This window comes from Streptomyces sp. NPDC051286 (genome assembly GCF_044455345.1).
Lineage (GTDB): Bacteria > Actinomycetota > Actinomycetes > Streptomycetales > Streptomycetaceae > Streptomyces.
In genome coordinates, this window is record NZ_JBITER010000010.1 from 56,042 (window position 1) to 111,580 (window position 55,539).

Below are 55,539 nucleotides of genomic sequence, written 5' to 3' on the forward strand. Positions count from 1 at the left end.
GATGTCGCACAGATCTATGACGCGTTCACCCCGCTCATCCCGCTCTCCTTGGAGGGTTACGGCTTCTGCGGGCGCGGCGAGGGTGCCGCGTTCACCGAGGGCGGGGCGCTGGAGAGCGGCGGCCGGCTGCCGATCAACACCGGGGGCGGCGGGCTCAGCGAGGCGTACGTGCACGGCTTCAACCTCATCAACGAGGGAGTGAAGCAGCTGCGCGGGATCTCCACCGCGCAGGTACCGGACGCCGCAACCTGCCTGGTCACCGCCGGTGAGGGCGTGCCCACCTCCGCCGTACTGCTGAGGAGCTGAGAACACGGATGGAACCGCTGCTGCTGCCCGTCGCCGACGAGGACGGTGCCCCCTTCTGGGAGTACGCCGCCCGGGGCGAACTCCGCGTCCAGGCGTGCGCCGCCCCCGCGTGCGGCGCCCTCCGTTTCCCGCCGCGGCCCTGCTGCCCGCACTGCCGGTCCTTCGAGAGCGAGTGGCGGGCGATGACCGGGCGCGGCCGGATCTGGTCGTACGTGCTGCCGCATCCGCCGCTGCTGCCCGCGTATGCCGCGCAGGCCCCGTACAACGCGGTCGTCGTCGAACTCGCCGACGCTCCGCACATCCGGCTGGTCGGCAATGTGGTCACCGGCCCCGAAGCACCGCTCAACTCGGTCGATCCGGCGCGGCTGCGGATCGGGGCACCGGTGCGGGTGGTGTTCGCGCCCGTGAGCCCGGAGCTGACCGTGGTCCGCTGGCTGCTGGAACGGTGAGCGGACGACGATGACGCTGAGGACGGAGACCGACAAGGAGACCGGGGTCGCGGTCGTCACCCTCGACCGGCCGGAGAAGCTGAACGCGATCGACCTGGCGACGGCGGACGAACTCGCCGCCATGTGGCGGGCGTTCCGTTTCGACGACGGGGTGCGGGCCGTCGTCGTCACCGGTGCGGGCGGGCGAGCCTTCTGTACGGGGATCGACCGGGACGTGGAGGTGCCGCAGCCCTCGTCCCCGTACACGATCGACGATCCGCTGCTTTCGATCGGGCCGAAGGCGAACGACCTGTGGAAGCCGGTGATCGCCGCCGTGGAGGGGATGGCGTGCGGCGGGGCGTTCTATCTGCTGGGCGAGGCGGAGTTCGTCATCGCGTCGGAGGAAGCGACGTTCTTCGACCCGCATACGACGTACGGCATGGTCAGCGCGTACGAGGCGATTCAGATGGCGCAGCGGATGCCGTTCGGGGAGGTCGCCCGGATGTCCCTGATGGGTACGGCCGAACGGGTGACGGCCCGTCGTGCGTACGAGACCGGGCTGGTCAGCGAGGTGACGGCGCCCGGCGACGCGGTGGCTGCGGCGGTGCGGGCGGCGGCCGTCATCGCGTCGTACCCGACTGGGGCGGTGCAGGGAACGGTGCGGGCGGTGTGGTCCGCCAAGGAAGCGGCGCGCGCCCAGGCACTGGCCCACGCCCCGCACCTGATCGCGCTCGGAAACCTGCCGGTGGAGCGGCAGGGCGAGCTGTTCGCGGCGCGGGAACGTGGGCGCGGACGTGGCGACGGCGGATTCGGACTGCGGTGAGCGCGGTCAGTAGCTGAGCGTGGCCTCGACCCGGCACTTCTTCACCCGGGACACCTTGCCCGGGGTGTCCATCCGCACGGAGAGGGTCCGGCTCGCGCCGCCTTCGACCTCCACGCTCGCGTCGCCGGTGTCGACGGTGTGGCCGGCCGCGTCGAGGAAGGTGACGTCGATGTCGTACATGTGCGTGTCGTACGCAACGGCCGTGATGCGGACGGTGGAGGCGGTCACGGCGCGCCCCTTGCCCTTGCGGGGCTGCGCGCAGCGGACGACGGTCACCTGGGGCACGTCGGTCGCCGTGGCGCCGGGGGTCGCGGTCTCGTAGGTGGAGCCCCCGGACGAGCTGCTCGACGAGTCGTCGTAGTCATCGTCGTCGTAGTCGTTGTGGTGGTAGCTGCCGTTGCTCTTCTTGGAGTTGGAGCAGCCGCCGCCGCTACTGCTGGAACCACGGCTCTTGCTGCCGCGGCTCTTGCCGCCGTGGGTCGAGGTCGAGAAGCCGGTGAGTGCGAGCACCACCGCCACCAGGACCGCCGAGAGTTTCAGATGCTGCCGCATCATCGATGCAGCCCCCCTTGTGTTGTTGTCATGTCGCGACCGACCGCGCGACACCGTAACGCATGGCGGGAAGGGACGTCCGGCCGGTGCGCCACCAGGGCGCCCCCTGCCGGGCGGCGCCCTACGGGCGGACGACACTACTTTCGGAACACGCCCTGGTGGCGGGGGTCAGGGGCCCGGCGTAGCGTCGGCGTCGAGAGCGGTGCTGACGCGCGACGCCGGTCCGCACGACCGCAGGAGGCCGATGATGATCCGCTACATCCTCGGCTCGACCGTCGCTCTCGCAGGAGCGGCGGCCGCCGTGCTGAGCCCCTTCCGTGACTGGTACGACGGCCGCCTCGGGCGGCAGTACCGGATCGCGGACCTCTTCAACGGCATCAGCGGTGCGCGGCCGGGGCTGTGGGGGTCGGTCTGGCTGCCGCTTCTCTTCGCTGCGGCCATGACGGTGGTGGGTGTGTGGCTCCGGTCCCGGCTGCTGGTGGCGTGCGCGGGGGTCGTCGTCCTCGGCTTCACCGTGCTGTGGATGGTGCGGCAGGGGCAGGCGACCGGGAACCTGACGGTGGCGGCGGACGGATCCGGGCTGCAGGTGGGGGTGGCGACCGCCGCGGTGGGCGGGGCACTGATGCTGGTGGGGGCTGCGGTGATGCCGGGGCGGCGGGCCGGCCGCGGGCGTCTGGCGCGCGTGGACCGGAAGCAACCCTACGCGGCGCCGGGGTCGGACGATCCGGACACCTGGCCGCCGACGCAGGAACCGGGACCATCGGTGCAGACGAGTCCCCTGCCGGAGCCGGAGGCGGATCCGTACACGGGCCCCGAGCCCCCGGACCCGCGCCACCCGCCGGGCCCCTGACACGCCGGACGAACCCGACGCCCTCCGCCACCCTGCCCCACCCGTGGCGCACGGTTTCGTTCGCACACGGACGGGTCGGAGTATGCCGGAACGGCCTGTACGCGCCGGACGCGCGGGGAAAACCGCGCCCGTCCAGCGAGATCGAGCCCGTCCGGCGATTGACGACAAAGCGGCTGCCGGGCGAGCCCGGTGAACGCCTACGCCCGTGCGCGGTTCCCCGTGCCCGTCCCCTTCAGCGCGTCCAGCGCGTACACGCAGCGGTCCTTGCTGCACGCGTACACCACGCCCCCCTTCGCCACCGGCGACCCCGTGATCTCGCCGCCCGTCGCAAGCTTCCAGCGCAGCTGGCCGCCCGCCGCGTCCAGCGTGTACAGCACGTGGTCCGCGGAACCGAAGTGGACGCGGCCGTCCGCGACGACCGGCGCGCCGACGACCTCGCCGCCCGCGGCGAACCGCCATTTCGGGGTACCCGTCACCGCGTCCAGCGTGTACAGCGCGCTGCCGCTGCCGACGTGGACATTGCCCGCCGCGACCAGGACCGGTTCGATCGACTGGCGTGCCTCCGTCGCGATGCGCCACCGGTCCTTGCCGGTCGTCGCGTCGAGTGCGTACACCGTGCCGAGGTAGTCGGCCAGGTACACCCCGCCACCGGTGACCGCGGGCCCCGGCGCGAACGCGGGCGGGGACAGGAAGACCGCGGGCGACTCGAAGTGCCAGCGCACCAGCCCCGACGCGATGTCCACCGCGAGGACCCGGGTGCCCGCGGCGACGTACACGTACCCGTCCGCGGCAGCCGTCACCCGTACCGGCACACCCCCGCAGGACGCCGCGTCACCGATCGGGTACGACCAGCGCTCGATGCCCGTACGGGCGTCCAGCGCGCGCAGCCGGGCGTCCTGCCACAGGTACACCGTGCCGTCGTGGATCGCGGGCCCGGCCTCGGCCGTCTCGAAGTCGGTCTGTACGCCTGCGGTCTCCCACAGCTTCTCGCCGGTGGACGCTTCCCACGCCTGCACGCCGCCACCGCGCGTGCCGGTGATGACGGTGCCCCGGTCGGCCTTGAGCGAGTACACCCAGGCGTCGGTCTGCAGCCGCCACCGTTCGGCGCCGGTCAGCGCGTCCAGGGCGTACAGCGAAGGGCCGTCGGAGCCGTGGATGCGGCCGCCGTCGAGCGTCATCGACCAGGCGACGTCGCGGGTCTTGAACTGGCGCCGCCCGTTGCCGACGTCCAGCGCGTGCACCTCGAACGACGTCACGTACAGCAGGCCCCCGGCGACGACCGGGGTGCCCCACACGTCGTTCGACATCCGGAACCGCCAGGGCCGCCAGCGGTCCGGCTCCGCAGGCGGCGCATCGGGGGCGTGCGCCGGAGGGGGCAGCGGGGCGGCGGCCGGGGCCGCGCCGGTCAGCGGGGCGGCGGCCGGGGCCGCGCCGGTCAGCCCGGCGGGCGGGCGCACCCACCCGGTCGCGGGACCCGCCTCCGCGCCGGCCATCGCGCGCACGTCCGCGGCACGCGGCCCGGGTCCGATCGGCACCTTCGCCCCGGGCAGCCGCACCGGACCGCCCCCGTCCGACTCGGCCGCCCGAACGGGTGAGGGGGCGGGGGACGGCGATCTCAGGTCAGCGCCGCTGCGCCACGCCGGCTCCCAGTCCGCGCCCCGCGGCGGGTGCTGGGGCGGCGGCGGCGCCGGGGCGGGCGCAGGGGCGGGCGCCGGCGCGGCGGGAACCACCGTGCGCCCCCCGCCGCGGCGCTGCTCGATCATCGCCGTGGCGGACGTCGGCAGCCAGGCCGACGCCGTACCGCTGTCGTCGCTGCCGGAGGCGAAGAGGTGCGGGGCGAGCTGGGCCTGCAGGTCGGCCGGGCTGGGCCGCAGCCCGGCGTCCATCTGCATGCAGGACTCGATCAGCGGCCGCAGGTCGTCAGGCAGCCCCTCCACATCGGGTCCCTCCCGCAGCAGCATGAAAACCGTCTCGACCGGGTTCGCCCCGTGGAACGGCGCATGCCCGGTGGCGGCGAAGACGAGCGTCGAGCCGAGCGAGAACACATCGCTCGCGCCCGTGACACTGCGCGAGTCCCTGGCCTGCTCCGGCGACATGTACGCGGGAGTGCCGACGGCCACGTTGGTCATGGTCAGCCGGGTGTTGGAGACGCCGGACGCGATCCCGAAGTCGATCACCCGCGGACCGTCCTCGACCACCAGCACGTTCGACGGCTTGAGGTCGCGGTGGACCAGCCCTGCGCCGTGGATGGACTGGAGTGCCTCGGCGATCCCGGCGGCCAGCCAGCGCACCGCCTGGGTCGGCATCGGGCCGCACTCATTCACTATTTCTTCGAGCGAGGGAGCGGGCACGTAAGCGGTGGCGAGCCACGGCACGGCGGCGCGCGGGTCGGCGTCCACCACGGCGGCCGTGTAGAAGCCGCTGACCGCGCGGGCGGCCTCCACCTCACGCGTGAAGCGGACCCGGAAGAGCTGGTCCTCGGCGAGCTCCGTACGCACGGTCTTGATCGCCACCCGTCGGCCGGACGCCGAGCGGGCCAGATAGACCAGCCCCATGCCGCCGGCCCCGAGCCGTCCCAGCACCTCGAACGGGCCGATCCGCCTCGGGTCGTGCTGCGTCAGCTGCTCCACCACTTGCCTGCCACCTCCCCGTACGGACCTCAGGAACAGAAGTCCGCGAAAAACCCCGCCCTGTGCAGCGTCTCATCACTGGGCACCACCCGGCGGTGCGCTCCCTGATTGTTCCTGGCTGAAGCGATGGTTGCGAACCCGGGGGCGGATCGGGGTGTCACATGTCACTCTGCCCTCTCTCAGGACACCGGGGGCTGAAGTACGGCGAACTCAGCACCCTGATCGTCGTGCAGGACCGCCATCCGCCCGTACGGGATGTCGAAGGGCGGCGCGGAGACCCGGCCGCCGAGCCCGACCGCCGTCTCGGCGGCGGCGTCGCAGTCCGCGACGGCGAAGTAGACGAGGAAATAGCTGGGCATCTCGGCCGGGAACGCGTCGGTGATCACGCTGCGTCCACCGATCGCGGTGGCGGGTCCGGGTTCGGTGCCTTCGGGGGACCACATGCGGAAGTCGACGCCGGGCTCGGAGGCACCCGCACCGCCGGAGCCGGACTCGGCGGATCCGGACTCGGCGGTGTCCCCGCCGCCGGTGTCCCCGTTGTCCGCGTCGCCGTCGCCGGTGCCCGGCTCGCCGTGATCGGTGCCGGACTCGCCGAGATCGGTTCCGAGGAAGCCGAAGACCTTCTCGTAGAAGGCGTCGACGCGGCCCTTCTGCCGGGTGTAGACCTCGGTCCAGCAGAAGGATCCGGGCTCGTTCTGCTTCTCGAACCCGCTGCGGTCACCGGCCTGCCAGAGCCCGAAGACCGCACCGCCCGGGTCGGCGGCCTGCCCGAGCACGCCCGCGCGGCCGGCCCGGACGGGCTCGGTGATGACCTGGCCGCCCTCCTGCCGGATCAGGGCGACGGTCGCGACGATGTCGTCGGTGGCGAAGTAGACGCCCCAGGCGGTCGGCATCCGGCCGTCCTGCTTGGCGGCGAGTGCGGCGACGAGCTTGCCGTCACTGAGGGCCTCGGCGTACGCGCCCCAGGCGGCGTCCCCGGCCCGGAAGGTCCACCCGAAGAGCCCGCCGTAGAAACGCTTGCCCGCCTCGAGATCGGGGAGCTGCGCGTCCACCCAGCACGGCGCGGAGCGCGGGAATGCGGCCATGGCCCCGGGTCCTTCCATCGAAGTGACGCTCGTCACACCCAAAGTAGCCGCACGCCGCGTGTACCGCGCAGCGAATGCCCCTTACCGAACGAAGATTCGATATCGGGGTTCCTTGGCCGTCGCGTCACGGAAAGTTATCCACCGATGTTGTCCACAGGCTGTTGATAACACTGTTCAGGCCGTGGATCGCATCCGCCGAAATCCGGCCACTTCTCCCACGCCACCCCACCGCACCTGCGGAACTCCCCATTTGCAGTCGGCCGAATCGCGCTCCGATCACCCCTCGGTAAGCTGACGGCATGACAGGACAAGTGCGCACCGTCGACGGCCGCGTGGCCGGTCGACGCGGACAGGCGACGCGGCAGAAGCTGCTCGACTGCCTCAGCGAAATGCTCAGCTCCTCGCCTTACCGGGACGTCAAAGTCATCGACGTCGCCCGCAGGGCGGGGACTTCACCCGCAACCTTCTACCAGTACTTCCCCGACGTCGAGGGAGCCGTCCTCGAGATCGCCGAAGAAATGGCCAAGGAGGGCGCCGCGTTGACCGAATTGGTCGCCGGCCGCTCCTGGGTCGGCAAGGCGGGGTGGCAGACCTCCGAAGAGCTCGTCGAGGGGTTCCTTGACTTCTGGCGACACCATGACGCGATCCTGCGCGTGGTCGACCTGGGGGCGGCCGAGGGCGACAAGCGGTTCTACAAGATCCGCATGAAGATCCTGAACTCGGTCACCAACTCCCTCACCGATTCGGTGAAGGAGCTCCAGGCCAAGGGCAAGGTCGACAAGGACGTCAGTCCGGCGGCGATGGCGGGCTCGCTCGTCGCGATGCTGGCGGCGGTCGCCTCGCACCAGAAAGGTTTCCAGACCTGGGGCGTCAAGCAGGCGGAACTCAAGCCGAATCTCGCACTGTTGGTGCATCTGGGCATCACCGGCAAGAAACCGACGAGATAGCGCCGGGCGCACCCTTCTTTCCGGCTCCTTGCCTCGCTTCTTCCTGTACTGGGCTCCGCACGGCAATCCCGGGCTGCCCACGTCCTGTCTCACCGATGGCGGACCACCCGATGTGGTCCGCCATCGGCGTATCCGGGCGGCCTCCGGGTCACGGAGTATCGCGCCGCTCCAGCCGGAAGAGCCGGATCTCCCGCTCCACCCGCGCCTGATACCTGGCGTACGGCGGCCAGAAGGCCAGCGCCACCTGCCACACCTCCGCCCGCTCCGCGCCCTCCAGCAGCCGGGCGCGCACGGCGATGTCGCGCCCCTTCCAGTTGATGACGGCGTCGTCCGGGTGGGCCAGCAGGTTGGCGGTCCAGGCAGGATGACCCGGACGGCCGAAGTTGCTGCCGATCAGAATCCAGCTGTCGCTGCCGCCGTCCTCGGAGCGGCGCTCCGGCATGCAGGCCAGCGGAGTGGTGCGCGGCTGTCCGCTCTTCGCCCCGCGCGCCGTCAGGATCATCCCCGGCAGCATCCGGGCGCTGAGCAGCACCTTGCCGCGGGTGAGCCGGTGGACGGTGCGGTCCATGGCGGGCACGACGTGCGGGGCGATCCTGGCGAAGGTACGGGTCGAGGACACCTTCTGGATCAGCCGGACTCCGGGCGTCATCAGACCGCCACCTCCTCGCGCGGTTTCTGGTCGCCGGGCGTGAACAGACCGGCCTGTTCGGCGGCGTGGTCGCGCAGCCGGTGGACCGGACCGAAGAGCAGCTCGTCGGCGGCAGCCCGTTTGACGTAGAGGTGCGCCTCGTGTTCCCAGGTGAAGCCGATGCCGCCGGGCAGCTGGACGGCCTCGGCGGTGGTGGTCCGCAGCGCTTCCAGCGCCTGGGCCAGCGCGAGCCCTCCGGCCGCCGGGTCCCACGCCGCGTAGTACGCCGCGGACCTGGCCGCCTGCACCCGTACGTAACTGTCGGCGAGCCGGTGCTTCACCGCCTGGAAGGAGCCGATGGCGCGGTTGAACTGCTCGCGCGCCTTGACGTATGCGATGGTCCGGTCGAGTGCACCCGCCGCGGCTCCGACCGCCTCCGCCGCCAGTACGGCGGCGGCCGTGCGCCCGACGGCGGCGAGTGCTCCGGCCGGCCCCGACACATCCACCGTGTCGTCCGCGCCGAGCAGTTCGGCGGTGGTCTCACGGAGTTCGACACGGGCCACCGGCCGGGTCTCGTCGAGTGAGGTCTGCCGGGTGCGGGCGAGCCCGGCCGCCGTGTCGGAGCGGACGAGGAAGAGGAGCGTCCGGCTGCGCGGGAAGCCACCCGTGTGGGCGGCGACCAGCAGAAGTCCGGCGCTGTGCCCGTCGAGGACCTGGGGGGCTTCCCCGTACAGCCGCCACCCGTCCGGGCCGTGCGTGGCCTGTACGCCGCCGGACCGGCCGCCGCCCGCCCAGGCACCGCCGCTGGCGTCGCCGATGAGGCCGAGGGCGGTGGCCGGTGAGCCGCCAGGAACGGCGAGGGTCGCGGTCAGCTCGCCCGTGGCGATGCGCGGCAGCAGGGCGGTGCGCTGGGCGTCGGTGCCGACGGCGGCGATCAGCGGTGCGGCGAGCGCAGCGGTGGCGAGCAGCGGGGACGGCAGCAGGACGCGGCCGGTCTCCTCGCAGGCGACGGCGAGTTCGGCAAGGCCGCAGCCGGCCCCTCCGTACTCCTGCGCGAGTGTGAGGCCGGGCAGTCCGAGGTCCTGGGCGAGCTGCCGCCACAGGGTCTCGTCGTATCCGTGCGCGGTCCGTACGGCGCTCCTTACCTCGGCGGGTCCGCAGCGTTTGACCATCAGTTCGCGCAGGGTGCGGCGGATCTCGTCCTGCTCCGCGGTGAAGGCGGCGTCCATCGTCGGGCTCCTTCCCCTCAGGAGCCGTCGGCCCCTGATCTGACGGGCCGTCATGTTAGGGGCGATGGCGCCAGAAACCCAGACTCGCGCACACCTCCACCCCCGGACCCGGTCCGCCCGCACAACCGGTCCGTACCGCCACATCTGATGTACCGTCAGATTCATGCCTTCCTCACCCTTCTCTCCCCCGCGCAAGGTCGCTGTCGTCGGCATATCCCTCGCGGACTGCGGACGCGTCGACGGCCCGACTCCGTACACCCTCCACGCCCAGGCCGCCCGCCGGGCACTCGCCGACTCGGGCCTGGACCGCTCGGTCGTCGACGGTTTCGCCTCCGCCGGACTCGGCACGCTCGCCCCCGTCGAGGTCGCCGAGTATCTGGGGCTGAAACCCACCTGGGTGGACTCCACCGCGGTCGGCGGTGCGACCTGGGAGGTGATGGCCGCCCACGCCGCCGACGCGATCGCGGCAGGCCGCGCGAACGCCGTACTCCTGGTGTACGGATCGACGGCCCGCGCCGACATCAGGGCGGGGCGCCGCACGTCGAACCTGTCGTTCGGTTCGCGCGGCCCGCTCCAGTTCGAGGTGGCGTACGGGCACTCACTGATCGCCAAGTACGCGATGGCCGCCCGCCGCCATATGCACGCGTACGGGACGACGCTGGAGCAGCTCGCCGAGGTGGCGGTCCAGGCGCGGGCGAACGCGGCGGCCAACCCGGACGCGATGTTCCGGGACCCGATCACGGTGAACGACGTGCTGTCCGGCCCGATGATCGCGGACCCGTTCACCAAGCTGCACTGCTGCATCCGCAGCGACGGCGGGTGCGCAGTGCTGCTGGCCGCGGAGGAGTACGTGCCGGACACGGCGAAGGCGCCGGTGTGGATCCTCGGCACGGGTGAGCACGTCTCGCACTCCACGATGTCGGAGTGGGACGACTTCACGGTCTCCCCGGCGGCCGTGTCGGGCCGCCTGGCGTTCGAACGGGCCGGGGTACGGCCGGCGGACATCGACCTGGCCGAGATCTATGACGCGTTCACCTATATGACGCTGGTGACGCTGGAGGACCTCGGCTTCTGCGCGAAGGGCGAGGGCGGTGCCTTCGTCGAGAAGGGCCGCACGGGCCTGACCGGCGAACTCCCGGTCAACACCGACGGCGGCGGCCTCTCCGCCTGCCACCCCGGCATGCGCGGGCTGTTCCTGCTGGTGGAGGCGGTACGGCAACTGCGCGGGGAGGCGGGAGACCGTCAGGTCCGGAAGGCGGACGGACGGCTGCCGGAGCTGGCGGTGGCCTCGGGGACGGGCGGCTGGTTCTGCTCGTCGGGGACGGTGGTGCTGGGGCGGGGGTGAGGGGGGTGTGAGGGGGTGTGGCAACGGGGCACTCCGGGTCCTGATGTCCAATGGCCGCATGACGGATGCATCGACCTCTGCCCAGCGCACCTTCCGCGACCTCCTGCACGCCCAGCGCGTCTGGGACGTGGACCTCCCCGCCTTCGACCCGGCCGCCGCGCCCCGCACCCCGCTCCCCCTCTTCCACGCCTGGTTCGCCGAGGCGGTGGCCGCCGGGCAGACCGAGCCGCACACCATGACGCTGGCCACCGTCGACGCCGAGGGCCACCCCGACGTACGGACGGTGATGCTGCACGACGCGGACGACCTCGGCTGGCACTTCGCCACGCACGCCACCAGCGCAAAGGGCCGCCAGCTCGCCGCGCGTCCGCATGCGGCGCTCGGTTTCTACTGGCCCGCGCAGGGCCGGCAGGTACGGGTACGAGGTCCGGTCACCGCCTGTACCCCGGCCGAGAGCCGGGCCGATCTGCACGTCCGCTCGACCGGGGCGCTGGCCTCGGCGCTGGTGGGGCGACAGAGCGAGGTGCTCGGCTCGTACGAGGAGCTGAACCGAGCCTCGGACGCCGCATGGGAGCGGGCGCTGGCAGAACCGGAGGCGGACGTGGCGAGCTGGACGCGGTACGTGGTCGAGCCGCACGAGGTCGAGTTCTTCCAGGGCGATGCGCGGCGACGGCACATCCGGCTCCGCTACCGCCGGGACGGCGGCGGCTGGACCCGGGAACTGCTCTGGCCGTGAGCCGGAAGACCGATTCCGACCAGAAAGGGGCACTATGGGAAGCAGGTGAGTTGCTGGAGGCATTCCATGACACGAGCCCGTTCCCGTTACGCCCCCGACCACGGTCTGACCACGCGCATGGTCACCACCATGTTCCTGATCGGACTGCTGTACGTGGTCCTGGTGGGCGTGCTCCTCGCGGTGCTGCGGGGCGCCTGGCCGATCATCCTGATCCTCGTGGGTGGCCTGTTCATCGCGCAGTTCTGGTTCAGCGACCGCATCGCCGCCTTCAGCATGGGCGCCCGCGAGGTCACCCCCGAGGAGGCACCCGAGCTGCACGGCACCATCGACCGGATCTGCGCCCTGGCCGACATGCCGAAACCCCGGGTGGCCATCGCTCAGAGCGACGTACCGAACGCCTTCGCCACCGGCCGCGGCGAGAAGACCGCCCTCGTCTGCGCCACCACCGGACTCCTGCGCAGACTGCAACCCGAGGAGCTGGAGGGCGTCCTCGCACACGAGATGTCGCACGTCGCGCACCGGGACGTCGCCGTCATGACGATCGCCTCGTTCCTCGGCGTCATGGCCGGCGTGATCACCCGCGTCGCCCTCTGGGGCGGCTTCTCCCGCAGCAGCCGCAGCAGCGACCCCGTCGGCATCGCGATCCTGCTGGTCCCACTGATCAGCGCCGTCGTGTACTGCCTGAGTTTCCTGCTCACCCGACTGCTCTCGCGCTACCGCGAACTCTCCGCCGATCGCGCCGCCGCCTTCCTCACCGGCCGCCCCTCCGCGCTCGCCTCGGCGCTCACCAAGGTCAGCGGGCAGATGGCCCGGATCCCGACGGAGGACCTGCGGAAGGCGGAGCCGTACAACGCCTTCTACTTCGTCCCCGCGTTCTCCTCCGAGGAGAGCCTCAGCCGGCTGCTCTCCTCCCACCCGACCCTCGAACAGCGCCTCGACCAGCTGGCCCGCATCTCCGCCGAACTCGCCCGCCCGTAAGGAGTCCACAGTGGGTCTGCTCGACACGATCCTGGGACGCAGCAAACCGGTCCGCCCCGACCTCGACCAGCTCTTCGCCGTACCGTCCGCCGCACTCACCCTCCAGGCGGGCGCGGGCTTCATCCCCACCGGTCTGGGTTCGGTCTGCTTCGCGGGCGTGGAGGGCGGCACCTTCGCCCGTATCCAGCAGGACGTACAGGAACTGCTCGACGCGGACACGGACCGGGGCGGGATCCCGGTGGAGTACAGCCACGATTCGTACGGCTACACCTGGCTGCTCGCCCGCCACTCCCCCGACGACGTGGCCGGCCTGGTCAACGACCTGCACGCGGTCAACACCCTGCTCCAGGACGGCGGCTTCGGCCCGCAACTGCTCTGCTCACTGATCGGCTTCCGCGACGGCGGGGGGCGGTCGCTGGCACTGGTGTATTTGTACAAACGTGGCACGTTCTATCCGTTCGCCCCGGTGCCGGGCGGCGCCGAGAGACGCGACAGTCCTCTGGAGCTGCAGATCAGGGCGACACTGGGCGACGACCTGCGGGTCGAGCAGGATCTCTCCCGGTGGTTCCCGGTCTGGGGCGCGCCCGGCCTGTGACAATCAGGCGGTACGTGCACCGGCCACGAAAGCGGACCGGGCGGCCGGGCCCGGGGCGAGGTAGGAGTACGACTGGCCGCCCGGGGCGACCCGTTTCGGCCCGTCGACGCGGGAGCTGTACGTGGGGATCCCCGCGGCGCACGGCAACACGTATCCGCTGAGCCGGCGCTGCGGGGCACCGGAGGAGGGGGAGTTCGCGGACGCGGAGCTGCTGCGCGGGGTGGTGGTCGCTCAAGGGGTACGGGAGAACTGGCGACCCGTTCCGTATCATCAGGTTCATGACTCCTGAGCGCCCGAATTCCGTCAGTCGGCTTCGCGCCTCCGACGCCGACCGTGAAGCGGTGGTGGAGCAGCTCCAGGAGGCGGCGGCCGAAGGCCGCATCGATCTCGACGAGCTGGATACGCGCCTGGGTCAGGCGCTCGCCGCCAGGACCTTCGCCGAGCTGGAACCCCTCACCGCCGATCTGGCGCCCGCGCCGCAGAACGCGACGGAGCCGCTGGTCCTCGAGGGCGGCATCCACGGCCTGGCACGGACCGGACGGTGGAAGGTGCCTGCGCGCATCGACGTGGACGGCGGCATGGGCGGCGCCAAGCTCGACTTCACGCAGACCGAGACCCGGCTGCGCGAGATCGGTCTGGAGGTCAACGGCCAGATGGGCGGGGTCGTCGTCGTCGTACCCAGGGGGTGGGCGGCGGAGACCGACGACGTCCGTCCCGGCATGGGCGGGTTCAAGGACCGGACCCGGGGCGAGAGGCTCCCGGGCGCACCGCTGCTCCGCCTCACCGGCTCGGGCGGCATGGGCGGAGTGATCGTCCGCCACCCCAACATCTGGGAGCGGTGGAAGCTGCGCCGCAGCAAGCGGCGCTGAGTCCGCTGCGTCAGGCACCGGCTTCCGGCCGGAAGACCGGGACCGCCTCGCACCCCTCCTCCTGCCGGTAGGCGACGCACAGCTCCATGCCGATCGCGAGGGCCGACTCCTCGCAGTCGACGATCTCCGTCATCATGCGCGGCCCCTCGGCGAGGTCGACGACGGCCGCCGTGTACGGGACACGGGAGCCGAACGGCGGCAGGTCGTTGCGGTGGACGACGGACCAGGTGTAGAGCGTGGCGCGGCCGCTCGCCCGCTCCCAGCCGACGTCCTCGCTCCAGCACAGGGGGCAGAACTCGCGCGGATAGTGGTGGGCGGCGCCGCAGGCACGGCACCGTCGCAGCAGCAAGTGGCCCTCGGCGGCGGCGTCCCAGTAGGGGCGGGTGAAGTCGTCCGGCTCGGGCAGGTCGAAGCGGGGGGTGGCGGCGGTCATCCGAAAAGTCCGATCGCGTGGTCGAGGGACCAGACCTGCCAGGACATGGCGAAGACGGCGATCAGCGAGATCAGCGCCATCATCGCGTTCTGCCCCTGCTCGGCCCAGTCGTGGATCATCAGCACCAGATAGAGGAGATTGAGGAGCAGCCCGCCGACGAGTGCGACCGGGGTCAGGAAGCCGACGATCAGCCCGAGACCGAGGGCGAGTTCCGCGTACACGACGAGGTAGGCCATGGCCTTGGGGCGGGGCGCGACGACCTTCTCGAAGCCGCTCCTGACCGCCGGCCACTTGTGCTTGCTCGCGACGTCCGCCGCCCAGGCGATGCCCGTACCGCGTTCGAACCAGCCCTTCTTGTCCTTGTGCCGCCAGCTCTCCAGCCACCACAGACCGAGCCCTATGCGAAGGACGGCGAGCCACTCGGCTCCGCCGAGCCAGATCGTCCGCATCAGGATCCCTCCCGCTCAAAGAAATCTGACGGTACGTCAGTTCACCTGATCCGGCACTGCCGCGCAAGAGGTGCGCAGAACGCAGGCCTGAGGCGCACGCCCGTGATCGATTCGCAATCGATTCCGACCTTGACCGAGACCCATCAAATGAACGCGCGATTACGCTCCGAGCCATGCCCGACAGCACCTCTACCGCCGACAGCCCCCGCTCCGCGCCCACCGACATCACGGAACACCGGCCCGTCTATGTCATCGGAGGCGGCCCGGGCGGTCTCGCCGCCGCGGCCGCCCTGCGCGCGCAGGGGGTGCGGCCCGTCGTGCTGGAGAAGTCCGAGAGCGTCGGCGCCTCCTGGCGCCGCCACTACGACCGGCTGCATCTCCACACCACCCGGCGCTGGTCCGCACTGCCGGGGCTCACGATGCCGCGCCGGTTCGGACGCTGGGTGGGCCGCGACGACGTGGTGCGCTATCTGGAGAAGTACGTCGAACACCATGAGCTGGACGTGGTGACGGGTGTCGAGGTGACCCGTATCGACCGGGCGGCGGACGGCGCCGGCTGGCAGCTGACCGCAAGCAGCGGACGGGTCCTGACCGGGCGGGCCGTCGTCGTGGCCACCGGCTACAACCACACCCCACGGATCCCCGACTGGGCGGGCCGAGACACGTTCACCGGCGAGCTGCTGCACGCCTCGGACTACCGCAATCCCGCCCCGTACGCGGGCAAGGACGTCCTCGTCGTCGGCATCGGCAACACGGGGGCGGAGATCGCCGTGGACCTGGCGGAGGGGGGCGCTTCCCGGGTACGGATCGCGGTCCGCACCGTTCCGCATATCGTGCGCCGCTCCACGGCGGGCTGGCCCGCGCAGGCGACCGGCATCCTGGTCCGCAGACTGCCGGTGCGGCTGGTCGACCGGGCCGGCCGGCTGATGGCCAGGGTCGCTGTGCCCGACCTTGCCGAACAGGGCTTGCCGCGCCCGGACACGGGCCTCTACTCACGGGTCAAGGACGGCGCCATTCCGGTCCAGGACGTGGGACTGATCGACGCGGTGCGGGGCGGCCGGGTGCTGCCGGTGCCAACCGTCGATTCGTTCGACAAGGACACGGTGGTGCTGGCGGACGGGACCCGGATCACCCCGGACGCCGTGATCGCGGCGACCGGCTACCGGCGGGCACTCGAAGGGCTGGTCGGACACCTCGGCGTACTGGACGCACGGGGCAGGCCGATCGTGCACGGCGGCCGCACGCCGAAGCAGACGCCCGGGCTCTACTTCACCGGGTTCACCAATCCGATCAGCGGCATGTTCCGCGAAATGGCCCTGGACGCGGAGAAGATCGCCAAGCGGCTGGCGAAGCGGACCGGCTGACCCCGGGGGCCGTGACCCGGGACTTCGCGTCCCGGAGGCCGGCGTGCCCGGCGCTTCCCCGACTCGTCGTCACGGACACCGCCGAGGACGCGCTCTCCGGTCCGGAAAAGGAACTCTCGCGGCCCGTCACATTCACGCGACGCGTTCCGTCATTGCTGTGAAGGACGAAAACGAGCGGGTGTCACCCCAGGCCCCGAAGATCCGGAGGAGCAGCATCATGAAAGCACGGATGAAGAACCCGGCCGTCGTCATCCCCGAGGTCATGCCCGCCGTCCAGGAACTCCTGAAGGCCACCCGGAACCGTGGCGTCTCGGACTCGACGCTGGAACTCGTCCACCTGCGGGCGAGCCAGATCAACGGGTGCAGCTTCTGCGTCGACTACGGGGTCCGCAGCGCCAGGAAGGCTGGGACGTCCGACGAAAAGCTGTTCGCCGTGGCGGCCTGGCGCGAGGCGCCGTACTTCTCCGACGAGGAGCGCGCGGCGCTGGCGCTCACCGAGGCGGCGACCCGGCTGAGCGACCGGGGCGATGCGGTACCGGACGACATCTGGGACGCCGCGGCCGACCACTTCGACGAGCAGGGGCTCGCCGCGCTGACCCTCATGATCGGCATCACCAACCTTTTCAACCGCCTCAACGCCACCACCAAGCAGCCGGCGGGGGCGCAGACCTGGTAGTCGGCGCGCAGAGAAGGGCCTCCGCAGACGCGCAGGCCCTTCTCGCTTTCTCCAGGACCTACTTGGTGAAGTAGAAGTACTTCCAGGCTCCGTGCGTGGTCGAGTTCACGGTGTCGCCGGAGGAGCCGTTGACGTACGAGGAGCGCAGACGCACACGGTCGCCACCGGGGGCCGCCGGCCCGGCAGGCCCGTGCAGCCTTTGCCTGCACACCCATTCCTGACGGAGCGTCAGTTCAGTAACCTGACAGAGTGTCAGCTTATGGCTGGCCGGGTACAGGCACCCCGACGGACTTCTGGCAGGAGTGGGCGGAACGATGCTTGGATCGACTCACGGCACCCTCACCACACACTTCCGCGCCCGGGTGGTGGCCTGCGGCGAAGAGCCGCACGCCGCCGTCCACAGCATGGCGGTCGCCGCCGCGGAAGGCGATCTCGATGTCAGCGGCCGCCCGCTGCACGCTCCCGTGCCGGATCTGGACCGGTTCTTCCGGCCCGAGTCCGTGGCCGTCATCGGGGCGTCCGACGCCGAGGGCCGACCCAATACCGGCATCACCCGGCAGCTCGTAGCCTGGGCCGAGCGGGTCGGGGCGCGGCTGTATCCGGTCCATCCCAGTCGGGAGTCCGTGTTCGGGCGGGCCTGTTCTCCTTCCGTCGCGGACCTGCCGGAGCAGGTCGATCTGGCGGTGCTGCTGGTCGGTGATCCGCTTCCGGTGATCGAGGAACTCGGGCAGGCGAAGGTGAAGTTCGCCGTCGCCTTCGCCTCCGGGTTCGCCGAGACGGGTGAGGAGGGAGCCGCCGCCCAGGCGCGACTGGCCGCGGCGGTGGAACGGTCCGGGCTGCGACTGCTCGGGCCGAACACCAACCTCAACGCCTTCGAGAGGTTCCGGGACGACCTGGACGGGCCGGCGATCGCTCTGATCACCCAGTCCGGTCACCAGGGGCGCCCCGTCTACACCCTTCAGGAGCTGGGCGTGCGGCTCTCGCACTGGGCGCCCACGGGCAACGAGGCCGATCTGGAGACCGCCGACTTCATCTCGTACTTCTCGCAGCGTCCCGAGGTCGGGGCCATCGCCTGTTACGTCGAGGGGCTCAAGGACGGGCGCTCCTTTCTGCTCGCCGCGGACCGGGCGGCACGGGCCGGGGTGCCGGTGGTGGCGGTCAAGGTGGGGCGTACGGAGACGGGGGCCAGGATGGCCGCGTCACACACCGGCAAGCTGACCGGAGCCGACCAGGTGGTGGACGCGGCGATGCGGCAGTTCGGCGTGATCCGGGTGGACGGGCTCGACGAACTCCAGGACACCGCGGCCCTGCTGGCCCGGGCGCGGAAGCCCCGGGCCGACGGGGTCGTCGTGTATTCGATCTCGGGCGGCACGGGCGCGCACTTCTCCGACTTGGCGACCGGGGCGGGGCTGAGGCTCCCCACCCTGTCCGAGGAGAAGCAGCGCGAGCTGCACGAGTGGATTCCCGACTACCTGAACGTGGCGAACCCGGTCGACAACGGCGGCCATCCGGTCGGCGACTGGCGCGGCCGGAAGATCATCGACGCGATCCTCGCCGACCCGGACGTCGGGGTGCTGATCTGCCCGATCACCGGCCCGTTCCCCCCGATGAGCGACAAACTCGCGCAGGACCTGGTGGACACGGCGGAGACCACGGACAAGCTGGTGTGCGTGGTGTGGGGCTCGCCGGTCGGCACGGAGGACGCGTACCGCACGACGCTGCTCGGCTCGTCGCGCGTCGCCACCTTCCGCACCTTCGGCAACTGCATCACCGCCGTGAAGGCCTACCTGGACCACCACCGGTTCACCGCCTCCTACCGCTCGCCCTTCGACGAGGCGCCGCGCACCCCGTCGCCCTCGTTCCGCAAGGCGCAGGCCCTGATGCGCCCGGGCCACCAGCTGAGCGAGCACGCGGCGAAGCAACTGCTGCGGGCGTACGGAATCCGTGTCCCGCGCGAGCAGCTGGTCACCAGCGCGGCCGCGTCCGTCCGCGCCGCGGGTCTGGTCGGCTACCCGGTCGTGATGAAGGCGTCGGGCGCGCGTCTCGCCCACAAGACGGAGCTCGGCCTGGTCAAGGTCGGGCTCACCTCCGCGAGCCAGGTCCGCGACGCGTACCGCGAACTGACCGACATCGCGCGGTACGAGGGCATCGAGCTGGACGGCATCCTGGTCTGCCAGATGATCGAGCGGGGCGTCGAAATGATGGTCGGCGTCACGCACGACGCCCTGTTCGGACCAACTGTCACGGTCGGGCTCGGCGGCGTGCTCGTGGAGGTGCTGCACGACGCGGCGGTGCGGGTGCCGCCGTTCGGCGAGGACCAGGTGCGGGCGATGCTCGGCGAACTGCGTGGCCGGGCCCTGCTGGAAGGCGTACGCGGCGGACCGCCGGTGGACGTCGACGCGCTCGTCGAGGTCGTGCTGCGGGTGCAGCGGATGGCGCTGGAACTGGGCGACGACCTCGCCGAGCTGGACATCAACCCGCTGACGGTGCTGGGGCGGGGGCAGGGCGCGGTGGCGCTCGACGCACTCGCCGTCTGCCGCTGACGGGCCACCGGGCCACTGGTCGCGCCGCCCGTCACCCCGTCTGCCAAGGAGCTGCCTCATGCCGTCCTCCCCCGAAGACACCGCCGAGCACACCGGACACACCGGGTCCGCCGCACCGGCCGACCCGCTCGATTCATTGATACTCCACGCCACTGACAACGGCGTCTCGTGGATCACACTGAACCGCCCCGAGGCGATGAACGCCGTCACCTGGGACCAGCGGGAACGCGTCATCGCGCTCCTCGGCGAGGCCTCCGCCGACCCGACGGTCCGGGCCGTCGTCCTCACCGCCACCGGCCGCGGCTTCTGCGCAGGCGCCGACCTGCGAGGCGCGCCGTCGACCGGCGACCGGGTGCCGGGGGATGTGGCCCGTACGATCCGGCTCGGCGCTCAGCGCCTGATCGCCGCGGTCCTGGACTGCGAGAAGCCGGTGATCGCGGCCGTCAACGGCACGGCGGCCGGTATCGGTGCCCATCTCGCGTTCGCCTGCGACCTCGTGCTGGCCGCCGAGTCGGCGAAGTTCATCGAGGTGTTCGTACGCCGCGGCCTCGTGCCCGACGGCGGCGGCGCGTATCTGCTGACGCGCCTGATCGGCCCCCAGCGCGCCAAGGAGTTGATGTTCTTCGGCGACTCGCTCCCGGCGGCGGACGCGGAACGCCTGGGTCTGGTCAACCGGGTGGTCCCGGACGAGGATCTGACGGCGCTGGCCCGCGCGTGGGCCCAGCGCCTGGCCGACGGCCCGACCCGCGCGATCGCCCTCACCAAGCAGTTGGTGAACGCATCCCTCGACTCCGACCGGGCGACGGCGTTCGCGGCCGAAGCGATGGCCCAGGAGATCAATATGACGACGCAGGACGCCAACGAGGGCGTGGCGAGCTTCGTGGAGCGGCGCGCACCGAAGTACCGGGGGTTGTGAGTAATCCGGGGACGCTCACGCCGGCATCCCCACCGCCACGGAGAAACCGCTCCCGTCTGTGCCGCCGGGACTCACCGAGCGGCGTGGCCGCCCACGGGCCCGGCCGCAGTCGGTGGCGGTGTTCGCCTGGCCGGTTCAGCGCTCCCGGAACAGCGCCTGTGCGTGGTTCAGGCCATACCTGGCGACATCGGTACCCAGTGTGACCCCTGCCTCGTCCGCGAGTCGGGTGTGGATGCCCAGCCAGACCCGCGCGTCCATGTTCTCCAGCGTGAGCTGGTGCCATGCGGTGTAGGTACGGACGACGCCTGGTGCGGTGCCGCTGGTCAGGGTGAACGGGGCCGTGCGCGGTCCCGCGAGGGCGGTGAGAACGGTTTCCGCCGCGCCTGCGTAGGTGTTGTGGCCGCTGGGGTAGTCCGGGTGCGCCGGGGTGGTGTGCAGCGGGTTCCATGACGGGTCGGCAGGGATCTCGCCGACGCCTGTCCGGATCGCGGTGACGGGGCGCCACAGCGGGTAGGTGTACTTGCTGTCGGAGGTGGCGATCTGGGTGTCCACCAGCGTGGCGTTGGCCAGGGCGACGAGTTCGGCCTGCTTGCGCAGCGGCTGGTGGGAGGTGGCGGCGAGCGCGACGCGAATCGGCTTGGTCCACAGGGCCGGCGAGGAGTCGAACCAGAAGTTGGCCGTTTCGGTCTGCCGCGCGGTGCGCACGGTGCTGTTCAGCTCACCGAAGTCTCGAACCTCCTTCAGGTCGGTCTGGTACCGCTTGGACGTCGGATCGGGAGGCGCGGGCAGTCGGAACTGGCCGGCGCTCTTCAGCAGGAAGGGCCGGGCGAACCGGGTGCCGTTCTGGATGGCGGGCGCGAACGCGGGCGGGGTGGGTTGCCAGACTCCTGGCGCGGCCGGCGGCACGGTGAAGGGGGCGTTCACCGAGGCCGCGTCGAGGCCGTCTCCCTCACGGTCGTGCAGGACCTCCAGCGCCTGGCGTTCGCCGGCTGCGGCGCCCAAGGTCTCGGCCGGGCCGTCGGGGGTCTGATCCAGGGTCTGTTGCAGTGCGGCATCCAGCTCCGGGGCACGGGTGGGCACCAGCTCGACCAGGGCGCGGTGCACCGCGGCGGCCAGCGCCGCGTCCTGGTAGTCCCTGCGGTCGACCCCGGACGGCACATGGTGCAAGGCCCGCGCCGCCGCAATCCAACTGATCGCCCAGGTGCGGCTGTTGGTCACCGCAGGGAGTGATGAGCCGGCCGTCGCGATCGTGTCAGCCGTGGTGTCGTACCAGGCGAGCGCCACGGAGGCGCGAGCGTGCCCAGGCGCAGGGGCGGCGGCGACGCTCGGCGCTGCGCCGGAGGCGACCAGCAGTGCCGTGGAGGCCGCCAGGGCCACACGGGTCTTCGGGGACTTCATGGAAGTAGCTCCTCATGGTGGGGGGCCGGGTGTCGGCCCGTCCGTCTGGCAGTCATGCGCGACGGGACGCAGAGAATCGAGGACCTTGCACGGGCCGCAGCAGGTTCCCGGACGAAGCCGTGGGGCCTTGGCCCGGGAACCTGCGGAGCACGGTGCCGTGCGGGGATGCCGCTGCAGGCAGGGGCGGCCTTCGGCGTGGCCGGACGGGCGCCGGCAATGGTGTATCCGGGGAGCCGGCGAGCTGGCGAGCCCAGGAAGTGCCCGGACATGTCTGCAGCCGGATAACGGGTGTCCGCAGGGGACCACGTACGGAGCAGCGGACGAAGACGGGCAGGACGGCATCGCCGTCGCTGCGTCTCCTCAGCGCCGGCGCGCACTGCGGCACACGTGCAGGTGTTCACAGGCCCAGCAGCGGCGCCCTCCTGACCTGGCGGGGTTCAGAGCCTGTCGGGTGACCTCTGATCGGGCGGCCACGCCCTGGCATGCACTCCCCCAAGGCCTTGAGGGCCAGGGGGACCCACTGCGGCATTGCCGAAATGCCCCAGTGGTTCCTTCCCCGAGCTCTCCACTTCGTTCGAGCCGGGGAGACCCCGTCCGAGGCCCGCCCGGCGCCTTGGAATCACACGCACCATGCCGCGTCCGCTCTCCGGGCGAAGGTCACCCGACGGACTCTCAGGCGGGGTCGGCGTTGATGTGGAAGGGAACGGTGACGACGTTGGAGGCGACGCCCATCAGATCCAGGTCCTTGGCACCGATCTCCCCATCGCCGTTGAGGTCCTTCACGACGCCGGGTGCGTCGTTGTAGACGCCGTCGTGGTTGAGGTCGTCGACGACGGCCACGGTCAGGGTGGTGTCGACGTTCTGCCCCACGATGGGGGCGCCGACGATCCAGGTGTCCCACAGTTCGGTCTTGTGCGGGGTGCGGTCGGTGACGCCGGAGAGGTTGAACAGGTTGGCGAGGTTGGTGCCGGGTCCGGAGAAGCCGGGGAGGGTGCTGTTGGTGGTGGAGTCCAGCACGACCAGTCCAGGGATCTTGTCGTCCTGGCCGGTGGAAAACGTGCCGGGGAAGGGGGCGATGTTGTTGTGCGCGGCCGGGCCGGTGAGCTGGAGTCCGTTGAAGCCGGTCCCAGCCAGGGTCTTGCCCCGGAAGGAGAGCTTCAGGTCCACGATCCAGCCCTTGCCCTCCACACCCGCGTTGTCCCCGCGCTTGGGCGAGAGGACCTCCACCTTGACCGGGTGCCTTGCGGTGGAGGCGGACTTGTCCAGGCTCGAGGCGTTCGCGCTGGACAGCCCGGAGGCTGCGACGCCCAGACCGAGAATCATGGCCGTACCCGCGCCGAGCGACCAGCCGAGCTTCTTCTTCCTCATGACGTGTTCTCCTGAGTGTTGAGAGGCTTGCGGTCATGTGTACGACCACCTGCGGCACCCGGTTCACCCCGCAGGTCGACCAAGTCGCACGGGGTCGGATCGTCCGGCGTCCGTCAAGGCTGCGGGGACGAGGATGCCGTCGAGCGCGCCCGTGGTCCCGACGCCCGGCCCGTGTCCGCGCTCCCGTCCACACCCCTGCTGCAAAGAGCGCCGACGGGCCTTCGTGCCAGCGGACGGCGAGAACCTGAGTTCGTCCGCTGCCCGCGGGTGAACTCGAACCCCCAGCTCGTCGTATACGTAGCGGCAAGGGCACACGAGCAGTGCCTCAGGACACAAGAAGCCGCATGTCGCAGCCGTCCTCGAAGACGGCGCAGCCGGTGCGGTCATGTCTGGAAGTGAGTCGGATGGATCGGATCTGGTTCCGCGCCTCCCCGGGGCGCGGACTGTCCGCCGCCTGCAGTTCGGGCCCGGCGACGCTCCAAGCGACCCCAGCCTGCGAGACGAGGACATCGAGCGTGACGCCGGACGAACAGTTGATGACTGCGTTGTACACCGAGCACCACGATGTGCTTCTCTCCTTCGTGCGCAGGTACGTGCGCAGTCCTGAGCAGGCGGAGGACGTCGTGCAGGAGACGCTGCTGCGGGCGTGGCGGAGCATCACCAAGATCGAGCCACGCCACGTCACCATCCGCTCCTATCTCTTCACGATCGCCCGCAACGTGCTCACCGACAGCTGGCGCGCTGAGCAACGGCGTCCGGAACCGCTCTACGACGACGAGGCACTCGCGGCTGTACCTTCTGCCGATGATGTGGAGGCGGCGCTGGAGGGGCACGTGATTGCCGCAGCGTTGGAACGCTTGTCCAGCGAGCATCGTGACGTGATCCAGGCGCTGTACTTCGACGGGCTGACCACCGCCGAGTCCGCGTCACGGCTCACGATCCCGGAGGGAACGGTCAAGTCCCGCGCCTACTACGCCGTACGCAACCTGCGCGCAGCCTTTGAAGAAATGGGAGTTCTACGGTGAGCACCGACCACGATGACGTGCGCATGCTGATCGGCGCGTATGTGCTGGGCGGTCTCAGCGAGACCGACCGCCGCGTCCTGGAGTCCCACCTGCCCATGTGCCAGGAATGCCGTGACGAGCTCGCGCGCTCGGCCCCGCTGGCCGGACTGCTCCGCCGTGCCCCGGGCATGTCCGCGCGCCGTCCCCAGGCCGCGCACGAGGCCAACACCGATGCGGCGCCACCGGCTTCGCCGACCGGGCTCGACCGCCTGCTGGAGCAGGTCCGCGCCGTCGATGTCGCACGCAGGCGCCGGGCTCGCCGGCAGTGGCTGGCATTGGCCGCGGCCCTGATCGTGGTTGCCGGGCTCGGACTGGGGTCGATGCTGCCGTTCCGGCAGTCGACCGGTCCGTCCACGGCCTTCACCTCGGCCGCCGGGTACTCCGTGTCCGGTCGTGCCACGCTCACGGCCAAGCCCTGGGGCACTGCGGTGAGCGTCACCCTGGCCGACCTGCCCGCAGGAGCACCAGGACCCTTCATCCTCCAGGTCTCCTCGGTGGACGGCCGCAAGGAGCAGGCGGCCACCTGGGCGATCACTCCCAACGGCAGCGCCGCCGTGACGGGGGCGAGTGCCCTGCACCTTCCCGACATCCGGTCCATCTCCGTGATGGACCATGCGGGACGCATGGTCGCCACGACCCGACCACTCTGACCGGTTGTGAGTGCTCCGGGGCGCTCATGTCACCTTCCGCCCACAAGGGGGTGAAGCTGCCCGGGGCCCGTACCCCACAAGGCTCTTGCAGCGCTGCGGCCGGGACTCGTCCATCGACGTGAGCCACCGGCGGGTCTCGGCCGCAGTCCCCCTACTTCTCGGCGAAGACGTCCTCGACGGACGCGGCGGTGGGAGCGCGCAGGAGCCAGCGGCTCAAGGTGTCGAGGTCGGTGCAGCCTGTGATGCGTTCGCGCGCCTCGTCGGACACGTCGACGCCGACCTGGGCGAGAAGCAGCAAGATGCTCCTCGCAATGCCTTCTGCACGGCCCTCTTCACGGCCCTCTTCACGGCCTTCTGCGCGGCCCTCGTCCCGGATCTCTTCCGAGAGAGGTGACTTGTAAAAGGAAAGGTCCACGGCCACCAGGTTCCTCCACTGTTGTGCGGCCGGACGGTTGCCCAGGCCCTGTGCGGTGAGTTCGACGATGGGGTCGGCGATGGTTTCCGGTACGTCCCGCAGAGCGGTCGACAGTGTTTTGAGTATGACACCGATGTCCGGATCGCCCGCGTGTGTGATCGCGGCCAGCGTGGTCAGTGCCAGGTCCTTGCGAGCCTCGGCCACATCCTTGATCACCGGCATGTTGTGCGGACCCGCGACGAGGGCTTGCAGGGTGAGCACGGGCGATTGCGGGTGGCCGACGGCGAACGGGCGCGCGGCCCATTCGGCGGTGGCTCGGTCCTGGCAGACGACCAGCAGCATGGGCGGCAGTTTGTACTTCGCCTGTAAGTAGGACAGGTAGTACATCCAGCTCGCCGGTTTCTCCGGGTCTTTCTTGCCCTGGGCCTCGATCGCGAGGAGGTACGACTGGTCGTCCTCCATGTCGATGCGCAGCAGGGTGTCGACACGGCGTTCAAGAGGCCTGTTCTCGGTGAGGTCCGTAGGCATGACGGTGGCCGAGGCAGGTGGGCCGATCGCGACCCCCAGTACCTCGGAGACGCGGGAGAAAAGCCCCGGGTACTCCTGGAAGATGCGGTGCATCGCCTCGTGGGACGAGCTGACCATGTGGATTTCCTAGAGTTGTTGAGCGGTCGGATGAGAGTTGTCGGTCCGGCAGTCGGGGCACTCTCCTGGCTCCGCCGCGCGGAATGCCCGGTCGCAGCCGTCGCAGTTCTGCAGCGGTAGCGGCCGGGACGGGAGATCGGCCGGGGCCCGGAACGGGGGCGGCGGCGGAAGCCGGGCGGTGAGCCGGTGGGCGAGGAGACCGGCGGGGCGGTGCAGCCCTTCGGGTGGGAGTTCGCTGGTCAGGGCGTGTGCTACGGCGGCGGGGCCGACCTCGCGCTCCAGCCATGCGGCAACCCCCGGGGCCAGGACGTCCACGTCCTGCGCGGAGAGCAACAGGCGCGGGTCCTGGCGGTGCAGCCCGGCGAGCAGGTCGGCGGCGGTCCGCAGGAGGGACGCTGCGGGAAAGGCCGGCTGCGGCACGAGGAGGGGCCTGGACCGGCTGTGTGGGGCGCGCTCGCGGCGTGGTGCGGGGACAGTGTGGCCCGGAGACCTGAGCGGACGCGTGTCGTCGGCTTCGGGCTCCCGGCAGGGTCGGATGGACGCGGGCGGCCGGGCCGTACGCTGCGGGCGCGGTGGACACTCACGGCCCGGATCAGCGTCTGTGGGCCGCCGGTCGGCAGGCTGATTGCAGGAGACGGTACGGGTGACGATCCGGCCGTTGGCCAGGCGCGTGCGGGTGCGTCGCAGATAGCCGTGGGCTTCGAGTTCGCGTAACGCGGCGGCGATCCGGGCCGCGCTCTCCGGGAAGCGGGCGGCGAGGTCCTTGATGCCGATCCTGGCTCCGGCGGGCAGCGACTGGATGTGCGCGGCGAGCCCGATCGCGGTGAGGGAGAGCTCCCGGTGCTGGGTGAGGTGGTTGCCCACGATCGTGAAGCGGCTGGTGTGCCGGGAGTTGTCGTGCACGACACCGGACGAGGCGCGCGAAGGCGCGCTAATCTGCTGGGTATCCATCGGGAAGGTGCTACTTCCTCGTTGGTCAGGCCCTCGATCGGGATGCCAGTCCCGGCCGGGGGCCGTCGCATGTCTGGGGTTGTTCTCTGGGGTTGTTCGTCGCGGCGAGCATATGCCAACCAACCGACCCGAATTGCCGCCACGTTGGTCGATCTCACCCATGTGGGTGACGGGGCGCAGGGTGAGGTTGGAAAGGGTCATTTCCCACATTCTTCAAGGCTTTTGATGTCGTGCGGCGCCGCGTCACGGAGGACCGAATCGCGGAAATCCACGACCCGGTGGCGGCGGTTACGAGGTCGAGTTCGGCCCAGACGGTCTTACGGGGGAAGGGCCCGGGGCTTACACCCCAGCGGTCCGCGAGTGCCTCGACGATCAGCAGACCGCGCCCGGATTCGCAGTCGCCGTCCAGGACGGTCGTGCCCGCCAGGACGGCCGCGCCCGCCGGACCGAGCGGAAGGCACTCGCCACGGGCGTCGCTCACCGCGATCCGCAGGAGCGCGCCGCCGTCGTGGACCGTGAGGTCGAGTCGGAAGTCCCGCCCCGACACACGGCCGTGGACCATGGCGTTGGCCGCCAGTTCGGCGACGATCTGCGCGGCCGACTCCGACGGGATCCCCCACTCGCCCAGATACGCGGTGGTGAGCAGCCGGGCCAGCCTGGCTCCCCGGCGGGTGGGCGAGAGCAACACGGTGAACGTGCTGCTGGGAGCTGGGGGCTGGGGGGCGGTGATTTCTTGTTTCACGTCACTGAGCGTGGCCGGGCACACATACGCTGACCAGCGATCAAGCGGATGCGTACGGTGACTGTCCGACGCCTGTCCGGAGTTGTCCGGGCTGTCCGGAGCAGTCGTGCGGGTAGGTGGTGCCGCGATGGTGACGGCACGTCGGAGGTGGCGCGGATGTGGGTGGATGCGGACGGTACAGAGCGGTCCGGGGACGAGAGGGACGAGCCCGGTTGGGAGGTCGACCCCGACGACGAGTCCGGCGCGGCGGTCGTTGCCACGGTGGGGCGGCAATTGAGGCTGCGCCGGGAGGCGGCCGGAATGCGGGCGGCCGAGTTCGGTGTGGCGATCGGATACGGGGAGGACCAGGTCTACAAAGTCGAGGCCGGGAAGCGGATTCCGCGCCCGGAGTATCTGGACAGGGCCGACGATGTGCTGGGCGCGGATGGGCTGATCACCGCGATGAAGAAGGACGTGGCGGAGGTCCGGTACCCGAAGAAGATTCGGGATCTGGCACGGATGGAGGCGCGGGCAGTGGAGCTGCTGTCGTACGGCGACCACAACCTGCACGGTCTTTTGCAGACTGATGAGCATGCCCGAGCGCTGCTCGGGACGCGCCGACCTGCGTACTCCCAGGATGAACTGGAACGCATGGTGGCTGCCCGCACGGCTCGGCGTTCCATCTTCGACCGGTCACCCGCACCGGATCTCAGTTTTGTCCTGGAAGAAGTGACGCTGCGCCGCCCGATCGGGGGAACAATGGTGCGACGCCAGCAACTTGAACACCTGCTGGAGGTGGGGCAGATGCGGAACGTCGCAATTCAGGTGATGCCGACCGACCGCTGGGACCACCCGGGAACAGGCGGAAAGATCCAGGTGCTGAAGTTCAGTGACGGTTCTGGGGTAGGGCGTACCGAAGGCGTGCACGGCGGGCGTCCGGTCTCCGATCCGCGACAGCTTCGGGTCCTTGAGCTGCGGTATGGCATCATCCGGGCCGAGGCTCTCACTCCACGGGAGTCGCTGGCCTTCATCGAGCAAGCGCTGGGAGAGACATGATCCACAAGACCTCCGCCGAAGACGCTCCCGAACTGAAGTGGTTCAAGAGCAGCTACAGCGACAGCAGCGACGGCAACGACTGCGTCGAGATCGCCACCACCCCCAGCACGATCCACGTCCGCGACTCCAAGAACACCCAGGGCCCCCGGCTCGCCGTAGCCCCCGACGCCTGGGCCGACTTCGTCACGTACGCCGCCGGAAGCTGACCTCAAGCGCTCTCCGCCCCGCCGGAGCGGTTCGGGCCCCTCACCGGGTAAGCGTGTGCCAGTCCGGTGAGTCCAGGTCGCCGTACCCCGAGATCGACCGCCCGGCCCACAGGTCCGGCAGGCCGGGGGTATCGCCGCGCCCCGGGCATCGGCTCCGCGTTTCCTGCGACGGCAGGTATCGGAACGTGGGCTCCCCTCCCGTGCGTATCCTCGCGCACCCGGAAACGCGCCTCAGCCCGGCCCAGCGGCGGGACTCGCGACCCCTTCGCGCCCGGAACCCTCTTCCCGCGCCCTTCCTATCTGACGCGTCGTCAGTTTCAATGGGAAGCGTGATGGGACACGCAGGCATGGCCGCCACCGCCGTCCGGTACCTCAGGTCCGTCGGCGCCGCCACCACCGCAGGGCCGACGCCGGTCGATCCACTGCCGCGCCCGGATCTGCGGGCCGTCGCGGACAACGAGCGACCGCCGGTCGATCCGGGTGAATTCCGCCGTGTGCTCGGCCACTTCGCCAGCGGCGTCACCGTCATCACGGCCCACGAACCGGACGACGCGGACGGCCCTGCGGGGTTCGCCTGCCAGTCGTTTGCCTCGCTCTCCCTGGACCCGCCACTGGTCACGTTCATGGTCGCCCGCACGTCGACGACCTGGCCCCGCATCGCCCGCGCCGGGGCCTTCTGCGTCAACATCCTGGGGGCGGAGCAGGGCGCGCTGTGCCGGGGGTTCGCGGTGAGCGGGGCCGACAAGTTCGCCGGGGTGGCGTACGAGGCGGCTCCCGCGACCGGGTCACCGCTGCTGGATTCCGTACCCGCCTGGATCGACTGCCGCATCCAGGCCGTCCACACGGGCGGCGACCATCTGATCGTGGTCGGCCGCGTGGAGGCGCTGGGGGCGGCGGACGGGGACGGTCCGCTGCTGTTCCACCGGGGGGAGTTCGGGCGCTTCAGCGGGTGACGGACGACTCCGCCACCTCACCCGATCCCCCGGCCGTCATCGGCGCGACCGCCTCAGCCGGTGCCGGTCAGCACCACCGGTTCCGGGGCTTCCGCCTTCCGCCGGATCACCAACGCCATCAACGCCGCCGTCGCGCACAGCGCCCCCGATGCGTACCAGACCATGTCGTACGAGCCGAACACATCGCGCGCCACACCACCCAGGAACGCCACCAGTGCCGCGCCCACCTGATGGGAGGCGAGGACCCAGCCGAAGACGATGGCGCTGTCCTCGCCGTACTGCTCGCGGCACAGAGCAAGCGTCGGCGGGACGGTGGCGACCCAGTCCAGGCCGTAGAAGACGATGAAGAACACCATCGGCGGATGCACCGTCGGCGCCATCAGCATCGGCAGGAAGAGCAACGAGACGCCGCGCAACGCGTAGTAGACGGCCAGGAGTCGGCGGGCATCGAAGCGGTCGGTGAGCCAGCCGGAGAAGACCGTGCCGATGATGTCGAAGACGCCGATGACGGCGAGCAGCGAGGCGGCCGCGGTGATGGGCATGCCGTGGTCGTGGGCCGACGGCACGAAATGCGTACGGATCAGGCCGTTGGTCGAGGCGCCGCAGATCGCGAACGTGCCCGCGAGCAGCCAGAACGGTCCGGTGCGGGCAGCGTCGATCAGGACGCGTACGGTACGGGCCGCCGCTCCCCGGGCCGGTGCCGGCTTCTCGGCGTACGCACCGCCGTAGGGGGCCAGGCCCACATCGGCCGGGTGGTCACGCATCAGGAGCCAGACGAACGGGACGACGACGAGCGCGGCCAGCGCGACGGTGACCGAGGCCGGGCGCCAGCCGTGCTCGTCGACGATCCATGCGCACAGCGGCAGGAAGATCAGCTGGCCGGAGGCGCCTGCCGCGGTGAGGACGCCGGTGACCAGGCCTCGTCTGGCGACGAACCAGCGGTTGGTGACCGTGGCCGAGAAGGCCAGCGCCATCGAGCCGGTACCGAGGCCGACGAGCAGCCCCCAATAGATCATCAGCTGCCAGGAGGCCGTCATCCAGACACTGGCCAGCGCCCCCGCCGCGACCGTGGACAGGGCCACGACGACGACCCGACGGATACCGAACCGGTCCATCAGCGCGGCGGCGAACGGCGCGGTCAGTCCGTACAGCGCCATGTCGATCGAGACAGCCAGCCCGATCTCCCCGCGCGACCAGCCGAACTCCGTATGCAACGGGTCGATGAGGAGGCCGGGCAGGGAGTTGAACGCGGCGCCGCCGATGATCGTCACGAACGTGACGACGGCGACGATCCAGGCGCGGTGGATGCGAAGGCGGGAGCGCCCGCGGGACGGTGTGCGGGCGGCCGGGCGGTCCTCGTCCCGGGCGGCCGCGCTATCGGTTGTCTGGGTCACGTCACCCAGCATCCGGCCCCCGCGCGTGCTCCCACGAGTGGCCGGAAGGACACGGTTCGCAGGGATCGGGCCAGAAGCACTGACGGCCGGTGCGCGGTCACCCGGCTCACCCGATCCGCTCCAGGCGCCGGATCGGGCGGGTCACCAGCAGCACACCCACCACCAGTGCGTTGATCACCGCTCCGGCCAGCAGCACCTCGGGGGCGCCCACCGCGTCCGCGACCGGTCCCGCCAGCGCCCGGCCCGCGGCCAGCATCAGCAGGGAGCCCGCCACGTCGTACGCGTGCAGCCGGTTCAGGGCTTCCGGCGGGACGTGTGTCTGGACCGTCGTCGACCACATCACCAGCCAGAACGCGAACACCCCGCCCGCCACGAACTGCCCGACCCCCAGCGCGGACACCGGCAGCCGGAGCCCCAGCACCACCAGGTTCACGCACACCCCGGTCAGCGCGATCGCGCCCGCCGCGAGCGGGCGGCGCGGTCTCAGCCGCAGGGCCAGCAGCCCGCCGACCACGCTGCCCGCGCCGTTGACCGCCATCATCACGCCGTACGTCCCCGAGCCGTGCGCCTCGGTGACCTCGACCGCGGTCAGCGGGAGCATCGGGCCGATCACGGTGAATCCGTACACCGTCCAGATCGCGATCACCCCCCACAGCCAGCTGCGGGCCTTGAACTCCCGCCATCCGTCAACCAGTTCGGCGACAAATGTGCCGCGCTGCACCGTGTCGGACGGCATCGGGGCGAGCCGCAGCAGAAAGAGGCAGACGCCGGAGACCGCGAACGTCGCCGCGTTCGCCGCGTACACCGCTCCGGCACTCGCCAGTCCGACCAGAAGTCCCGCGAAGGCCGGGCCCGCCATCGTCATCAGCGCCTCGGAGACCCGGAGCACCGCATTGCCGCGCTGCACGTCCAGCGACACCCGGGGTACGGTCGACGCGACGCCCGGCTGGAAGAGAGCGGCACCGACGCCGGCCACCGCGCTCAGCGCGTACACCGCCCACAGCGGCGGATTGCCGGTCGCGAAGGAGACGGCGAGCACGGATGCCCCGACCAGGCGCAACGCATCGGCGATGATCATCATTCGACGCGGGGTGAACCGATCCGCCAGCACGCCGCCGAAGAGCACGAAGAGCGCCAGCGGTCCCATCCAGGCAGCCAGCGCGAAGCCGACGGACGCGTGCGGGCGCCCCGCTCCCAGCAGACCCGCGGTGAGCGCCACCGGGATCATGCCGTCGCCGAAGAGTGCGGCGGTCCGGGCGATGAAGAAGAGCCGGAAGTTACGGTTCCAGAGCTCGCTTCCCGGTCGTTCGCCGTCCCGGCGCGTGTCCATGGGCGGCAGGGCGGGCGATGAATCCAAGGGAGACGAATGCGAGGGTGCGTTCGCGCGGGCCGTGCCGGGAATGCACTCGTACTCTGCTGACTTTTCCTTCACGTCGGTGACATGTATCAGCTTATGGTCTATACCACTAGGGGTGATGGGAGCCTCGCTGTGACACACAGAGTCGTCGTCCTCGCCCTTGACGGGCTGCTCCCGTTCGAACTGGGCATCCCTCAAAGGATCTTCGGCCTGGCGCTCAGTTCCGAGCCGCATGGCAAGCGCCGGAAACTCTATGAAGTCGTTACCTGTTCCGTCCGCCCACCGGGACCGGTCTCCACCGACGCGGACTTCACGATCACGGTCGAGCGCGGCCCCGAAGCACTGGCCACCGCCGACACGGTCGTCATCCCCACCTCGTACGAACTCGGCCCCGTCCACAAAGAGGGCAGGCTGACGGACGAGCTCGCCGCGGCGTTCACGTACATCAGGCCGGGCACCCGGCTCGTCTCGATCTGCACCGGCAGTTACGTCCTCGCCGCCGCCGGGTTCCTCGACGGGCGCCCCGCCACCACGCACTGGTCTTCCGCCGACCACTTCCAGCGGCTGTTCCCGCAGGTCCAGGTCGACCCGGACGTCCTGTTCATCGACGACGGGGACGTCCTCACATCCGCCGGGGTCGCCGCCGGCATCGACCTGTGTCTGCACATCGTGCGCCGCGACCACGGCACGGCCGTCGCCAACGACGTCGCCCGCCGCACGGTCGTGCCACCGCACCGCGACGGCGGACAGGCACAGTACATCCAGCGCCCCGTCCCGGAGGCACAGTTCGCGACCACGACCGGTGCGCGGGCCTGGGCGCTGGGGCGGCTGGACCGGCCGATCCTGCTGCGCGACATGGCGCAGCAGGAGTCGATGAGCGTACGGACGTTCACGCGCCGGTTCCGTGAGGAGGTCGGGATCAGCCCCGGGCAGTGGCTGACCCAGCAGCGGGTGGAGCGAGCGCGGGGGCTGCTGGAGTCCACGGATCTGTCGATCGACCAGGTGGCGCGCGAGGCGGGGTTCGGCACGGCGACGTCACTGCGGCAGCACATCCAGGCGGCGCTGGGGGTGTCGCCGACGATGTACCGGCGGACGTTCCGGGCGACGGTCGGGGGCCGGTGAAGGCGGAGAAGCGGCGGCCCCAGGGCCTTTCGGACCCGTGGACGGACCCCCAGCGCCCTGCCCTAGGAGGGTGCTGAAGACCTTGGCCGGATCAGCGAGCGGCGTCTGGTGCGTGCAGCTGCAAGGCGCCGAAGCGGCCTCATAGCGGAGCTATCAGGCCGTTTTGGCAACGCCGCAGATGTGCGTGCAAGGCGTCGGGAGCCCGGCCAAGATCTTCAGTGCCCTCCTAGAAGACCAGCACCCCGCGCGCCACCCTTCCGTGGTGCGCGTCATCCGCCGCCTTCGCGAATTCCTCCACCGGGTACGTCTCCGTGACCAGTTCGTCGAGCATGAGGCGGCCGGACCGGTACAGCTCCGCGTAGAGCGCGATGTCACGCTGCGGGCGCGAGGAGCCGTACCGGCAGCCGAGGATCGACTTGTCCAGGTACATCGACGAGACGAGGAACGATGCCTCCGCCGTCGCCGCCGGGACGCCCAGCAGGATCGCCTGGCCGTGCCGGTCCAGCAGGTCGATCGCCTGCCGGATCAGTTCCGTACGGCCCACGCACTCGAAGGCGTGGTCGGCGCCGGTGGGCAGGATCTTGCGTACACCGTCCGTCGACGTCAGGAAGTGCGTCGCGCCGAACTGCCGCGCCACCGCCTCCTTCGCCGGGTTGGTGTCCACCGCGACGATCGTCAGCGCGCCCGCGATCCGGGCGCCCTGGATCACATTGAGCCCGATGCCACCGGTGCCGATCACGACGACCGTGTCACCGCGGTCGACCTTCGCCCGGTTGAGTACGGCTCCGACGCCCGTCACCACGCCGCAGCCCATCAGGGCCGCGGAGGCCAGCGGGATGTCCGCCGGGATCTTCACCGCCTGCACGGCCTTGACCAGGGTCCGTTCGGCGAACGCGGAGTTGGATGCGAACTGGTACAGGGGTGTGCCGCCCCGGGAGAACGGCTGCCCCGGCATCCCGATCGCCTTGCGGCACATCGTCGGCCGGCCTCGGTCGCACTGGGCGCACGCGCCACAGCTGGCCAGGGTGGAGAGCGCGACGTGGTCCCCGGGCACGACATGGACGACGCCCGCGCCGACCGCCTTCACCACGCCCGCGCCCTCGTGCCCGAGGACCACCGGCAGCGGGAACGGAATGGTTCCGTCGACGACCGACAGATCGCTGTGGCACAGGCCCGCGGCGGCCACCGCGACCAGCACCTCGCCCGGGCCCGGGTCGCGTATCTCCAGGTCGTCGACGACCTCGGTCTGCTTGCCGTCGAAGACGACGCCTCTCATCTCGGCTCCCTCGGTAGGCCGAGCACCCGCTCGGCGATGATGTTCCGCTGGATCTCGTCCGAGCCGCCGTAGATGGTGTCGGACCGGGTGAACAGGAACAGGCGCTGCGCTTCGTGAAGTTCGTACGGGTTGGCGGGCGACCAGTTGTCCGGACCCACGGCTCCGACGGTGCCCCTGATCTCCACGGCGAGTTCGCCGAGACGTCGGTGCCGTCCGCCCCAGAGCAGCTTGGCGACGCCGGGGACGCCCGCGTCGCCCGAACCACCCAGGGTGCGCGGGGCGTTCCAGCACATGGTCTTCAGCTCCGCCCGCTGACGGACGAGCCGCTCGCGCAGTACGGGGTCGGTGACCGCGCCGCTGTCGGCGGCGGCGCGGATGACGCGGTCCAGTTCGGCGGCGAAGCCGATCTGCTGGACGAGGGTGGAGACACCGCGCGCCAGGGTACGGGGCGAATCGGGGTGAGCCCGACAACGCAGCGAGCGTGTGTGCCAGGCGTCGCCAGGCAGGCGGGGCTTTCGAAACACGCCCAGGGAGGGCGTCACGCGTTGGGTCTCGCCCCGGCGGCCGCCGCGGCGGCGATCGCGTCCAGCTGCGCCAGCATCGGCATCGGGTCCACCCCCACCGTCCCCGGCAGGAAGTCGGCGATTCTTTCCGGCGTCCAGGCCCCCTCCGTATATCCCGCCCGCAGCTCCCTCGGCTGGGCCCAGACAGCGATCTTGGGGCCCGCGATCGTGTACACCTGGCCGGTGATCTTCTCCTCCCGCGCCCGCTCGCTGAGCAGGTAGACGACGAGTGCGGCCACGTCCTCCGGCTCGCCGATCTCCTTCAGCTCCATCGGGACGTTCGCGGACATCCGGGTCCGGGCCACCGGGGCGACCGCGTTCGCCGTGACGCCGTACTTGTGCAGGCCGAGCGCCGCGCTGCGGACCAGCGAGATGATGCCGCCCTTCGCGGCGCTGTAGTTCGCCTGGGCGACGCTGCCCTGGTGGTTGCCGCTGGTGAAGCCGATCAGCGTGCCGCCCCCCTCCTGCTTCCGCATCACCGCCGAGGCCGCGCGGAAGACGGTGAAGGTGCCCTTGAGGTGGGTGGCGACAACCGGGTCCCACTCCTCCTCGGTCATGTTGAACAGCATCCGTTCGCGGAGGATCCCGGCCACGCACACGACCCCGTCGATCCGCCCGAACCGCGCAAGCGCCGTGTCCACGACGCGCCGGCCGCCCTCCATCGTGGAGATGTCGTCGGCGACCGCGACCGCCTCGCCGCCCGCGGCCTCGATCTCCTTGACAACGGACTCGGCTATCGCACTGGTCGGCTCGGCGCCCTCGACGGAGACGCCGTAGTCGTTGACGACGACCCTGGCTCCCTGTGCCGCGGCGGCGATCGCGACGGCCCGTCCGATGCCACGGCCGGCACCGGTCACGGCCACCACCTTGCCTGCCAAGAAGTTCCCCATGCCCGGCCCCTTCCCACGGATTCTGACGGACCGTTAGATTTTATGGGCAGTCGGCTCCGTCAGCACAAGACCCGGCGCCCCACCGATTCGAGGAGGCCGTCATGTCCCTGCCCGCCGAGTTCCACGAGATCGCCAAGCGCGTGAACAACTGGGGGCGCTGGGGCGCGGACGACGAGATCGGGACGCTCAACCTGATCACGGACGCGGTGGTGCGGGACGCGGCGGCCACCGTCCGCACGGGGCAGCGGATCCCCCTCGCGCTCCCGCTCCAGCAGGACGGTGTGCAGAGCGGACTGATTCCGGGGCGGGTCAACCCACTGCACGCCATGGTCCAGATCAACCAGGAGCTCTTCGGCCCGGGTACGGTCGCGACCAGCGACGACGTCGTGACGCTCGGCCTGCAGGCGGCCACCCACTGGGACGCGCTCACGCACGCCTCGCACTCGGGGAGGATCTACAACGGCCGTCCCGCCACCACCGTCACCGCGCACGGCGGCGCCGAGTTCAGCGGGATCGACAAGCCCCCGCACCTCGTCTCGCGCGGTGTCCTGCTGGACGTGGCACGCGCCCACGGTGTCGACCGGCTGCCCGGCGACCACGCCGTCACCCCGGAAGACCTGGACGCGGCGGAGGAGTTCGCCGGGGTCCGGGTCCGGGCCGGGGACATCGTGCTCGTACGCACCGGGCAGGTCCAGGTGTATCTGGCCGGCGACAAGCACGCGTACGCCTATCCGTCACCCGGCCTGTCGATCCGGACGCCCGAGTGGTTCCATGCCCGCGATGTCGCCGCGGTCGCCAATGACACGCTGACCTTCGAGATCTTCCCGGCGGAGATCGAGGACCTGTGGCTGGGCGTGCACGCGCTCGATCTGGTCGAGATGGGCATGCTGCAGGGCCAGAACTGGAACCTGGAAACGCTGTCCACCGCTTGTGCGGAGGCGAAGCGCTACGGCTTCCTGCTCTCCGCGATGCCGGAACCGTTCGTCGGCGCCACCGGCACGCCTGTGGCCCCGGTCGCCGTTCTCTGACCGGCCACGGCCCGGGACGTTCCAGCGCATTCCGGCGTCTACGCCTGATGTGTGACGGCGCGCGACGGTTCGTACGGGCCGGTGCTCTGGGCGCCGATGCCCGGACCGTGCGCACCCGTCCGCATCTGCACCACCGGCGCGCCCCGGTCCACCTCGCACCAGATCCGCTTTCCGGCGCCCTCCGGCTGCCAGCCCCAGCGGTCGGCGAGGCCGTCGACCAGCTCCAGGCCGCGGCCGCCGGTGTCCTCGCCCTGCGCGTGCCGCTGCTGCGGCGGGCGGCAGCTGGTGTCGGCCACCTCGACCCGTACGGTCCCGGAGGTCCCGGCCGCTCCCGTCGCGCCGAACAGCATGCGCAGCACGGCCGGACAGCCGGTGTGGACGACCGCATTGGTGACCAGCTCCGAGATCAGCAGGATGAGCGTCTCGGCCAGTGGCTCGTCGTCTCTTATCCCGGAGCCGACCAGTCTCGACCGCGCCCATCTACGGGCCCGCCCGACCTCCGCGGGATCCGGACCGACCTCCAGCTGAACCTGAAGCACCTGCACCGCTCACACCATCCGAACCGGCGGACACATCGCCTCGCGCCTCCTCAGGGTCACGGAACGTGATTCCCTTGCGAGACAGCATGGTTGACGTACAGTCACCGCAACAAGCGCTTCGGGCATATTCCAGCGCGAAGGAGTACGCGTGGTGCATACTGTGCGACGCACGTCGCGGGGAGTCGAACAGCAGCGCACCGAAGCCGTGCGGAACGCTCCCCGGGCAGGCCCGGCGCTTCTGCGTGGGACGCGAGCAGGGCACCTCGTCCGGACCGGAGTCGCCGCACCGGCAACACCCGGACCGCCCGGTTCCAGAACCACTCGCATCCAACGGAGCGTACCCGAGCCGAGGGCAACTGCGGCCCGTGACGAATCACGCAAAGGACACGAGCCGGTATCGGCACTGACCGACTGCACCGGGTAACTCCGCAGCGTGAACCCCAGATGCCTCTCCCGTCACATGCGTGCACTCAGCACAGATCTGCCGCCAGGGCCTCCTCGGCCTCTGCCGCCGTCAGCCACTGACCGGCCCGCAGCCACGCCCGCTTGAGATGCAGATGAACGTCCGCCTCCCAGGTGAAGCCCATGCCGCCGTGCACCTGGAGGCAGTCCCGTGCGTTGCGGACGGCCGCCTCGTCGGCGAGCAGCTTGGCGCCCGCGACCTCGGCCGGGTCCGCGGTCACCGCTGCCGCGTACACCGCCGTACGGGCCACCTCGGCGCGCACCAGCATCTGGGCGCACAGGTGCTTGACCGCCTGGAAGGCGCCGATCGGCGATCCGAACTGCTCGCGTTCACGGGCGTGCCGGACGGCCATCTCAGTGGTCCGGGCGGCACTGCCGAGCTGCTCGGCAGCGGTCAGCAGGGCGCCTTCGAGCCGGAACGGCGTCGTCCCGGGCAGCGGGGTCCCGTCCTCGACGCCCGCCGTCACGCGGTGCAGGGGCGTGAGCGGGTCGAGTGACCGTACGGGACGCGCCGTCCGTACGAGCTCCCGCACGTCATCCCCCTCCAGGACCCGCGCCGCCGCTCCCCCCAGGGTGATCAGCGCGTCCGCCGCTTCCAGATGGGCCACCGGCCGCCCCTCGTCCAGCACCGCGACCACCGCCCCGCCGTCCGCCGCCCCCTTCACCGCCCCCGCGGCGAGATGTGTGGCCGCCAGCGGTCCGGGCAGCAGCACCCGCCCCGCCTCCTCGAACAGAAGCACGGACTCGGGCAGCCCGAGCCCCACGCCGCCGTCCGCCTCGGGCAGCCGCAGCGCGAAGAACCCGGCCGCGCCCAGTTCCCCCCACACCCCCCGGTCGACGGCCACGCCCGCGTCGAGCGCGGCCCGCATCCGGTCCCTGCCGAAGCGGCCGGCGAGCAGCTCCCGTATCCCTGCCCGCAGGGCCCGCTGGTCGTCCGAAAGCTGGAAGTCCACAGTCCGCTCAGCGCCCCTTCGGCAGGCCGAGGATCCGCTCGGCGACGATGTTCCGCTGGATCTGCGAGGTGCCCGCGGCGATCGTGTACGAGAGCGAGGTCAGCCGGTCCAGGACCCATTCCCGGTCCAGATCGGCCCCGTCCGCGCCGAGCACCTCCGCGGCCGTGTCGTACAGCTCCTGGCGGGCCTGCGAGTAGCGCAGCTTGAAGACCGAGCCGCCGGTGCCGGGGACGCCGCCGCTGCGCTGGGCCTCGCCGACGTTCCACTGGGTGAGCCGCCACAGCGCCCGGAATTCGGCGTTCAGTCTGCCGAGCGTCCTGCGCAGCACCGGGTCGTCCCACCGGCCGCTGCGCCGCGCCTCGGCGGCCAGGGCGTTCAGGGTGCGACGGCAGGCGACGACCTCGCCGACGAACGCCGTACCGCGTTCGAAGGAGAGGGTGACCATGGTGACCCTCCAGCCGTCGTTCTCGGCGCCGACCCGGTGGGAGACCGGCACCCGCACCTCGTCGAGGAACATCTCGGCGAACTCGGTGGATCCGGCGAGTGTGCGCAACGGGCGGACGGTGACGCCGGGGGCGTCCATCCGCATCGCTAGCCAGCTGATCCCGCGGTGCTTCGGCGCCGCCGGATCCGTCCGCACGAGCAGCTCGCACCAGTCGGCCACCTCCGCGTGCGAAGTCCAGATCTTCTGGCCGGTGACGACGTAGTGGTCGCCGTCCCGGACCGCCCGGGTCCGCAGCGAGGCCAGGTCGGAGCCCGCCTCCGGCTCGCTGAACCCCTGGCACCAGATCTCGTCGCCGCGCAGCACCGGCGGCAGCCAGCGGGCGCGCTGCCCGGTCGTGCCCTCGGCCGCGATCGTGGGACCCGCGTGCAGCAGCCCGACGAAGTTCGCGCCGACGTACGGCGCCCCGGCCCGCTCCGTCTCCTCCAGAAAGATCAGGTGCTGGGTGGGGGTGGCGCCCCGCCCGCCGGCGTCGACGGGCCAGTGCAGCCCCGCGTACCCGGCGTCGTACAGCATGCGCTGCCAAGCGGTGTCGTAGGCCCGCCGGCCCGGCCAGTCGTCGGGGCCGGGCTTCGCCGGCAGCCCGGGCAGCACCGCGGCGAGCCACTCCCGCAGCCGCGCCCGGAACTCCTGCTCCTCGTCCGTGTCCGCGAGATCCACTACCGGCCCCGGTCCCGGTCGAGATCCAGGTCCAGCATCCTGATCGCGTTTCCGCGCATCAGTTTGTAGACGGTCTCGTCGTCCAGTCCCTTGACGTGGTCGAGCGCGACCTCCTTCGTGTGCGGGAAGGTCGAGTCGACGTGCGGATAGTCGGTCTCGAAGGTGGCGTTGTCCCGCCCGACCACGTCGAGCGACGCGACCCCGTGCTTGTCGCGGAAGAAGCAGCAGAACATCTGCCGGTAGTAGTACGTCGACGGCGGTTCCGGGATCAGATCGCGCACCCCGCCCCAGGCCCGGTGCTCCTCCCACACGTCGTCGGCGCGCTCCAGGGCGTACGGGATCCAGCCCATCTGGCCCTCGCTGTACGCCAGCTTCAGCTGCGGGAACTTCACCAGCACTCCGCTGAACAGGAAGTCCATCATCGAGGCCATCGCGTTGTTGAAGGAGAGCGAGGCCTGTACGGCGGGCGGGGCGTCCGGCGAGGCGGCGGGCATCTGCGAGCTGGACCCGATGTGCATGTTGACGACCGTGCCGGTCTCCTGGCAGACGGCGAAGAACGGATCCCAGTAGCCGCTGTGGATCGACGGCAGGCCGAGATGGGTGGGGATCTCGGAGAACGTCACGGCCCGCACCCCGCGGGCGGCGTTCCGCCTGATCTCGGTGACCGCCAGGCCGATGTCCCAGAGCGGGATGATGCAGAGCGGAATCAGCCGGCCGCCGCTGTCGCCGCACCACTCCTCCACCATCCAGTCGTTGTAGGCGCGCACACAGGCGAGCGCGACCTCCTTGTCCTTGGCCTCGGCGAAGGTCTGGCCGCAGAAGCGCGGGAAGGTGGGGAAACAGAGCGACGCCTCGACATGGTTGAGATCCATGTCCTTGAGGCGTTCGACGGGGTCCCAGCAGCCGCGCCGCATCTCGGCCCGGGTGATGCCCTCCAGCGACATGTCGTCGCGGTCGAAGCCGACGGCGGCGATGTTCCGCTTGTACGGGAACTTCAGGTCCTCGTAGATCCACCAGTCGGTCGGCGGCCCGTCCGGATCCATGGTGATGACGTACCTGCCACCCGTGTACGCCAGCTCGCCGATCCCGGCAGTGAGCGGCTGCGGACCGCGGTCGCGGTACTTGGCGGGCAGCCAGGTCGAGAAGAGGTGCGGCGGCTCGATCACGTGGTCGTCGACGCTGACGATCCGAGGCAGTTCCGTCATGGTGTCCCCTTCGGCGCACAAGGCATGTATCTGATGCCCCGTCAGTTTTGGCTCGGCTCTCAGGCTAGCCCCGCACCCCTGGACCGACAAGGCGCGGCGCTCTACGCTCTCCGCATCATCTGACTACCCGTCAGCTACAAGGGAGCGGGGGAACGCAGTGAACGAAACCGCACACGCCCTGGGCGCATCGGCCACCTTCTGGGAACTCATCGAGCGCCGCGCCGCGCTGACCCCGGACCGCCCCGTCCTCATCCAGGACGACCGCACCCTCACCTTCGGCGAGCTGCGCGACCGCTGCGAGCGGGTCGCGGCCGGCCTGTACGGGCTGGGGGTGCGCCCCGGCAGCGTCGTCGCCTGGCAGCTGCCGACCCGCCTGGAGACGGCGCTGCTCTCCTTCGCCCTCACCCGGCTCGGGGCCGTGCAGTCGCCCGTCATCCCGTTCTACCGGGACCGCGAGGTGGGGTTCGCGCTGCGCGAGTCGAAGGCCGCCTTCTTCGCCGTGCCCGGCACCTGGCGCGGCTTCGACCACGTCGCGATGGCGCACCGGATCGCCGCGGACCTCGAGCAGCCGCCGCAGATCCTCGAGGCGTACGAGGAACTGCCGGACGGCCACCCCGCCGTGCTCCCGCCCCCTCCCGTGGACGGCACGGCGGTGCGCTGGATCTACTGGACGTCGGGGACCACCTCCGACCCGAAGGGCGTCCTGCACACCGACCGCAGCCTGATCGCGGGCGGCTCGTGCCTGGCCCACGCACTGCAACTGTCGGCCGACGACATCGGCTCGATGGCGTTCCCGTTCGCCCATATCGCCGGGCCCGACTACACCGTGATGCTGCTGCTGTACGGATTCCCCGCGGTCCTGTTCGAGCACTTCACGATGGACGGGGCGCTGGACGGCTACCGGCGCCACGGGGTGACGGTCGCGGGCGGCTCGACCGCCTTCTACTCCATGTTCCTGACCGAACAGCGCAAGGACCCGACGCGCAAGGTGGTCCCCACGCTGCGGCTGCTGGCGGGCGGCGGCGCGCCGAAACCGCCGGAGATCTACCACGCGGTCGTACGGGAGATAGGCATCCAGCTCACCCACGGGTACGGCATGACCGAGGTTCCCATGATCACGATGGGTGCCCCCGACGACACGGCGGAGCACCTCGCCGAGACGGAGGGGCGGCCGCCCGAGGGCATGGAGATACGGATCACCGACGAGGACGGCAAACCACTGCCGTACGGGACGGACGGCGAGGTACGGCTCCGCGGGGAAGCCGTCTGCCAGGGCTATCTGAACGCGGCCCGGGACGCCTTCGACGCGGACGGCTTCCTCGTCACCGGCGATGTCGGCCATCTCCTGGAGAGCGGCCATCTGGTCCTCACCGGGCGGCTCAAGGACATCATCATCCGCAAGGGCGAGAACATCTCCGCCAAGGAGATCGAGGACCTGCTCCACTGCCACCCCGGGGTCGCCGACGCGGCCGTGATCGGACTGCCGGACGAGGAGCGCGGGGAACGCGTCTGCGCAGTCGTCGAGCAGCCGGCCGGGGCGGGGACGCTGACGCTGGCAGAGCTGGCCGGGTATCTGCGCACGGAGGGGCTCGCGGTGCACAAGCTGCCGGAGCAACTGGAGGTGGTGGACGCGCTGCCACGCAACGAGACATTGCGGAAGGTGCTCAAGTACAGGCTGCGGGAGCAGTTCTCCTGACCGGAAACGGGGCGCCGCTCACCGCCTGCCGGGGTCCGGAGGCATGGACCGCGTTTTCGGCCGCCTCGCCGAGGCGGCCGCGGCCCTGTGAGCGTCGAGCCGGTGCGGTCCCGGCGAGGAGACCGCACCGGCCCGGCCGGAGGCCGTTACGCGTCCGGCTCGATCACCGTGAAATAGACGGCGAACGCGGCAACCGCCTCGTCCTCGGCGATCTTTCCGTCGTGGTCCGTGTCCAGGCTCCGCGCGGCCAGTCCTGCCGACTCGTCGCTCGCGCCCAGGACCTTCAGCGCCCGCTCCACGGCGGGCACCGAGGCCGCGCCGTCGTCGTCGTTGTCCGCCACGGCAATCGCCGCGCGCAGGAACGGGCGGGCGATCTCCGCGAAGCGCTCGGGGTTGTCGCGCAGCCGTTTCACGGCCCCGCCCACGAACTCCTCACGGGTGACACGCTGGTCCCCGTCGACATCGGCGATGCCCGCCATGCCCTGCCAGAACGCCTCGGCCCCGGTGTAGAGCGCCTGCCCCTTGTCGCAGCGGGCCGTCGTACCGAATTCGGCGAGCAGACGGGCCGCGGCGGCGTTGAAATCCGCGCGATCGATGTATCCGTTGCCGTCCTGGTCGAAGGCGGCGAAGCGGAAGGCGATCTTGCGCTCATATTCTGCGCTGTCCATGCGGGGAGCGTACGTCGCCTGCGGGCATCACGTGTCACTTACGCGCGCCACCGGTGTGACAACCTGGCCTTAACACCGGGTGGCGGGATGGTTTCAGGCCGAAAGCGGCTGGGCTCCGTCGTCGACGGCCGCGTCCCAGTCGGGGTAGACATCGAACAGACGGCGCACGCCAAGGGCGGCGAGCACCCGGTTGACGTGAGAGCCCTCCTCCGCGCCGCGGGCCGGCAGAATCAGCCGCAGCCTCCCGCCGCAGGAGCGCATCAGGCGGCGGGCCGCGATCAGCATGCCGACGCCGCTCGAATCGCAGAACAGCACCTCGGAGAGGTCGAGCACCACGTCGTGACGTCCGACGGCGACCGCGTCATGGACGGACTGGCGGACCGCGGGCGACGTCAGCAGGTCCAGTTCGCCGCGTATGTGCAGCACGGTCCACACACCCTGCTCGGTCTCGGCCACTTTCAGAGTCACTCGACTGGGCCTCTCGTTCCGGGGAATCCGACGATCCGGAAGAATCCGTTCCTCCTCGCGGCTGCCCCCGCCGCACACCCATGAAACACCGACCCGCAGAAGTAGACACAGACGGGTTTCAGGCAGAAATGATCACTTCAGGTCCGATTCCAACATCCCGGGATGTCGCATTCCCTGCCGTCCGGGGCGTTCTCAGGGGCGCACTTGCCGCAAAAACACCTGCAGGGCGAGTGCCGCCGACTACATTCGATGTGACGAGGGGGACAGGGCTGGGGGTCCTATGGCGAAAGACGCACCGCCCCGCTGGGACCGCAAGATGCAGCAACGGCTGGCACGCGGCGAGGCGGCGGCCCTCGGCGAGCTCTACGACCGTTTCGCCCCACTCGTCCACAGCCAGGCCCACCGGATGCTCAACGACGAGTCGGCCGCCGAGTTGGTGACCCGCGAGGTCTTCGGGTACGTGTGGGAGAACCCCGACGCGTACGACCCCAAGCAGGGTTCGATGCGGTCCTGGGTGGCCCGGCTCACCCACCGCCAGTCCGTGCGGCGCCTGCGTGCCGCGGAACCGTCCGTGTTCGCGCGGGGCGAGGACGGCGCACACGGCAGGGGTGAGGACACCGCGGCCCGGCAGGAGCTGGAGGAGCGGGTGCAGCGCGCCACCGCCGCAGCGCGCGCCGACTACATCGTCGCCTCCATGCCCGCACCGCTGCGGTCCGCACTGGAGCTCGCGTACATCCAGCGCAGGGACTACCGGCAGACCGCGGCCGACCTCGGGGTGACCGCGGACGAGGCCCGCCGCCGGCTGCGGCTCGGGCTGCAGCTGCTCGCCACCGCCGGCACCCGCCCGCTCGACGGGTCCGAGCCGCCCGGATACGGACGGATGCTGTGAGCGGCGACGACGACGCGAACATGCGCGACGACGAGATGTGGGGCGCGCGGCGCATACCGGGACCGCGGGCGGCGGCGGACGACTTCGACCTGGGCGCCGTACCGATGGCGCCCAGGCCCACGGCACGTGAACCGGCGGCACGCGAACCGGAACCGGAATCTCCGGCGGCGCCACCGCAGCCGGCTGCCCCGGTGCTTCCCCACGGCGTGCTCAAGGCGCTTCTCGGCGCCTGGGCGCTTGCCGCCTGTTCCGCCGAGGAGACCGAGGCGGTCGAGGCACACCTCCCCGGGTGCGCCGCCTGCGCTGACGAAGCGCTGCGGCTGCGCGACGCGGTCGGTCTGCTGCACACCGACCGCAGCCTGGACCTCGACCCGCTGCTGCGCGCCCGGGTGCTCGAAGGCTGTCTGAGCCGTCGCCCGGCCAAGATCCCGGTACCGGGCTGGGCCGTTCCGTACGACGCGGAGACCGCCCGCCTCGATGCGCTCCTCCGCGACATCGACAGCTCGGAATGGCATGCGCCGGTGCGGCTGAGGTGGTTCGAGGGTGAGCGACCGGTCAACCGCAAGACGACGGTCGCCGGGGTGATCGGCCATCTGATGACCGTCGACGGGCTGGTCAGCACTGCCCTCGGCCTCGACGATCCGGCCGCCTGCGGACGTGGCGGGAGCGATACCGCCGCCGGCTCCGAGTTCCCGCTCTCCCCCGCCCCGCGCACCGAGACGTACTGGTCGGCGGCCCGACGACCGCCCACCCGGGCCGTCCGCGAGCCTTGGCGCGACCAGAGCCACGCCCTCATCCGTACGGTGTCGTTCGCCGGCCGCGGGGTCGCCGAGCTGTCCGTCTCGTACGGGGACTTCGCCCTCCCGCTGCAGGACGCCCTGCTGGACCGGGCCTTCGAGTGCTGGGTGCACGGGGGGGACATCGCGGACGCGGTGGACTATCCGTACGAGGCCCCGTCCGCCGCCCATCTCCACCGGATGATCGACCTGGCGGCCCGGCTCCTGCCGGCCGCCCTCGCCGGACGCCGCCGGGCCGGGCTCGCGGCGCCCGCCCGGCATCTGGTGACGGCCGGTTCGCCGGGCCGTTCGCTCCATCTGGAGATCGAGGGCTCGGGCGGCGGCAACTGGTACATCGCCCTGGACTCCCCGGCCGCGCTCGGCTCGCCCGACCACGCGGTCGCGCAGGTGGCGCTGGACAGCACGGAGTTCTGCCGGCTGATCGCGGGCCATGTGTCGCCCGTCGACGCGGCGGCCGGGCAGGCAGGCGACCGGGAGGCGATCCGCGACGTGCTCTTCGCCGCGGCGTCGCTCAGCCGGCTCTAGGGCCTGTTCTGAGTTCCCCGCCTGCGCCCCGACGCCCGGCACGCACGCTCGCCGCTGCGCCCGCGCTTCGCGCGAACGACGGGGAACTCAGAACAGGCCCTAGGAGGGAGCGCCGTCCGCCCGCAGGACGGGCCTGGCGGCGTCTGGTGCATGCGATCGCAAGGCGGAGGGACGCGCCGATACCGGGCGTATCGGGGCGAGCCCGACAACGCGGTGAGCGTGCGTGCCAGGCGTCGCCAGGCAGGCGGGACTTTCGAAACACGCCCTGGGGACGTGTCCCGTAGGGTCTTCCGCGCTACGCGAAGATCACCGTGCGGCGCCCGTTGAGCAGGATGCGTCGCTCCGCGTGCCACTTCACCGCGCGCGCCAGCGCCTGGCACTCCACATCGCGCCCGATCGCGACCAGCTCGTCCGGCGTGACGCCGTGGCCGACCCGCTCGACCTCCTGCTCGATGATCGGTCCCTCGTCGAGGTCGGCGGTCACGTAGTGCGCCGTCGCACCGATCAGCTTCACACCGCGGGCATGAGCCTGGTGGTACGGCTTCGCGCCCTTGAAGCTCGGCAGGAAGGAGTGGTGGATGTTGATGATCCGGCCGCTGAGCTGCTTACACAGATCGTCGGAGAGGACCTGCATGTAGCGGGCGAGGACGACCAGCTCGACGTTCTCCTCGCGGACCAGCTGCAGCAGCTGTGCCTCCGCCTCCGCCTTGGTCTCCTTGGTCACCGGGATGTGCCGGAAGGGCACGTCGTACGAGGCGGCGAGCTCGGCGAAGTCCGTGTGGTTGGAGACGACCGCCGCGATGTCGATCGGCAGCGCGCCGATGCTGGAGCGGAACAGCAGGTCGTTGAGACAGTGGCCGAACTTGCTGACCATCAGCACGACCCGCATCCGGTCCGAGGACCGGTGGATCTGCCAGTCCATCCGGAACGAGTCCCCGATGGCGGCGAAACTGGCCCGCAGCTTCTCCACGGTCACCGGGGCGTCCGCCGAGAAGTGGACCCGCATGAAGAACAGACCCGTGTCGTGGTCACCGAACTGCTGGCTGTCCTCGATATTGCAGCCGGTCATGAAGAGATAACTCGACACGGCGTGCACGATGCCCTTTTTATCCGGGCACGAGAGGGTGAGGACGTACTGCTCGGGGGTGGTCTCAGCAGGCTGCGGCGCGGTCATGTCCGTAGCGTGCCACACCGTCCCTGATTCAGGCGGTCCTGGTCATGATGCGGAGCACGTCCAGGGAGCGCGGCGGGGTGTCGGGGTCCTCGCCGTCGTTCGTGGCGAGCAGCACGTGCGCCTCACGGGCGGCCCGTACGCCTTCCGGCCAGCCGTGGTGTTCCAGGTAGGCGGAGACGGGGGCATCGGCGCCGACCTGGTGCATGATGCGCAGCACCCGCAGCACGGCGACGTCGACGAGGGCCGCCTCGTTGGAGTCGCGGAAGACCGTGCCGACGTATTTCTCGGCGGACCAGTTGTCCAGCCAGGTGTCCTCGACCAGGCGGTACACGGCGTCGGTGACATCGCCGTACCCCTCCCGGCCGGCCAGCCAGCACTCGTGGTGGAAGACGGGGTCGGAGAGCATGTGCAGCGCCGAGCGCACGTTGCTGCGCCAGCGCCACCAAGGAACGTCATTGAGCGGCATGCCGCCCATGGTGGAGGAGCGACGGCCGCGACGGGAAGTGTTCTCCGAACCTTGCTGCACGGTTGTCGATCGTACGTTCCCTCCTTCCAGGCTCGCACCGACCCCTGTAATTCACCTGGGCGTCACCGAGCGTTGAGCGGAGCACACATTGGCGTTACCCATGGCGCGGAAATGTCCAGGTCCATGACCGGATGGCGACGCCTCACTTCCTCCCGCCCCTACACATTCCTCACGTGTACGGGGGCAGCCGGGGCATTGCTGATCACCGGCTGCGGTGTGCTCCCTGGGGCCTCGGGGGACTCCAGGGAGCCCGTCACCGTCATGACCTGGTCCCCCGACGGCTCCAATGGTCCGGGCACGGAGAACATGTCGGGCATGACGGCCATGGCCCGCACCTATGCCCGTTGGGCGAACAGCAACGGCGGGATCGACGGGCACGAGCTGCGCGTCGTCACGTGCAACGAGGACGACACGTCGACCGGAGCGGGGGACTGCGCCCGGCGGGCGGTCGCGGAGAAGGCGGTCGCGGTCGTCGGCTCGTACAGCCCGGAGGGCTACTCCTTCATGGGGCCGCTGGAGGCCGCCGGGATCCCGTACATCGGTGGCTACGGGGCCTCCGCCGAGGAGTTCACCAGCTACAACTCGTACCCCGTCAACGGCGGCCAGTCGGCGCTTCTGGCAGGCAACGCCAAGCAGCTCGCACGCAGTTGTGAGCGGGTCTCCCTGGTGCGCCCCGACACGCAGGGCGGCGACGGCCAGGCGTGGCTCTTCAGCACCGGCCTGAAGGTAGAGAAGAAGCAGCCCGTGTCCACCGACATCCGGGCGGCGGAGGCGGCCACGTCCTACGACCAGGCGGCCGAGCAGGCGCTGGAAGGGGCGGGGCAGTCCGACGGGTGCGTGACAGCGGTACTCGGGGAACACACGGAGACGTTCTTCGACTCCTTCCGCCGTCTCGGACCGGCGGACGGGTCCGTGCGGATCTCGTCGGTCCTCGGCAGCGTCGGCCAGCCCCTGATCGACAGCACCGGCGGGCGGAACAGCCCGTTCGAGGGGGCGTACGTCACCGGCTGGTACCCCGAGTCGGGGGATGTCCGCTGGGACGAGATGCGCGAGGTGATCCGGAAGCACGCGTTCAACGACAACCGGATCGACCCGGACGACACGGGTGTCCAGACGACGTGGATCGCGTACACGGTACTGAAGGAGATCGTGACGGCGATCAACGCCCCGGACATCACCGGCAGCAAGATCACGACCGCCCTCAACAAGGGCACCGAGGTCGACACCGGTGGTCTCACGCCGGTGCTGCGGTGGCGGTTCGAGGACGTGCTGGGCTCGTCGGCGTATCCGCGGATCGTGAACCGGAAGGTGACGTTCCAAGTGGTGCGGAATGGTCGGCTGGTGGCCGAGCGGAAGGGGTTCGTGGACGTCACGAACACACTGTCGGAGGCCAGCGCGAAGGGCTGAGCACCCGCAAGCCCCTCCGGTGGTCGAGGAGCGGCGCATGGGGATGCGGACGCATGGGGGGTGCGGGCGCACGGGGGATGCGCACCGAGGGGGTGCGGACGCACGGGGGACGCGGACGCACGGGGGACGCGGACGCACGGGGGACGCGGACGCACGGGGGACGCGGACGCACGGGGGACGCGGACGCACGGGGGATGCGGACGCACGGGGGGCGTGCGCACCGAGGGGGTGCGGGGGTGCTGTCCCGGTACTGGGCGGCACCCCCGCACCGCTGTCAGAGCTCCGTCGGCGCCCGCCGCGTCAACCCGTACTTCGCCGCGATCGAGTTCCACAGCCCCGACGCCTGCGCCTTCGCCTTACTCGCCTCACCGCTCGCCCGGTCGCCCTGAGCCGTCTCGGACGTCCTGCGGGCCCGCCCGTGCTTGCAGATCTTCCTGCCGTTCTTGGCCTGCGCGGCCCATGCCGCGTAGTGGTCGTCGGCGGAGGCCGACGCCTGCCACGCCTTCGTGAGCGCCGCGGTCAGCTGCGCGTTGTCCGGCAGCTTGTCGACGGTCAGCCCCTGCAGCCGCGTCACCAGGTCGCGGCGCTGCTTGGCCGCGCCCTGCAGATCGGTGACCGCCTGGTCCAGATTGGTGCAGGACCTGGTCTTCTCCACGGCCCCGATGACCGCCGCACGGCTGTTGTTGCTGTCCGCGAGCAGCTTGTCGAGCGCCTCGGCCTGCTGCTTCGCCGGGTCGGCCGCCGCCTGCGTGGAGGGCGTCGCGGCGGGCGAACTCGCCGCGGCCACCGGCTGCTTGTTGTCCGTGCCCTTGTCGTCGCCGCCACTCATCAGCGCGCCCGCGCCCAGCCCGACGACGGCGCAGCCGACGACGACCGCGGCGATCAGCGGGACGTGCGACGGCTTCTTGCGCTGCCCGGCCCGGCCCTGCGACGGCTCGCCGTGCGGCGACCGGTAGGCCGGCGCGGGCTGCTGGTGCGACTGAGCGGCGCCCTGGTACGGCGCCTGCCCCGGGTCGAACCGGGGCATCTGCTGCGTGGAGGCCGTCGGCTCCTCGGTGCGGAACAGGTTGTCGAACTCGGCGGGGGGCTGCCGCTCACCGGGCGTCTCCGGACTGATGCCGTACGGGGCACCACCGGGCACCGGCGGAATGTACTGGGTCGCGTCGGCGTCGGAGGCCGATGCGGGCGGCTGCGCGTGGGCGATGAACTGGGTCGCCTCCGCGGCACTCTCGGCCGGCACCGGCGCGATGAACTGGGTCGCCTCCGCGGCACTCTCGGCCGGCACCGGCGCGATGAACTGGGTCGCCTCCGCGGCACTCTCGGCCGGTACCGGCGCGATGAACTGCGTGGCATCCGCGTCGCCGCCCATGCCCGCACTCGTGCCCGTTCCCGGTACGGCCTCCGGGGGCAGCGGCTGGGAGTACGGCTGGGACTGTCCGTACGGCTGGGGTTGAGCGTACGGCTGCGCCTGGGGTTGAGCGTACGGCTGCGCCTGGGGCTGGGCGTACGGCTGAGGCTGCTCGGCCGGCAGGGCCGGGCCCTGCTGCCCGTACGCCTGCCCCTGGTCGTACTGCGCGTACTGGCCCTGCGGCGACACGTCCTGCTGCGGCGCCTGCGGCGCCTGCGGCCCCCAGGGCTGGCCCCAGGGCTGTCCGCCCGCCGGAGCGGACTGGTCGGCCGGTCCGCCCGGTATCCAGGGCTCGCCGCCACCTGCGGGCAGCACGACACCTTCGTGCGCGGGCCGTACAGCAGGGGGCTGCTGCTCGTCACCCTGTCCGCTCTGCGTCACCGGGGCTCCTACGTGTAAACCTACGGGATCGTCGGCTCACGCTATCGGGTGACGGCCGCTCTCCGCCAAGCGCCTGATATCACTCATCGCCCCTTCACCGGGGCAGTAACACACCAGGCCCTGACGACGCAGTTAACGGGCGCCCCGAAAAGACCTCCGGTCAGACGCCGGTCAGGCCGCCTGGAGCTCCAGCCGCGCCCCGAACTCCCGGACCGCCGGCTCGTCGGCGTACGGGACCAGCCGCTGCTGCAGATCGTCCAGATACTCCGCGCCCCGGCTCGATCGCACCGTCCCCAGCAGCTCCATCGCCCGCGTCCCCGTATGACACGCCTGCTCCACCTCGCGCAGCTGCACCTGCGCCGTGGCGAGCAGCACCAGACCGATGCCCCGGCGCCGGGCCCGGGACTCCGGAAGAGCGGCCAGGGACTCCGTCGCCCGGCGCGCGGCCGCCTCCGCCTGGCCGAGATCACGGTGACAGTGCGCCAGCTCGTCGGCGAGATAGGCGGAGTCGAAGTGGACGATCCATGACGGGTCGTCACCAGTGTCCGGCTCGGCGTGTTCCAGCGCCGTCAGGGCCCGGCCCGCCACCGCCTGGCAGGTCCGGACATCGCCGAGCAACGCGTGCCCGCGCGCCTCCGCCGCGTAGAACATCGCCTCCGCGCGTGGGGTGACCCGCCCGCGCGCCCCCTCCTGCGCGGCCCGTGCCAGCTGCGCGATCTCCCGCGGGTTGCCGAGCTGTGCGGCGAGATGGCTCATCGAAGCGGCCAGCACATAGCCGCCGTACGCCCGGTCGCCCGCCGCCTGGGCCAGCCGCAGAGCCTGGATGTAGTACCGCTGGGCGAGCCCCGGCTGCCCCGTGTCCACCGCCATGTACCCGGCGAGCTCGGTGAGCCGCGCGACCGCCGCGAACAGCTGCCGTCCGACCGTTTCGCGGTAGGCCCCCGAGAGCAGCCCGGAGACCACGCTGTTGAGGTAGTGCACCAGGACCGGCCGCACATGTCCGCTGCCGAACCGGTGGTCGAGGTCGACCAGCGCCGCCGTCATCGCCCGCACCGCCTCCACGTCCGACATCCCGACCCGCGCCCCCGCCGCGCGCGCCACCTGCGGGTCGGCGCCGGTGATCAGCCAGTCCCTGCTGGGCTCGACCAGCGCCGAGGACCCGACCGCCGAGCCGGACAGGACGTCGCGGCGTCCGACATCGCTGCGCCACAGCTCGCAGACCTGCTCGATCGCGCCGATCACGGTCGGTGCGAACTGCAGGCCGACGCCGGACGCCTGATTCTTGCCGTTGGCCATCCCGATCTCGTCGATTGTGACCGTACGGCCGAGCTTGCGGCCGAGCGCCTCGGCGATGGTTCCCGGTGCCCTGCCACGCGGTTGCTGTCCGCGCAGCCAGCGGGCCACGGAGGTCTTGTCGTAACGGAGGTCGAGGCCGCGCTCCGCGCCGACCATGTTGACTCGGCGGGCAAGGCCCGCATGGGAACATCCGGCTTCCTGGATGAGCGCCTGGAGCCGTTCGTTCGGCTGGCGTGCGACGAGAGTCCTGGCTGCCATGTTTCCCCCCTGAGGCCGCAGTGATCGGTGCATGGATCACTGCCCGGCATATGCCCAACAAATGCGCACATACATCGTGTTGGTGTTTTCCTTGGCTTTCACGGTGTTCATGGCGCTTATCGTGTCGTTCTTCGGGTTCGGTGCGTATTCGGCATGGGGGAACTGTTCCGGATTCCCCCCATGTGGCTACCCGTCCCTCGACGTGCCGCCTCATGCGCGCCCCCGCCCATGCATCCATGCGCCCCATGTGCCGGGCCGATGTGCCGTGACCGCGTTCGTCACGCCCGTAACCCCAGGTGGTCGCGGAAGTTGTGATGTTCGTGGAAGAGCCCATCGGAGTCATGGAAACCGCACAGGTCCCCCAACAACGAGGTGAGCAACTGCTCGACGCCGCCGTGCGCTATGCGGAGGAGCGGCACTGGGAGGTGTTCCCCGGCACCTGGCTCCAGGCGGTGGAAGGGGCGGAACGGTGCTCGTGCGGAGAAGCCCGCTGCGCCGCCCCCGGGGCCCACCCCACCGGACCCGACTGGGCGAGCCGGTCGACCGGCAGTGGCGCCGCGGCCCGCCGGATGTGGTCCCAGCAGCCCGGGGCGTCGGTGCTGCTGCCCACCGGGCGCGCCTTCGACGCGATCGACGTACCGGAGTCCGCCGGCTTCCTGGCGCTGGCCCGGATGGAGCGGATGAACCTGCCGCTCGGCCCCGTCAGCTGCACCCCCGACCGCCGGATGCTCTTCTTCGTACTGCCCGGCGCGGCGGCCAGGGTGAACGATCTCGTACGGAGGCTGGGCTGGAGCGCCACCGCGATCGGTCTGCTCGGCCGCGGTGAGGGCCACTACGTGGCGGGCCCGCCGACCTGGATCGGCGGGCGTGGTGCGGTGCAGTGGGTACGCCGGCCCACCCCCGCCAACCGCTGGCTGCCCGACGCCGAAGAGGTCATCAGCCCGCTCGCCTACGCCTGCGGACGGACAGCAGCCGACGCGCGCGCCCGCCTTTCGTAGTCTGGGTCCCTCATACGGGGACATCGAGGGCAGGAGCACCATGTCGGACCAGAACACGGCGGAATCGCGCGCGGCGATGGAGGCGGGCGCGGCACGAACGGCGCCGCCCGCCGTTCGCGTACAAGGCCTGTGGAAGCGGTTCGGGGAACAGGTCGCGGTCGCCGGGATCGATCTGGAGCTGCCCGCGGGCAAGTTCATCGGCCTGGTCGGACCCAACGGCGCGGGCAAGACGACCACGCTGTCGATGGTGACCGGGCTGCTCCGTCCCGACCACGGCACGGTCGAGGTCGGCGGGCACGACGTCTGGCGGGACCCGGTCGAGGTGAAAGCCAGGATCGGCGTCCTGCCGGAGGGACTGCGGCTCTTCGAACGCCTCTCGGGGCGCGAACTCCTCGCGTACATCGGACGGTTGCGCGGACTGCCGGGCGCCGAGGTCGACAAGCGGGCCAACCAGCTGCTGGACGTACTCGACCTGGCGGGCTCCGGGAACAAGCTGGTCGTCGACTACTCGACCGGCATGCGGAAGAAGATCGGGCTCGCCGCGGCGCTGCTGCACAACCCCGACGTACTGTTTCTGGACGAGCCGTTCGAGGGCGTCGACCCCGTCTCGGCGCAGACCATCCGCGGGGTCCTGGAGCGGTACACCCGCTCGGGGGCGACCGTCGTCTTCTCCAGCCATGTGATGGAGCTCGTCGAGTCGTTGTGCGACTGGGTGGCCGTCATGGCGGGCGGCACGATCCGGGCGCAGGGCACCCTCGCCGAGGTGCGCGGCGACGCGACGTCACTGCAGAACGCGTTCCTCGAACTCGTCGGCGCGGGCAGCCGGGACAACAGCGACTCCCTCGACTGGCTGGGCGGCGCCCGATGACCATGCTCGACACACCCGTCAGCTCCGCCGCCCGCCCCGCCGCCGGCGGCGAACGGCTCATTCGCGTCTTCGTACGGCTCAAGCTGACGCTGCTGCGCAACGGGCTGCGGCAGTCCTCCGGCAGACGAGTCGCGTACATCTCGTCCGTCGTCCTCACCCTGCTGTTCGCCGCAGGCCAGATCGTCGCGCTGACCGCACTGCGCGGCCATGCCCACGCGGGGTCCCTGACGGTCCTGCTGACCGGGATACTGGCACTCGGCTGGGCGGTGATGCCGCTCTTCTTCCCCAGCGGCGACGAAACCCTCGACCCGAGCCGGCTCGTGATGCTGCCGCTGCGGCCGCGCCCGCTGGTCAGGGCGCTGCTGGTGGCATCGCTCGTCGGCATCGGACCGCTGTTCACGCTCTGCCTGGCGGCCGGTT

Annotated in this window: 54 protein-coding genes and 2 pseudogenes (2 of these 56 only partly in view); 29 read left to right on the forward strand and 27 right to left on the reverse strand. The window is 70.9% G+C overall.

Translation table 11 applies throughout. The features are described from left to right. The 3 genes in view from ACIBB8_RS12870 to ACIBB8_RS12880 are tightly spaced (at most 10 nt apart) and all read left to right on the forward strand, a layout consistent with a single transcriptional unit that may run on beyond the window. Positions 1–306, forward strand: partial view of a lipid-transfer protein gene (locus ACIBB8_RS12870; RefSeq protein ID WP_398951308.1) — the 3' end only. Its footprint begins 843 nt before the window's first position; only the last 306 of its 1,149 coding nucleotides appear in the window; its start codon lies off the left edge, out of view; its stop codon occupies positions 304–306. A gap of 8 nt (positions 307–314) precedes the next feature. Then, entirely contained in the window at positions 315–755 is a 441-nt protein-coding gene (locus tag ACIBB8_RS12875) for a Zn-ribbon domain-containing OB-fold protein (RefSeq protein ID WP_398951310.1), read from the forward strand. Between the two features lie 10 nt (positions 756–765). After that, positions 766–1,557 (forward strand): enoyl-CoA hydratase/isomerase family protein, encoded by a 792-nt coding sequence (locus ACIBB8_RS12880; protein ID WP_398951311.1) that lies wholly within the window; start codon positions 766–768, stop codon positions 1,555–1,557. A 6-nt stretch (positions 1,558–1,563) separates the two neighbouring features. Here the strand turns inward: ACIBB8_RS12880 and ACIBB8_RS12885 are convergent, their stop codons facing one another. Continuing rightward, complete coding sequence (locus ACIBB8_RS12885; protein ID WP_398951313.1) at positions 1,564–2,112, reverse strand: hypothetical protein; 549 nt, start codon at positions 2,110–2,112, stop codon at positions 1,564–1,566. Positions 2,113–2,356: 244 nt separating this feature from the next. On the opposite strand from ACIBB8_RS12885, the gene ACIBB8_RS12890 reads away from it, so the two are divergent. Next, on the forward strand, positions 2,357–2,959 hold the full coding sequence (locus ACIBB8_RS12890; protein ID WP_398951315.1) for a hypothetical protein: 603 nt from the start codon (positions 2,357–2,359) through the stop codon (positions 2,957–2,959). Between the two features lie 197 nt (positions 2,960–3,156). Here the strand turns inward: ACIBB8_RS12890 and ACIBB8_RS12895 are convergent, their stop codons facing one another. Continuing rightward, positions 3,157–5,592 (reverse strand): PQQ-binding-like beta-propeller repeat protein, encoded by a 2,436-nt coding sequence (locus ACIBB8_RS12895; protein WP_398951317.1) that lies wholly within the window; start codon positions 5,590–5,592, stop codon positions 3,157–3,159. Positions 5,593–5,768: 176 nt separating this feature from the next. Further along, positions 5,769–6,674, reverse strand: coding sequence for a VOC family protein (locus tag ACIBB8_RS12900; RefSeq protein ID WP_398951319.1), 906 nt, complete (start codon positions 6,672–6,674; stop codon positions 5,769–5,771). 299 nt (positions 6,675–6,973) lie between these two features. On the opposite strand from ACIBB8_RS12900, the gene ACIBB8_RS12905 reads away from it, so the two are divergent. Further along, positions 6,974–7,621, forward strand: a complete 648-nt coding sequence (locus tag ACIBB8_RS12905; RefSeq protein ID WP_358856814.1) for a TetR family transcriptional regulator — start codon at positions 6,974–6,976, stop codon at positions 7,619–7,621. 148 nt (positions 7,622–7,769) lie between these two features. Here the strand turns inward: ACIBB8_RS12905 and ACIBB8_RS12910 are convergent, their stop codons facing one another. Together ACIBB8_RS12910 and ACIBB8_RS12915 are read right to left on the reverse strand one after the other, a co-directional pair. Beyond that, positions 7,770–8,270, reverse strand: a complete 501-nt coding sequence (locus ACIBB8_RS12910) for a nitroreductase family deazaflavin-dependent oxidoreductase (protein ID WP_398951321.1) — start codon at positions 8,268–8,270, stop codon at positions 7,770–7,772. Beyond that, positions 8,270–9,478: an acyl-CoA dehydrogenase family protein gene (locus ACIBB8_RS12915; protein ID WP_398951323.1), complete on the reverse strand. Its 1,209-nt coding sequence runs from the start codon at positions 9,476–9,478 to the stop codon at positions 8,270–8,272. Before ACIBB8_RS12915 ends, ACIBB8_RS12910 begins: the two co-directional genes overlap by 1 nt. Positions 9,479–9,641: 163 nt before the next feature. Between ACIBB8_RS12915 and ACIBB8_RS12920 the strand changes: the two genes are divergently transcribed. From ACIBB8_RS12920 to ACIBB8_RS12945, 6 genes are all read left to right on the forward strand, one after another. Next, complete coding sequence (locus tag ACIBB8_RS12920; protein WP_398951325.1) at positions 9,642–10,823, forward strand: thiolase C-terminal domain-containing protein; 1,182 nt, start codon at positions 9,642–9,644, stop codon at positions 10,821–10,823. Positions 10,824–10,881: 58 nt separating this feature from the next. Further along, a complete protein-coding gene (locus ACIBB8_RS12925; RefSeq protein WP_398951327.1) occupies positions 10,882–11,559 on the forward strand; it encodes a pyridoxal 5'-phosphate synthase in 678 nt (225 codons plus the stop codon). 66 nt (positions 11,560–11,625) lie between these two features. After that, complete coding sequence (htpX, locus tag ACIBB8_RS12930; RefSeq protein ID WP_398951330.1) at positions 11,626–12,537, forward strand: zinc metalloprotease HtpX; 912 nt, start codon at positions 11,626–11,628, stop codon at positions 12,535–12,537. Positions 12,538–12,547: 10 nt separating this feature from the next. Next, positions 12,548–13,132, forward strand: a complete 585-nt coding sequence (locus tag ACIBB8_RS12935; RefSeq protein ID WP_398951332.1) for a hypothetical protein — start codon at positions 12,548–12,550, stop codon at positions 13,130–13,132. Between the two features lie 121 nt (positions 13,133–13,253). Next, on the forward strand, positions 13,254–13,421 hold the full coding sequence (locus ACIBB8_RS12940; RefSeq protein WP_398951334.1) for a hypothetical protein: 168 nt from the start codon (positions 13,254–13,256) through the stop codon (positions 13,419–13,421). Further along, positions 13,411–14,001: a DUF1707 domain-containing protein gene (locus tag ACIBB8_RS12945; RefSeq protein ID WP_398951336.1), complete on the forward strand. Its 591-nt coding sequence runs from the start codon at positions 13,411–13,413 to the stop codon at positions 13,999–14,001. The genes ACIBB8_RS12940 and ACIBB8_RS12945 overlap by 11 nt, the downstream gene beginning before the upstream one ends. Before the next feature lie 10 nt (positions 14,002–14,011). Here the strand turns inward: ACIBB8_RS12945 and ACIBB8_RS12950 are convergent, their stop codons facing one another. Both ACIBB8_RS12950 and ACIBB8_RS12955 read right to left on the reverse strand, forming a co-directional pair. Beyond that, positions 14,012–14,434, reverse strand: coding sequence for a Zn-ribbon domain-containing OB-fold protein (locus ACIBB8_RS12950; protein ID WP_398951338.1), 423 nt, complete (start codon positions 14,432–14,434; stop codon positions 14,012–14,014). After that, on the reverse strand, positions 14,431–14,883 hold the full coding sequence (locus tag ACIBB8_RS12955) for a DoxX family membrane protein (RefSeq protein ID WP_398951340.1): 453 nt from the start codon (positions 14,881–14,883) through the stop codon (positions 14,431–14,433). The genes ACIBB8_RS12950 and ACIBB8_RS12955 overlap by 4 nt, the downstream gene beginning before the upstream one ends. Positions 14,884–15,056: 173 nt before the next feature. Between ACIBB8_RS12955 and ACIBB8_RS12960 the strand changes: the two genes are divergently transcribed. From ACIBB8_RS12960 to ACIBB8_RS12975, 4 genes are all read left to right on the forward strand, one after another. Beyond that, on the forward strand, positions 15,057–16,247 hold the full coding sequence (locus ACIBB8_RS12960; protein WP_398951342.1) for a flavin-containing monooxygenase: 1,191 nt from the start codon (positions 15,057–15,059) through the stop codon (positions 16,245–16,247). A 217-nt stretch (positions 16,248–16,464) separates the two neighbouring features. Continuing rightward, positions 16,465–16,923 carry a carboxymuconolactone decarboxylase family protein gene (locus ACIBB8_RS12965; protein ID WP_398951345.1) on the forward strand — a complete coding sequence of 153 codons (459 nt, stop codon included), beginning with the start codon at positions 16,465–16,467 and terminating at the stop codon, positions 16,921–16,923. 314 nt (positions 16,924–17,237) lie between these two features. Continuing rightward, complete coding sequence (locus ACIBB8_RS12970) at positions 17,238–19,466, forward strand: acetate--CoA ligase family protein (protein ID WP_398951347.1); 2,229 nt, start codon at positions 17,238–17,240, stop codon at positions 19,464–19,466. A gap of 58 nt (positions 19,467–19,524) precedes the next feature. Then, entirely contained in the window at positions 19,525–20,382 is an 858-nt protein-coding gene (locus tag ACIBB8_RS12975) for an enoyl-CoA hydratase/isomerase family protein (protein WP_398951349.1), read from the forward strand. Positions 20,383–20,517: 135 nt separating this feature from the next. On the opposite strand, the gene ACIBB8_RS12980 is transcribed toward ACIBB8_RS12975, so the two are convergent. Together ACIBB8_RS12980 and ACIBB8_RS12985 are read right to left on the reverse strand one after the other, a co-directional pair. Further along, on the reverse strand, positions 20,518–21,780 hold the full coding sequence (locus ACIBB8_RS12980) for a vanadium-dependent haloperoxidase (protein ID WP_398951351.1): 1,263 nt from the start codon (positions 21,778–21,780) through the stop codon (positions 20,518–20,520). Between the two features lie 672 nt (positions 21,781–22,452). Beyond that, positions 22,453–23,148, reverse strand: coding sequence for a hypothetical protein (locus ACIBB8_RS12985; protein WP_398951353.1), 696 nt, complete (start codon positions 23,146–23,148; stop codon positions 22,453–22,455). A 515-nt stretch (positions 23,149–23,663) separates the two neighbouring features. On the opposite strand from ACIBB8_RS12985, the gene ACIBB8_RS12990 reads away from it, so the two are divergent. Both ACIBB8_RS12990 and ACIBB8_RS12995 read left to right on the forward strand, forming a co-directional pair. Continuing rightward, on the forward strand, positions 23,664–24,173 hold the full coding sequence (locus ACIBB8_RS12990) for a sigma-70 family RNA polymerase sigma factor (protein ID WP_398951355.1): 510 nt from the start codon (positions 23,664–23,666) through the stop codon (positions 24,171–24,173). Then, positions 24,170–24,862, forward strand: coding sequence for an anti-sigma factor family protein (locus ACIBB8_RS12995; RefSeq protein WP_398951357.1), 693 nt, complete (start codon positions 24,170–24,172; stop codon positions 24,860–24,862). Before ACIBB8_RS12990 ends, ACIBB8_RS12995 begins: the two co-directional genes overlap by 4 nt. A gap of 151 nt (positions 24,863–25,013) precedes the next feature. On the opposite strand, the gene ACIBB8_RS13000 is transcribed toward ACIBB8_RS12995, so the two are convergent. From ACIBB8_RS13000 to ACIBB8_RS13010, 3 genes and pseudogenes are all read right to left on the reverse strand, one after another. Further along, positions 25,014–25,922, reverse strand: a complete 909-nt coding sequence (locus ACIBB8_RS13000; RefSeq protein WP_398951359.1) for a hypothetical protein — start codon at positions 25,920–25,922, stop codon at positions 25,014–25,016. Between the two features lie 9 nt (positions 25,923–25,931). Beyond that, positions 25,932–26,873, reverse strand: coding sequence for a helix-turn-helix domain-containing protein (locus ACIBB8_RS13005; protein ID WP_398951361.1), 942 nt, complete (start codon positions 26,871–26,873; stop codon positions 25,932–25,934). A gap of 289 nt (positions 26,874–27,162) precedes the next feature. Next, positions 27,163–27,615 (reverse strand): annotated as a pseudogene (locus ACIBB8_RS13010) (ATP-binding protein); the annotation flags it as partial. 156 nt (positions 27,616–27,771) lie between these two features. On the opposite strand from ACIBB8_RS13010, the gene ACIBB8_RS13015 reads away from it, so the two are divergent. From ACIBB8_RS13015 to ACIBB8_RS13025, 3 genes are all read left to right on the forward strand, one after another. Next, entirely contained in the window at positions 27,772–28,650 is an 879-nt protein-coding gene (locus tag ACIBB8_RS13015; protein WP_398951363.1) for a helix-turn-helix domain-containing protein, read from the forward strand. Beyond that, positions 28,647–28,856 (forward strand): DUF397 domain-containing protein, encoded by a 210-nt coding sequence (locus tag ACIBB8_RS13020; protein WP_398951364.1) that lies wholly within the window; start codon positions 28,647–28,649, stop codon positions 28,854–28,856. Before ACIBB8_RS13015 ends, ACIBB8_RS13020 begins: the two co-directional genes overlap by 4 nt. Before the next feature lie 347 nt (positions 28,857–29,203). Then, on the forward strand, positions 29,204–29,809 hold the full coding sequence (locus ACIBB8_RS13025) for a flavin reductase family protein (protein ID WP_398951580.1): 606 nt from the start codon (positions 29,204–29,206) through the stop codon (positions 29,807–29,809). A gap of 53 nt (positions 29,810–29,862) precedes the next feature. Here ACIBB8_RS13025 and ACIBB8_RS13030 read toward each other — a convergent pair whose 3' ends face one another. Then, positions 29,863–31,203 carry an MFS transporter gene (locus ACIBB8_RS13030; RefSeq protein WP_398951366.1) on the reverse strand — a complete coding sequence of 447 codons (1,341 nt, stop codon included), beginning with the start codon at positions 31,201–31,203 and terminating at the stop codon, positions 29,863–29,865. A gap of 106 nt (positions 31,204–31,309) precedes the next feature. Beyond that, positions 31,310–32,533 (reverse strand): MFS transporter, encoded by a 1,224-nt coding sequence (locus ACIBB8_RS13035; RefSeq protein WP_398951368.1) that lies wholly within the window; start codon positions 32,531–32,533, stop codon positions 31,310–31,312. A 159-nt stretch (positions 32,534–32,692) separates the two neighbouring features. Here ACIBB8_RS13035 and ACIBB8_RS13040 point away from each other — a divergent pair, with 159 nt between their 5' ends. After that, positions 32,693–33,682 carry a GlxA family transcriptional regulator gene (locus ACIBB8_RS13040; RefSeq protein WP_398951370.1) on the forward strand — a complete coding sequence of 330 codons (990 nt, stop codon included), beginning with the start codon at positions 32,693–32,695 and terminating at the stop codon, positions 33,680–33,682. A gap of 226 nt (positions 33,683–33,908) precedes the next feature. On the opposite strand, the gene ACIBB8_RS13045 is transcribed toward ACIBB8_RS13040, so the two are convergent. The 3 genes and pseudogenes from ACIBB8_RS13045 to ACIBB8_RS13055 form a co-directional block, all read right to left on the reverse strand. Beyond that, positions 33,909–34,958 (reverse strand): Zn-dependent alcohol dehydrogenase, encoded by a 1,050-nt coding sequence (locus ACIBB8_RS13045; RefSeq protein WP_398951372.1) that lies wholly within the window; start codon positions 34,956–34,958, stop codon positions 33,909–33,911. Further along, positions 34,955–35,398 (reverse strand): annotated as a pseudogene (locus ACIBB8_RS13050) (acyl-CoA dehydrogenase family protein); the annotation flags it as partial. The pseudogene ACIBB8_RS13050 and the gene ACIBB8_RS13045, both read right to left, overlap by 4 nt. Positions 35,399–35,496: 98 nt before the next feature. Further along, complete coding sequence (locus ACIBB8_RS13055) at positions 35,497–36,411, reverse strand: SDR family oxidoreductase (RefSeq protein ID WP_398951374.1); 915 nt, start codon at positions 36,409–36,411, stop codon at positions 35,497–35,499. A gap of 101 nt (positions 36,412–36,512) precedes the next feature. Here ACIBB8_RS13055 and ACIBB8_RS13060 point away from each other — a divergent pair, with 101 nt between their 5' ends. Continuing rightward, on the forward strand, positions 36,513–37,439 hold the full coding sequence (locus ACIBB8_RS13060; RefSeq protein WP_398951376.1) for a cyclase family protein: 927 nt from the start codon (positions 36,513–36,515) through the stop codon (positions 37,437–37,439). Between the two features lie 38 nt (positions 37,440–37,477). On the opposite strand, the gene ACIBB8_RS13065 is transcribed toward ACIBB8_RS13060, so the two are convergent. From ACIBB8_RS13065 to ACIBB8_RS13080, 4 genes are all read right to left on the reverse strand, one after another. Then, the gene (locus ACIBB8_RS13065) at positions 37,478–37,984 is read right to left on the reverse strand and encodes an ATP-binding protein (RefSeq protein ID WP_398951378.1); all 507 of its coding nucleotides are present in this window, start codon (positions 37,982–37,984) and stop codon (positions 37,478–37,480) included. Between the two features lie 464 nt (positions 37,985–38,448). Continuing rightward, positions 38,449–39,393: an acyl-CoA dehydrogenase family protein gene (locus ACIBB8_RS13070; RefSeq protein WP_398951379.1), complete on the reverse strand. Its 945-nt coding sequence runs from the start codon at positions 39,391–39,393 to the stop codon at positions 38,449–38,451. Between the two features lie 7 nt (positions 39,394–39,400). Then, on the reverse strand, positions 39,401–40,555 hold the full coding sequence (locus ACIBB8_RS13075) for an acyl-CoA dehydrogenase (RefSeq protein ID WP_398951381.1): 1,155 nt from the start codon (positions 40,553–40,555) through the stop codon (positions 39,401–39,403). After that, complete coding sequence (locus tag ACIBB8_RS13080; RefSeq protein WP_398951383.1) at positions 40,555–41,760, reverse strand: amidohydrolase family protein; 1,206 nt, start codon at positions 41,758–41,760, stop codon at positions 40,555–40,557. Before ACIBB8_RS13080 ends, ACIBB8_RS13075 begins: the two co-directional genes overlap by 1 nt. A 157-nt stretch (positions 41,761–41,917) precedes the next feature. Here ACIBB8_RS13080 and ACIBB8_RS13085 point away from each other — a divergent pair, with 157 nt between their 5' ends. Beyond that, on the forward strand, positions 41,918–43,456 hold the full coding sequence (locus ACIBB8_RS13085) for a class I adenylate-forming enzyme family protein (protein WP_398951385.1): 1,539 nt from the start codon (positions 41,918–41,920) through the stop codon (positions 43,454–43,456). A 146-nt stretch (positions 43,457–43,602) separates the two neighbouring features. Here ACIBB8_RS13085 and ACIBB8_RS13090 read toward each other — a convergent pair whose 3' ends face one another. Continuing rightward, positions 43,603–44,124 (reverse strand): EF-hand domain-containing protein, encoded by a 522-nt coding sequence (locus ACIBB8_RS13090; RefSeq protein ID WP_398951387.1) that lies wholly within the window; start codon positions 44,122–44,124, stop codon positions 43,603–43,605. Between the two features lie 93 nt (positions 44,125–44,217). Continuing rightward, positions 44,218–44,592, reverse strand: coding sequence for an STAS domain-containing protein (locus ACIBB8_RS13095; RefSeq protein ID WP_398951389.1), 375 nt, complete (start codon positions 44,590–44,592; stop codon positions 44,218–44,220). Between the two features lie 280 nt (positions 44,593–44,872). Between ACIBB8_RS13095 and ACIBB8_RS13100 the strand changes: the two genes are divergently transcribed. Both ACIBB8_RS13100 and ACIBB8_RS13105 read left to right on the forward strand, forming a co-directional pair. Continuing rightward, positions 44,873–45,481: an RNA polymerase sigma factor gene (locus tag ACIBB8_RS13100; RefSeq protein ID WP_398951391.1), complete on the forward strand. Its 609-nt coding sequence runs from the start codon at positions 44,873–44,875 to the stop codon at positions 45,479–45,481. A 35-nt stretch (positions 45,482–45,516) separates the two neighbouring features. Next, positions 45,517–46,803 (forward strand): maleylpyruvate isomerase N-terminal domain-containing protein, encoded by a 1,287-nt coding sequence (locus ACIBB8_RS13105; RefSeq protein ID WP_398951582.1) that lies wholly within the window; start codon positions 45,517–45,519, stop codon positions 46,801–46,803. Positions 46,804–47,098: 295 nt separating this feature from the next. Here the strand turns inward: ACIBB8_RS13105 and purU are convergent, their stop codons facing one another. Next, positions 47,099–47,977 (reverse strand): formyltetrahydrofolate deformylase, encoded by an 879-nt coding sequence (purU, locus tag ACIBB8_RS13110; protein WP_398951393.1) that lies wholly within the window; start codon positions 47,975–47,977, stop codon positions 47,099–47,101. A gap of 28 nt (positions 47,978–48,005) precedes the next feature. Further along, complete coding sequence (locus ACIBB8_RS13115; RefSeq protein WP_398951584.1) at positions 48,006–48,452, reverse strand: hypothetical protein; 447 nt, start codon at positions 48,450–48,452, stop codon at positions 48,006–48,008. A gap of 174 nt (positions 48,453–48,626) precedes the next feature. Here ACIBB8_RS13115 and ACIBB8_RS13120 point away from each other — a divergent pair, with 174 nt between their 5' ends. After that, entirely contained in the window at positions 48,627–49,910 is a 1,284-nt protein-coding gene (locus ACIBB8_RS13120) for an ABC transporter substrate-binding protein (RefSeq protein WP_398951395.1), read from the forward strand. A gap of 274 nt (positions 49,911–50,184) precedes the next feature. On the opposite strand, the gene ACIBB8_RS13125 is transcribed toward ACIBB8_RS13120, so the two are convergent. Beyond that, complete coding sequence (locus ACIBB8_RS13125; protein WP_398951397.1) at positions 50,185–51,699, reverse strand: hypothetical protein; 1,515 nt, start codon at positions 51,697–51,699, stop codon at positions 50,185–50,187. A 171-nt stretch (positions 51,700–51,870) separates the two neighbouring features. Then, positions 51,871–53,253, reverse strand: coding sequence for a transcriptional regulator (locus ACIBB8_RS13130; RefSeq protein ID WP_398951399.1), 1,383 nt, complete (start codon positions 53,251–53,253; stop codon positions 51,871–51,873). Between the two features lie 311 nt (positions 53,254–53,564). On the opposite strand from ACIBB8_RS13130, the gene ACIBB8_RS13135 reads away from it, so the two are divergent. The 3 genes from ACIBB8_RS13135 to ACIBB8_RS13145 all read left to right on the forward strand — a co-directional run. Continuing rightward, positions 53,565–54,251, forward strand: a complete 687-nt coding sequence (locus ACIBB8_RS13135; RefSeq protein WP_398951401.1) for a bifunctional DNA primase/polymerase — start codon at positions 53,565–53,567, stop codon at positions 54,249–54,251. A gap of 76 nt (positions 54,252–54,327) precedes the next feature. Next, positions 54,328–55,119 (forward strand): ABC transporter ATP-binding protein, encoded by a 792-nt coding sequence (locus ACIBB8_RS13140; RefSeq protein WP_398951586.1) that lies wholly within the window; start codon positions 54,328–54,330, stop codon positions 55,117–55,119. After that, on the forward strand, positions 55,116–55,539 hold the 5' portion of the coding sequence (locus ACIBB8_RS13145; protein WP_398951403.1) for a transporter. It continues 1,223 nt past the right edge of the window; 424 of the gene's 1,647 nt are visible here — the first part of the coding sequence; its start codon is at positions 55,116–55,118; its stop codon lies beyond the right edge, outside the window. Before ACIBB8_RS13140 ends, ACIBB8_RS13145 begins: the two co-directional genes overlap by 4 nt.

Bases quoted from the DNA above. Each gene is read 5' to 3' on its own strand.
- ACIBB8_RS12950 (WP_398951338.1), bottom strand. From the start codon at position 14,434: ATGACCGCCGCCACCCCCCGCTTCGACCTGCCCGAGCCGGACGACTTC.
- ACIBB8_RS13055 (WP_398951374.1), bottom strand. From the start codon at position 36,411: ATGGGGAACTTCTTGGCAGGCAAGGTGGTGGCCGTGACCGGTGCCGGC.
- ACIBB8_RS12885 (WP_398951313.1), bottom strand. From the start codon at position 2,112: ATGATGCGGCAGCATCTGAAACTCTCGGCGGTCCTGGTGGCGGTGGTG.
- ACIBB8_RS13045 (WP_398951372.1), bottom strand. From the start codon at position 34,958: ATGAGAGGCGTCGTCTTCGACGGCAAGCAGACCGAGGTCGTCGACGAC.
- ACIBB8_RS13005 (WP_398951361.1), bottom strand. From the start codon at position 26,873: ATGGATACCCAGCAGATTAGCGCGCCTTCGCGCGCCTCGTCCGGTGTC.
- ACIBB8_RS13060 (WP_398951376.1), top strand. From the start codon at position 36,513: ATGTCCCTGCCCGCCGAGTTCCACGAGATCGCCAAGCGCGTGAACAAC.
- ACIBB8_RS12985 (WP_398951353.1), bottom strand. From the start codon at position 23,148: ATGAGGAAGAAGAAGCTCGGCTGGTCGCTCGGCGCGGGTACGGCCATG.
- ACIBB8_RS12965 (WP_398951345.1), top strand. From the start codon at position 16,465: ATGAAAGCACGGATGAAGAACCCGGCCGTCGTCATCCCCGAGGTCATG.
- ACIBB8_RS13015 (WP_398951363.1), top strand. From the start codon at position 27,772: ATGTGGGTGGATGCGGACGGTACAGAGCGGTCCGGGGACGAGAGGGAC.
- ACIBB8_RS13090 (WP_398951387.1), bottom strand. From the start codon at position 44,124: ATGGACAGCGCAGAATATGAGCGCAAGATCGCCTTCCGCTTCGCCGCC.
- ACIBB8_RS13105 (WP_398951582.1), top strand. From the start codon at position 45,517: ATGTGGGGCGCGCGGCGCATACCGGGACCGCGGGCGGCGGCGGACGAC.
- htpX (WP_398951330.1), top strand. From the start codon at position 11,626: ATGACACGAGCCCGTTCCCGTTACGCCCCCGACCACGGTCTGACCACG.
- ACIBB8_RS13140 (WP_398951586.1), top strand. From the start codon at position 54,328: ATGGAGGCGGGCGCGGCACGAACGGCGCCGCCCGCCGTTCGCGTACAA.
- ACIBB8_RS12900 (WP_398951319.1), bottom strand. From the start codon at position 6,674: ATGGCCGCATTCCCGCGCTCCGCGCCGTGCTGGGTGGACGCGCAGCTC.
- ACIBB8_RS12880 (WP_398951311.1), top strand. From the start codon at position 766: ATGACGCTGAGGACGGAGACCGACAAGGAGACCGGGGTCGCGGTCGTC.
- ACIBB8_RS12975 (WP_398951349.1), top strand. From the start codon at position 19,525: ATGCCGTCCTCCCCCGAAGACACCGCCGAGCACACCGGACACACCGGG.
- ACIBB8_RS12910 (WP_398951321.1), bottom strand. From the start codon at position 8,270: ATGACGCCCGGAGTCCGGCTGATCCAGAAGGTGTCCTCGACCCGTACC.
- ACIBB8_RS13020 (WP_398951364.1), top strand. From the start codon at position 28,647: ATGATCCACAAGACCTCCGCCGAAGACGCTCCCGAACTGAAGTGGTTC.
- ACIBB8_RS13120 (WP_398951395.1), top strand. From the start codon at position 48,627: ATGACCGGATGGCGACGCCTCACTTCCTCCCGCCCCTACACATTCCTC.
- ACIBB8_RS12980 (WP_398951351.1), bottom strand. From the start codon at position 21,780: ATGAAGTCCCCGAAGACCCGTGTGGCCCTGGCGGCCTCCACGGCACTG.
- ACIBB8_RS12875 (WP_398951310.1), top strand. From the start codon at position 315: ATGGAACCGCTGCTGCTGCCCGTCGCCGACGAGGACGGTGCCCCCTTC.
- ACIBB8_RS13130 (WP_398951399.1), bottom strand. From the start codon at position 53,253: ATGGCAGCCAGGACTCTCGTCGCACGCCAGCCGAACGAACGGCTCCAG.
- purU (WP_398951393.1), bottom strand. From the start codon at position 47,977: ATGACCGCGCCGCAGCCTGCTGAGACCACCCCCGAGCAGTACGTCCTC.
- ACIBB8_RS12920 (WP_398951325.1), top strand. From the start codon at position 9,642: ATGCCTTCCTCACCCTTCTCTCCCCCGCGCAAGGTCGCTGTCGTCGGC.
- ACIBB8_RS12945 (WP_398951336.1), top strand. From the start codon at position 13,411: ATGACTCCTGAGCGCCCGAATTCCGTCAGTCGGCTTCGCGCCTCCGAC.
- ACIBB8_RS12915 (WP_398951323.1), bottom strand. From the start codon at position 9,478: ATGGACGCCGCCTTCACCGCGGAGCAGGACGAGATCCGCCGCACCCTG.
- ACIBB8_RS13080 (WP_398951383.1), bottom strand. From the start codon at position 41,760: ATGACGGAACTGCCTCGGATCGTCAGCGTCGACGACCACGTGATCGAG.
- ACIBB8_RS12960 (WP_398951342.1), top strand. From the start codon at position 15,057: ATGCCCGACAGCACCTCTACCGCCGACAGCCCCCGCTCCGCGCCCACC.
- ACIBB8_RS13025 (WP_398951580.1), top strand. From the start codon at position 29,204: ATGGCCGCCACCGCCGTCCGGTACCTCAGGTCCGTCGGCGCCGCCACC.
- ACIBB8_RS12955 (WP_398951340.1), bottom strand. From the start codon at position 14,883: ATGCGGACGATCTGGCTCGGCGGAGCCGAGTGGCTCGCCGTCCTTCGC.
- ACIBB8_RS12970 (WP_398951347.1), top strand. From the start codon at position 17,238: ATGCTTGGATCGACTCACGGCACCCTCACCACACACTTCCGCGCCCGG.
- ACIBB8_RS12925 (WP_398951327.1), top strand. From the start codon at position 10,882: ATGACGGATGCATCGACCTCTGCCCAGCGCACCTTCCGCGACCTCCTG.
- ACIBB8_RS13000 (WP_398951359.1), bottom strand. From the start codon at position 25,922: ATGGTCAGCTCGTCCCACGAGGCGATGCACCGCATCTTCCAGGAGTAC.
- ACIBB8_RS13115 (WP_398951584.1), bottom strand. From the start codon at position 48,452: ATGGGCGGCATGCCGCTCAATGACGTTCCTTGGTGGCGCTGGCGCAGC.
- ACIBB8_RS12890 (WP_398951315.1), top strand. From the start codon at position 2,357: ATGATCCGCTACATCCTCGGCTCGACCGTCGCTCTCGCAGGAGCGGCG.
- ACIBB8_RS13100 (WP_398951391.1), top strand. From the start codon at position 44,873: ATGGCGAAAGACGCACCGCCCCGCTGGGACCGCAAGATGCAGCAACGG.
- ACIBB8_RS12905 (WP_358856814.1), top strand. From the start codon at position 6,974: ATGACAGGACAAGTGCGCACCGTCGACGGCCGCGTGGCCGGTCGACGC.
- ACIBB8_RS13035 (WP_398951368.1), bottom strand. From the start codon at position 32,533: ATGGACACGCGCCGGGACGGCGAACGACCGGGAAGCGAGCTCTGGAAC.